Here is a 57,671-nt window from a genome sequence, read left to right on the forward strand (position 1 = left end):
TCTTACGTATTTAGAACTACCATCTACTCTCTATCCTTACTTATTCAGGACTACCAAAATTTTAATGTAATTTAATCGTAAGCACGAGTAGTATCATTTTTCATCATATTAGCGATCGCCTTATAATTGCGAAACTACTCAACATTATTCTGATTAAACGTGCGATCGCACTTTTCAACACATTCTTCAAAAACTCATCCTATGCATGATAGACCACGATCGCCTCTTTAAAGAACTGCTGACAACATTCTTCTGGGAATTCATCAACTATTCTTTCCTGCTATTACTACTTACCTCGAACGCGACTCAATTACATTCTTAGACAAAGAACTTTTCACTGATGTCACATTAGGCGATCGCCGCGAAGTCGATTTACTTGCCAAAGCCAAGTTCAGAGAACAAGAAACATTCTTCCTCATCCACTGCGAACACCAATCACAATCCCAAACTGAGTTTGGCAGAAGGATGTTCTACTACTTTGCACGTTTATCTGAAAAATACGCCCTCCCCGTCTACCCAATAGTCATTTTTTCCTACGACACTCCACAACGCAGCGAACCGACATCATATCAAGTCACCTTCCCTGACAAAACAATCCTGGAATTCAACTACAGTGTCATCCAACTCAATCGTTTGCACTGGCGCGACTTCTTAAGACAAGAAAACCCCGTAGCCGCTGCACTGATGGCAAAAATGCAAATCAAACCTCAAGAGCGATCAATAGTAAAATTAGAATGCTTGCGCCTGCTAGCCACTTTACGTCTAGATCCAGCACGAATGCAACTGATATCTGGCTTTATTGATAGCTACTTACGCCTCAACATCCAAGAAGAACAGCTATTTCAAACACAACTGAGTACACTAGGAATAGCTCAACAGGAGGAAGTGATGGAAATTGTCACCAGTTGGATGGAACAAGGTATCGAACAAGGTAGACAAGAAGGTAAACAGGAAGGTAGACAAGAAGAAGCCCAATCATTAATTTTACGCCTCCTCAACCGCCGAATTGGTGCATTCGATGCACAATTACAAGCACAAATCCAGCAACTGTCACTTTCGCAGTTAGAAAACTTAGGTGAGGCTTTATTAGACTTTAGTGATACCTCTAATTTAATCACTTGGTTAGAGCAGCACTTAAGCAGTAACTGAAGTTGTCTTGAATGAGCGATCAGCTATCGATGAAGTTTCCTCCTCAGCATAAATACCGCTTTGTCACTTTGGCGATCGCCTCCTTGCTCATCATTCTATTAGGGATCATTCCGCTAAGAGTTGCGATCGCCCATTATCAAGCACCCCAACCTCAAGCTATCCTCACTCTCGGTGGTGGGATTGAACGTGAGAAATTCACCGCCCAATTTGCTCAACTTTATCCTCAACTCGAAATCTGGGTATCTTCCGGTATCCCCACCAATCAAGCCCGCAGCATCTTTCAACAAGCAGGTATTTCCAACACACGAGTTCACATTGATCGCCGCGCTGTTGATACGGTAACTAATTTCACTTCACTCATTAGTGAATTCCAACAACGCTACATAAAACACGTTTATCTTATCACCTCTGACTTTCATATGCCCCGCGCCAAAGCGATCGCGACTATTATTTTTGGAAGTCAAGGTATCATCTTCACTCCAGTCTCAATTCCCTCCAACCATCCCCCTGAATCACAATTGCGCATTCTTCGCGACAGCACCCGTGCTGTGTTATGGTTTTTCACACGGCGTACTGGCGCTAGTTTTCATTCACGCTAGCGCAGCGAGGCTTTTTTTAAAATAGAATTCTCATACTTGACAAATCAAGTTCACTTGCGCCAGACTCGAAGCCAATTCCCTCCGCGATCTTTGTTTCATGAACCGCAACCAGTGTTGCTAAGTGAATAAAAGTACAATTTGCCTCCCTAAACTTGAAAACACAACATTTATGCTGCTCATCTCTCTAGACTTCGGGAAGAATGAGTAGGTACAAAATAACACTACACCTTTCCAAGTCCCCCACTTGTGGGGGATTTAGGGGATGACTTCTTCAAGCTGTCTTTAAATATGCGTCTCGATCAATACACTCTCGGCAACTATACTCCTGGCGCTCCGCTATGGAAACAACTTCTATGGTATTTTCTTGGAGAACCATTATTCCGCACTCACTGGCTACCAGTTTCAACATTCAAAGTACTCTTGCTACGCCTTTTTGGTGCCAAAATAGGTCAACAAGTCCGCATCAAACCAGGAGTACGAGTTAAGTTTCCTTGGAGATTAACTGTAGGTGATTATACTTGGATTGGTGAAAATGCCTGGCTTGATAATGTTGCACCAATCACCATAGAAAACCATGTTTGTATCTCACAAGACGTCTATCTGTGCACAGGCAATCATGACTGGCGCGATCCTCATTTTAAACTGATCCCCACTGCAATTTACATCGCCGAAGGTAGCTGGATTGCTGCTCGTGCTGTTGTCGGGCCTGGAGTTACTATCGGTAAAGGCGCGGTATTAGCCCTCGGTAGCGTCACAGGGCGATCGCTCGAACCAATGACAATTTATGCGGGAAACCCTGCGCAACCAATCAAACAGCGAGTCATATCAGGTACTCTTGTCATTCATCCTCATGATTTACCGAAAATACCTTGATTGCAAAAATGCGATCGCCTTTTGGCATCAGTAAACGTCTTCGTAGATTGACTATCCTAATTCAATCATTTTTTTTACTCAATAAATTCAAATTTTTATTTGTAAATAATACAGCTAAGCTCACTCCTCATTAAGTATCCAAAAAACATTAAGTTTTAAAAAAACTTTGCTAATTACTAGCTATTAACGCCATTACGGTTATTTAGCTCTACTCAGCGCTGAATAAATTATGAATACGTACAATTCACGCCGTAGAAATACTTAACTGCACTACCGTAGATTTACGCAAAGAGAATAAAGATATTTTAGGTTTTTGTAGAATTTTCCGTAAAGTTTCCGATGGAACAAACGTAAATAGAGGGTTAAATTGCTTGTGAAATGCAATCTTTATCAAGCAGTTGTAAATTAAATAACAAGTAGTTTGGAGAAAAACTGCTGTGCATTGTTAGATTGCTTTTTTAGTTGCTCATCAGATTGGTATAGCCGATGATAGAACATTATGCACCAGGCTTGAATTTAGAAAATTTTAAAATACTACAGCCTAGTAATGAAAAAACATCAGAACTGCAACCGACTTTTAACTTATCTATTTTTACGCAGTTCTATCCTCCTGATTATGCAGCAACAGGGCAACTTATTGAAGAGTTGGCAACTCAATTAGGTCGCCTCGGTATTCATGTACAAGTTTTTACAGGGCAGCCAGGGTACGCTTTTCGTAAAGATTCTGCCCCAGCCAAAGAAAGATTAAATCGAGTTTCAGTACAGCGATCGCGCACATCTCGCCTTTGCCCTGCAAGAATTCGTGGCAAAGCAATTAATGGATTATTTTTTTTTCTGCGCTGCGTATTTCATGTATTTAAAAATTCAGGTAAGAAAGATATTTTACTATTAACCAGCGCACCACCTTTCTTACCAATTGTTGGCTATATTGCTCAGCTATTTTTTGGCACTCCCTACATCTGTTTACTGTATGATTTGTATCCTGATGTAGCAGTAGAACTTAATCTAGTCTCCTCTACAAATTGGCTAGTTAAAGCTTGGGATCGGATCAATAAACAAGTTTGGAAAAAGGCAGACGGCTTAATTGTACTGAGTTCTACAATGAAGGAACGAGTACAAACAAAATGTCCCGAAGTAAGTGACAAAATTTCAATTATTCACAACTGGGCTAACCCTAATTGGATAGTTCCCATAGCAAAACAGAAAAATTGGTTTGCACTCAAGTACGATTTAGTCAAGAAATTCATAGTTTTGTACTCAGGTAATATGGGACGCTGCCATGAAATGGATACGATATTAGAAGCAGCTTTCCAACTACAAAATGAGCAAATTCAATTTGTTTTTATTGGCGGTGGCGCTAAGCGACAAATTTGCATTGAACAAGTGAAAAAGCTAGGTCTAACGAATTGCCAATTTTTACCGTATCAAGACAAACAAGATCTTCCTTATTCCCTAACAGCGTGCGATTTATCATTAGTAAGTATTAGCTCAGGAATGGAAGGAATTGTTGCTCCTAGCAAGTTATATGGTATTTTAGCTGCTGGACGTCCCGTTGCTGCAATTTGCGAATCTAACTCTTATTTACGATCGCTACTATCCGAAGCAAATTGTGGTGCAGCTTTTAGTAACGGTGATGCAGACGGTTTGGTAATGTTTATCCGGCGTCTAGCAAATGATCGCTACTTAGCAGAACAAATGGGCGATGCAGGTAGGCGTTATCTTCAATCCAATTTCACACCAGAAATTATTGCTAAACAATACTCAAAAGTCTTGAGTACAGCAGTTGAACTCCAAAAAAGTAAAGCAGAAGCAAAAAGCAAATTACGTTAGTTAGAATAACAAATTTGCAGGTGGGTATGAATTGTTAATAATTGGTTGTCATGTTTTAGTAAATATGTGAGCATTAAACCTTTTTTTCTAGTTGGCAAATAGGTACATAAAAGCAATCACTAATTTTCAACATTTTTTGAATTTAATATTTACTCATTGTCAGCTTCTATACAGATTTTCACCTATTTACTTAACTAACTATTACTTATTAGCAATTCTCATATCAAAAGTCAGCGAGAGGAATTATATATTATGGAAGAGCAGATAAAAAATCAACTACTTTTTGAAAGAAATGGCAATGGGAAACACCCCCAACCCTTGCTACCTATTATTAATACTCCTTTGCCAATTCCTGATCCAACAGATGAGTGGGATCTCCGTCAGCTTCTAGCATTAATTCGTCGTCGCGCACTCGTTTTAGGTAGTGTGGCGATCGCACTATCAGCAAGCGTTGGTTTTTGGACTTTCACGCGTCAACCCAAGTATGAAGGTGGATTTCAACTTCTTGTCGAACCTGTAACAGCCGAGAGTCAACTTGAAGGATTAACACAAATTCCTGGCGTTAGTACCCAAATGCAAAAAGAAGGCTTGGATTACGATACGCAAATTCAAGTCTTACGCAGCCCTGAATTAATGGCTCCAATTATCAAAGAAATTGCAACGCGTTATCCTGATGTTAACTACACTTCTTTGCTTGCCGATTTAAGTATTAATCGCTTTCAAGAAACTAAAATTTTAGATATTCGTTATCAAGATTCTGATCCACAAAAAATTCAGTATATCTTGCAGCAACTTACTGCTGGATTTCTTAAATATAGCTTGCAAGAACGACAAACAAATTTGCGTCAAGGAATTCAGTTTGTCGATGAACAAATGCCACAGTTACAAGAGCGAGTCAATACTTTACAAAAACAATTACAACAATTTCGTCAAGAATATAATTTTATTGATCCAGAAGTTAAAGCTGAACAGTTATCTCAGCAAGTTAGTACGATCAAACTACAACGGCTTGAAACACAAAAAGCTTTAGCAGAAACTCGTGCTTTATATACAGCGCTACAAGGTAAAGCAGGCGCTCAACTTGCCGAAACTGTAATTCTAAATCCTAACTTACAAGACCAGTCTGAAGCATCACAAGCTTTAAATGCATCTTCCGTATATCAAAACCTCGTGACGCAATTGCGTGAGATAGATAGCCAAATTGCCGCTGAATCTACTCGCTTTCAAGAAGATAGTCCCATTCTACTTACTTTGCGCCAGAAGCGTGAAAACTTATTACCAGTACTGCGCCAAGAAGCTCAACGAGTTTTAAGCAACACATTAGTTGAGGTATCTAATCAAATTTCTGGTTTAGAAGTTCGTGCAGCCAAAATTGCGCAAGCTGAAGATAATCTTAATCAACAAATTCAACAGTTACCTACTTTGGCGCGGCAATATACAGACTTACAACGCGAATTAAAAGTCGCCACTGAAAGTTTGAACCGCTTTTTAGAAAAACGCGAATCACTGCAAATTGAAACAGCGCAAAAGGAAATTCCTTGGCAAACGATCGCAGCACCTCAACTGACTCAAGAAGAACCAATCTCACCTAATATCAAACGCAATCTCATTTTAGGTACTATCGCTGGTCTTTTAGCAGGAATGGGTGCAGCGTTGTTAGCAGAACGATTAGATAATGTCTTTCATTCGCCTGACGATCTCAAAGAAATCATAAAACTGCCACTGCTTGGCACAATTCCTTTTCGTAAATCTATACCACCAGCAACACCAGCAGCTGAGATAGAAGTTGTTAAAAAATCAGAAGGTATTCAACTGCTGCTTGATAGTTTCAGCAACTCTCAAGGGGAGAGCTATTTCCCCTTCTTAGAAGCGTTTCGCTCGTTACACACAAACATCAACTTTTTAGGTTCTGATACACCCATTCATTCCTTAGTCATTAGCTCCGCATCCCATGCTGATGGTAAATCAACTACTGCTGTACACCTCGCACAAGCTGCGGCTGCGATGGGACAGCGCGTTCTACTCGTTGACGCTGATTTACGGCTACCTCAGGTACATAATAAACTCAATCTACCCAACGAAGCAGGGTTAAGTAATGTCATTACAACCAGCTTACCTGTAGACGATGCCATTCAGCGATCGCCACTGTGGGAAAATCTCTACGTTCTTACTTCGGGACCCATTCCTCCTGATCCTGTCAAGCTGCTTTCTTCTAAAAAGATGCAGCAAATTATGGCACAACTGCGACAAAGCTTTGACCTAGTTATCTACGATACGCCACCTATGTTAGGACTTGCGGATAGTAGCCTACTTGCTCCCTACACCGCAGGAATTGTCTTAGTCGTCCGCATGGGTAAAACGGATCGTTCGCTTCTCGCCCAAGCTTTAGACCGCTTAAAAATGTCGCCTGCAACGATCCTGGGTACAGTATGTAACGGTGTGAAAAACTACGATTTTGCACCATACAATTACTACTACTATAAGCCTCAAGTTTAAAATACATTACAGGGATGAGGAGTGTGGAGCGAGGGGCTAGAGAACATCATACTATTTCTCTTCTGCGCCCTCTGCTCCCCTGCTTTGGCTTTACTGCACAGAACTCAACTCTTTCTGGACAGCAGCCTCTGGACTATCAGCTTCTGAAGGTGGTACAACTTGCCAAAACTGCGGTAAGTACTCTGACCAGTTTTCCAGAATTCGTTTCGCCTTCGGTGACTTTGTGCGTTCGACATGGGCTGCGATCAACTCTTTCAATTGTTTTTCCCCTGCGGGGCTATTCACCCGTTGCAGTTTAACGATTTCGGGATTGACGAATGCGGGGAAGTTACTATCTTCATCGAGGAAGTATGCTAAACCCCCAGTCATTCCAGCACCTACGTTTCTACCAGCTTTACCCAAGACGACAATCACACCACCTGTCATATATTCGCAGCAGTGATCGCCTGCACCCTCAATCACAGCGGTTCCCTTGGAGTTACGTACCGCAAAGCGCTCGCCAGCAATACCGTTCGCAAACAGCGTACCACCTGTAGCACCATACAAACAAGTATTACCCACAATCACGTTTTGCTCAGGTGCATAAGTTGCCTCGGCTGGAGGTTTAATAATAATTTCACCACCGTGCATTCCTTTACCAACGTAATCGTTTGCTTCGCCTTCGAGCGTTAAGATCATCCCAGGCAAGTTAAACGCACCAAAGCTTTGTCCGACACTACCTTTGAAGTTGAGATTGATTTGTCCTTCAAAGCCAGTATTACCGTATTGAGCCGCGATCGCTCCCGCGAGTCTCGCGCCTACTGTTCGATCTGTATTGACAATGACTAAATCTTTAGTAGCACTAGATTGATTGCGAATCGCGGCTTGAATATCTGCATCAGCAAGTAATTCATCATCAATTACAGGACCATTACTGTGAACCGTTTCATGATTTAGCCATGCGCGATCTTCTCGCGTGTCTGGTAACTGCGTAATACAGTCGAGATTGAGCGTTTGTGTTTTTGTCAGTTTTATACCTTCGCGCACTTTGAGTAAATCAGCACGTCCGACAATGTCAGTCAGTGAGCGATAACCGAGTTTTGCTAAGAGTCCGCGTACTTCTTCCGCAATAAAATAGAAGAAGTTGACGACGTGTTCTGCCATACCAGGAAAGCGCTGTCGCAGTTCTTCTTTTTGGCTCGCAACTCCCACGGGGCAGTTATTTGTGTGACAAATACGTGCCATAATGCAGCCTTCGGCAATCATCGCAATCGACCCGAAGCCGAATTCTTCCGCGCCCATCAACGCACCCATAAGAACATCCCAGCCGCTCTTGAAGCCACCATCGACACGTAGAATCACGCGATCGCGTAATTTATTATCCATCAACACGCGATGTACTTCGGTGAGTCCAAGTTCCCAAGGTCCACCTGCGTGCTTAATTGAAGATAAGGGCGATGCCCCTGTTCCGCCATCGTGTCCCGAAATTTGAATAATATCCGCATTTGCCTTAGCAACACCCGCAGCAACAGTACCGATACCCACCTCAGCAACTAACTTGACTGATACTTGGGCTTGAGGGTTAATTTGATGCAAGTCAAAAATTAACTGTGCCAAGTCTTCAATCGAGTAAATATCATGATGAGGCGGTGGCGAAATGAGCGTCACCCCAGGCTTAGAACGCCGCAGCATGGCAATATAAGGGCTAACTTTCTTCCCTGGTAGTTGTCCGCCTTCGCCTGGTTTAGCACCTTGCGCAATTTTAATTTCAATTTGCTTGGCGTTCATCAAGTACTCAGGTGTCACGCCAAAGCGTCCTGAAGCGACTTGCTTAATTGCTGACGATGCGGTATCGCCATTTTTCAAGCCTTTCAAATGCGGTAGCAACGGCGAATGTCCTTGTGCATCGACATCATCGAGGATATGATAGCGTATCGGATCTTCTCCACCTTCTCCTGAATTTGATTTACCACCAATGCGGTTCATTGCGATCGCCAGCGTTTCATGCGCTTCGCGCGATAGCGCCCCTAAGGACATTCCACCAGTACAAAATCGCTTGACAATTTCAGTAATCGGTTCAACTTCTTCTTTAGCAATGGGTGCGCGGTCTGAATTAAAGTCGAGTAAATCGCGCAGCGCGGTGACTGGCCGGTGTTCTAAAAGTTGACGATAAACTTCGTAGTGGTCGTAATTGTTTCGATCGGCGATCGCTTTATGCAGCGCTTTTGCCAGTTCTGGGCTATTCATGTGATACTCACCGCCAGGGCGATACTGAACAAACCCGAAGTTTTCTAATTTCTTAACGGTTAATTCGGGAAAAGCCCGCTGATGGAACGACAAAACTTCCTGTGCCAGTTCGCAAATACTCAAACCACTCAAGCGCGAAGTTGTTCCATAAAATCCAAGTTCTAATAAGTCTCGCGCAATGCCGATCGCTTCAAAAATTTGCGCTCCTTGGTAACTTGTGAGTAGGGAAATTCCCATCTTCGAGAGAATCTTGAGAATTCCTGCTTCTACCGCCTTACGATAGTTATTTAGCGCTTGATCGAGCGTAATCGCGGCAATTTTTCCGCGTTCCATAAACTGCTGCGTTTTCGGGTCAGACCACCAACTTTGCACCGTTTCTAAAGCCAGATACGGACACACAGCGCTAGCACCATAACCAATCAAGCACGCGAAATGATGTGTACTCCAGCACTGTGCGGTATCAACCACCAACGAGGCTTTCATCCGCAGTCCTTCCCGAATTAGGTGATGGTGAACAGCACCAACGGCGAGTAATGGCGGGATATAGCTTGATTCTTCTGAAAGAGGATAGGCGCGATCGCTTAAAATCAAAATTGTGTTGCCGTCTTTTACCGCTGCTGCTGCCTGTTCGCACAACTTTCTCACCGCGATTTCTAAGCCTTGAGGACCTGATGCAATCTCAAACAGCGTAGACAACATAGCACAAGCAAAGCCTGATTCTTTGATTGCGGTTAAATCTCCCGCCTGCAACACTGGAGAATCGAGTTTCAAGCGTTTTGCGTATTCTGGTTTAGCCTCAAGCAAGTTTCCGCGTTCGCCGAGTTCCATCTTCAACGACATCACCAAGCTTTCGCGCAAAGGATCGATCGGTGGATTTGTCACCTGTGCAAACCGCTGCTTGAAGTAGTCGTACAGCAAATGTGGGCGTTCGGATAGTACCGCTAAGGGAATATCATCTCCCATACAAAATGTTGGCTCTTTTCCTTCGCTTGCCATCGGTTGAATTACCATTTCCACGTCTTCTGTGGTGTAACCGAAGGCAATTTGATTCCGCAGTAATGCCGTTTTCGGATTAAGCGTTTGTGGTAAAGGACTTGAGGCGAGATTTTGCGTTGTATTTTCCTCACCGCCACTTGCTGCTTGTGTCTCCAGCTTTAATGTATCGGTATTACCAAGTTCAACGCGGTACTCTTTAAGCCACTTTCCGTAAGGCTGTGCTTGTGCAATCCGCTGCTTGATCTCCCAATTTTTTAAAACTTCATGACTTTCCAAATCGACAGCGATCATTTGCCCAGGTCCGAGTCTGCCTTTTTCGATAATCTCGGCTTCGGGTAAGTCCACAACCCCTGCTTCAGAAGCAACAACAATGTAGCCGTCTTTTGTAATACTGTAGCGTGCTGGTCGTAAGCCATTGCGATCAAGTGTTGCACCTACTTTCTTACCATCGCTAAATACAAGTAGCGCCGGACCATCCCAAGGTTCTTGAATACCGCTGTAGTATTCGTAAAAATCAATAATTTCTGGGTAATTATCTAGATCAGGCTGATTTAAATACGCCTCTGGCACCATAATCATTAATGCTTCTAGCGGACTTCGACCGGATCGCACCAATAATTCCAAGACGTTATCTAACGTTGCTGAGTCGCTATTATCAACATAAACAATCGGCTTGAGTACTTCAAAGCGGTCTTCCCAAACTGGATGCGTCAAGTCGGCTTCGCGTGCCATCATCCAGTTAATGTTGCCGAGTAATGTGTTAATTTCTCCGTTGTGTCCTAATAGCCGCATCGGTTGCGCCAATGGCCATTTTGGCATCGTGTTTGTGCTAAAACGACGGTGGTAAACTGCAAAAGCACTTTGATAAGCTGAATTTTTTAAATCGGTATAAAACTCACCCAGCACCGCCGATCGCACCATTCCTTTGTAAACAATCGTGCGACTCGAAAACGAGCAAACATAAAAGTTTTCAGCGTCTTTAATCTCGCCCGTTTCTGCTAAGGCTTTACCAATCTTTTTCCGCGTGATGTACAGTTGACGTTCGAGCGCATCACCTGTTTTGTCGGCGCTAGCAACAATGACTTGTTCAATTTGCGGTTGATTTTCTCTTGCTTGAATTCCTAATAACTGGGGTTTGACAGGAACGACGCGCCAGCCTAATACTGTTAAGTTCTCTTGTGCTAATATGCCTTCGATTGTCTGACGAACAAGATTTGCGATCGCCTCTTCTTGAGGTAAAAAGAGCATCCCCACTGCACAATTTTTGGATGGCGGTAGCTGTTTTCCTTGCTGTTGTAACCACTGACTCAGCAACGCCCAAGGAATCGCAGTCATCAACCCTGCACCATCTCCCGAATCTTGGTCAGCACTACAGCCGCCTCGGTGTTCTAAACATGCAAGTGCTGTTAATGCCTTTGCCACAATTTCATGACTTGCTTGATTTTCACAGTGCGCAATAAACCCCACGCCGCAGGCGTCTCTTTCTTCTACCAACCAGCGCGGCCCCGCATTATAAGTACTCTCTGAAGAACGATCTACGTTTTGATTCGCCGTCATGTTCAGTGGATTTTGATTCATCTGCTGGTTATTCATAGATTAGTTAGGATTCTGCAAAGGGGATTTACTTAGAGTTGACTGCGATTCATTCTGCGGTTTATAACTACAGAATCAAGGCTGACGATCAAGACAAGTTGCGTTAATAAAAATTATTTAAAATTACCTGACTCACGCTCAATACTTTTTGTTGGCGTTTTAAAATTAAACCTTTTCTTATTAGTGCTGGCAATCTCATTGACAACCGATTTCGTAATACGTTCTTATTTTGGAACTCTATTGTTTGGGTGAGTGTCTTAAACTTATGGTTTTGTCACAACTCAGCAATTCCTGCGAAAGGAATGCTAGTCAAAAACTTAATTTGCTTTATGCGTAATCTATTGACAAACCATAGAAAATGTGCGGTATTCCCCGATCTTTATCATAAAGTAAAAGTAACAGAGTAAGGTTATGATCAAATGCTCAGATTTGACAATTCCTCAGTGCAATAAAAATTTACTGCTACTGCGGAGGAGCTACTTAAGCATTTATCTATTAGGTCGCTGACACGACGCCCAATTTTAAAGTGCAAGCTCCATAGTACATTCGAGCACTAAGCAAAACCTAGATACTACTAGTTTGGTGCCCACTGAGCGATCAAGCTACTTCTATACATTATGACGTTAAGCCTCGAAATAGAAGTCAGTAATTTTTAATATTTAGGAGTTAGGAGTGAACAGCGAGGAAACTAAACGAACTCAGCAGCCCTGGCGCGCCAATCAGGCAAATGCCAGTTCAAGCGCAAAACATCAAAATAGCTCTGATCAACGCTGCTGCAATATCCACATTAGGTTGACTCCTCGGCGGCACCCCTTGCAACAGTGGACTATACCTGTTATCCTAGCTCGCGCCTTCCTAATGCCCCGCCAAGTCTTATTTTTGCTCTTAACAATCACATTGTGGTTGATATCGACTACTAGTAGTGCTGCGCAGCAGTTGTCGCCATACGCAAAGCCTTCGGCAAAGCCATTATTAATAAGTCAAAATTCTGCACCGCGCTTAGTTGCTAAAGGTACGCAAATTGCGCTCAATAGTCGTACGTTACCAGGTGCCTGGAGTCAATGGCAGCAGCCGACTAAATCCGGAATGGCAACAGCGATTAGCGACGCTGGACTCATGCAACTTTTAGGAGTTGAGTTATTAAACACGAAGGATGTCACCAAGCAATCCGTGCAATGGTTTTCTGAACCAAAAACCTCAACGTTTACATTAGATGCTTGGCATCATAATAGCTATCGCTATCTTAATATTACGCAATTAGCAACGAAGCTCGGCTGGCAAATTCAAACGAATGGGAATACGCTACAAATCAAAACTCCACCCGCAACGATTAAAGATATTCGCCAAGGTAAACAAGTATGGGGTGATCGCATTGTCATTGATTTAGACCGCCCAGCGTTTTGGCAAGTCACGTCACAGCCACTTCTTGCAAAACCTAAATCGCCATCATCCACAACTGATGACGATCAACCGCCGAATCAAGAATGGCTCATTACTATTGATGCGACAGCACAGCGATCGCTACTTCAACGCTTTCGACCAAGTTTACCTGAGCAACTCACCAGCGCTCAAGATAGCGACCAAACTTCGGTACTTCAACTAGAAAGCGCACCCAATTTGACAACGATCCGCCTCAGTGTTCCCGCTGGCTTATCGCCACGTCCAAGTACTTTACCCAACCCCAACCGCTTAGTCATCGATTTACGACCGGATGCAATGGTTGAACGCGATATACAATGGGCTTCTGGTATTCGTTGGCGACAGCAATTTGTTACATTGGGCGATTCGCACTTTCCTGTCGTTCTACTCGAAGTCAATCCACGCACAACAGGGCTAGCTCTCAAACCAATTTCTAGCGCCACAAATTCGCTGACTGGTACGGCACCAATTATCACAACTGCGCAACAATTAAATGCCGCAGCGGCAATCAACGGCGGTTTTTTCAATCGCAAAAATCAGTTACCCTTAGGAGCAATCCGGCGTGACGGACAATGGTTATCTGGCCCCATTCTCAACCGAGGCGCGATCGCTTGGAATGATGCTGGTAAATTCAAATTTGGACGGCTACAACTTCAAGAAACAATCGTTACTTCTTCTGGACAGCGTTTGCCGGTTGTGACGTTTAACAGTGGCTACGTCAAACCTGGTATTGCCCACTATACAAACACTTGGGGCGCGACATACACTCCTCTCATCGACAACGAAACTATTGTCGTTGTGCAAAATAACCAAGTCACTAGACAAATTCCTGGTGGTGCTGCTGGCGAAACAACAGTTCCGATTCCCGCCAACGGCTTCTTACTCGCGCTACGGGCAAATCCACAATTTGCTAGTTTACTACCCATAGGCGCAACCGTCCGCACCGAAAATGCGACAAGTCCTGCTGATTTTGCCAGTTACCCACATATTTTAGGCGGTGGACCGCTTCTATTGCAAAATCGTCAAATCGTGCTAAATGCGCAAGCTGAAGGCTTTAGTGAAGCTTTTAGCCGTCAAAAAGCCGCGCGAAGTGCTATTGGTGTAACCGCAACAGGCAATCTCCTCATCACTGCTGTCCACAATCGCGTTAATGGCATTGGTCCAAGCTTGACCGAAATTGCCCGAATCATGCAACATCTCGGCTGTGTTGATGCTTTAAATCTCGACGGTGGTAGCTCAACAAGTCTTTTCTTAGGAGGACAGTTACTCGATCGCTCTCCCCGTACCGCCGCCCGCGTCCACAACGGATTAGGTATTTTTCTCGAACCTCGTACCTAAATGGTGAGTGCGCGTTCATTACAGTCAAACTTTTTAAGAAGAGGTACCTGATAATTCCAATGCATTTAGCCCAACAAAAGCTAATTGATTAATTCCTTATAGTTAAAGATTACTTAAACATACCGCACAACTGATGAAGAGTTGTTATAAAAATATGAAACGGATGCATTTTGTAGTGACAGCTGCTAGCAGGTGTTTGCTATCTTGGGCTATATTTGCCAAAGTTTGGGTATCTTAAGCGCAAAATCAGTTTTTCTATATTTGCTATAAGTTGTTTTTTTAAGGAGAAAAATGTATGGTTCAGGCTCAAGAAACTGCCCACGAGCCGACAACACTGCCTTTACCGCCATCTGTAGGTCATAAAGGCGTTGCAGCTACTGAACTTAGACCTTGGGGTTCTTTCACGATTCTCGAAGAAGGACGCGGATACAAAATCAAGCGCATTGAAGTTAAACCAGGGCATCGTCTGAGCCTACAGATGCACCACCACCGCAGCGAACACTGGATTGTTGTTTCGGGTACAGCAAAAGTCACTTGTGGCGATGCCGAAATTCTACTTACGAATAATCAATCTACCTACGTACCTCAGTGTACAAATCACCGCTTAGAAAATCCTGGTGTGATTCCTCTTGTTATTATTGAAGTCCAAAATGGCGAGTACTTGGGAGAAGACGATATCGTCCGGTTTCAAGACGACTACTCTCGCACAAAGTAACAATTAAGAGTAGGGAAGAAAACAGTTAAGATGCTTTGTAGGAAAGCTAAATCAAACGTTATAAATTAACTTTTGTGTCTTGTTAGCGAGTAAAGGCATATTTTCATTCCCTACTTTTAATGCATCATGGTTCGTCTCAGCACATCCGCAGCTAAAGAAATTCAACGCCTGCAAGCTAAGCAGCATGATCAAAATGTCTTCTTTCGGCTAAAGGTTCAAGCTGGTGGCTGCTCTAGCTTGTTATACAACATGGAATTTGATACTAATCTCACTCCAAGCGATCGCGTTTATGACTGTAGCGGAATTACCGTTGTTGTCGATGCGCAAAGCACTGATTATATTCATGACCTCCTCCTTGATTATTCGGAAGATTTGATGGGCGGAGGTTTTCGCTTTCATAATCCTCAAGCGATCGCAACTTGTAGCTGCGGTAACTCATTTTCCATAGCATCTGATGCCTCTACTTCTCAATAGTAGCGATTGATAACCAACTATCAAGCAGGAAACCTCAACACAATTCTCTGACCTCTGCCCCTTCTTTACTGCTGCCGATTTGACACAAACTTGATAAGTTTGTTATACTCAGGATTTGTTAAAACTTAAAGCAGTAAGCAAATTTACGTGCTGTAACCCATGCCAACCATACAGCAACTCATTCGTAGCGAACGTCAACTAACAAGCAAGAAAACAAAATCGCCAGCATTGAAGGAATGCCCGCAGCGTAGAGGCGTCTGCACGCGGGTATATACTACAACTCCTAAGAAGCCTAACTCTGCCTTGCGCAAGGTAGCTAGAGTGCGCTTGACCTCTGGGTTTGAAGTCACCGCATACATTCCTGGAATTGGTCACAATTTACAAGAACACTCGGTCGTTATGATTCGAGGTGGTCGTGTTAAAGACTTGCCTGGAGTGCGGTACCACATCATTCGCGGGACGCTAGACACCGCCGGAGTCAAAGACCGCAAGCAGGGGCGTTCTAAATATGGTACAAAGCGCCCCAAGTAACATAATTTGCAGAAAAAAGTGTAGCAAATCTCACGCTTGCTACAATTCTTAAACAAAAATGTTAAAGTGGCAAAGTGATGCCTACGCTTGCTTTGATAAGCGGAAGTATATTTACTAGGCGGCTAGCAAAGTTAATATATCCAGCTTAAAAACTAGAATAATGACTAGTTATATTTAAAGCTGTGCCAAAGAGTGTCACAGCCGAAGCCCGCTCTTAAATGTCGTTGTTGCCCAGTAGTTCAATTTAAAGGCTTACGTATGTCTCGTCGTACTGTTATTCAAAAACGTCCAGTTCCCCCAGATTCAGTATATAACAGTCGCATCATCAGCATGATGATGCGACGGGTGATGCGTAGCGGAAAAAAATCTCTAGCTGCAAGAATCATCTATGATGCAATGAAAACCATCGAAGAACGGACGGGTGGCGATCCGATCGAAACTTTTGAAAGAGCGGTACGTAATGCAACTCCGCTAGTCGAAGTTAAAGCCCGCCGGGTTGGAGGTGCAACCTACCAGGTACCGATGGAAGTACGTGCAGATCGGGGAACTACGTTAGCGCTCCGCTGGCTAATTCAGTACGCTAGACAACGTTCAGGTCGCTCAATGGCAAGCAAACTTGCTAATGAATTAATGGACGCTGCCAACGAGACAGGAAGTGCAATCCGTAAGCGAGAAGAAACGCATCGTATGGCAGAAGCAAATAAAGCATTCGCTCACTATCGATACTAGAGGGGAAATCAGCATAAATATAGAACGGGTTTCCCTAAACGTATAGAATTTTAACAGAGAGTAATATAAAGATACCTGCGGCAACACAATTCAAGGAGGTAACTGTGGCACGTACAGTCCCGCTGGAAAAAGTACGCAATATCGGGATTGCGGCCCACATTGATGCGGGCAAGACAACAACAACAGAGCGAATTCTCTTTTATTCCGGTATTGTTCACAAAATTGGTGAAGTTCACGAAGGAACAGCAGTCACTGACTGGATGGAGCAAGAGCGGGAACGAGGAATTACAATTACCGCTGCTGCGATTACGACAAGTTGGAAAGATCACCAAATCAATATCATTGATACGCCTGGGCACGTAGACTTCACAATCGAAGTTGAGCGTTCAATGCGAGTACTAGACGGTGTAATTGCCGTGTTCTGCTCGGTTGGTGGCGTGCAACCGCAGTCAGAAACTGTGTGGAGACAGGCAGATCGGTACAAAGTTCCGAGAATTGCCTTTATCAACAAAATGGATCGAACTGGGGCAAACTTCTACAAAGTTTACGACCAAATCCGCGATCGCTTACGTGCCAACGCAGTACCAGTACAACTACCAATCGGTAGCGAAGACACGCTCAGAGGCATTGTAGACCTTGTGCGCATGCGTGCCTTTATTTACACAAACGATAAAGGAACAGATATTCAAGAAGCTGATATCCCTGCCGAAATGCAGGAAGCAGCAGCAGAGTATCGGACAAAACTCATAGAAGCCGTCGCCGAAACCGACGAGGAACTGATCGAAAAGTACCTCGAAGGCGAAGAACTGACTGAAGCAGAAATTCGTAAAGGTTTACGTCAAGGAACAATAGCAGGAACAATTGTGCCTGTGCTGTGTGGTTCGGCTTTTAAAAATAAAGGCGTGCAACTACTGCTCGACGCAGTTGTCGATTATCTTCCAGCACCGATTGACGTACCAGCGATTCAAGGTACGCTACCATCCGGTGATACAGTTGAACGTCAAGCGAGTGATGAAGAACCCTTCTCTGCTTTGGCTTTCAAAATCATGGCAGATCCTTATGGGCGTCTGACCTTTATCCGCGTCTACTCTGGAGTTCTCAAGAAGGGTAGCTATGTCATGAACTCCACTAAGGGTAAGAAAGAGCGAGTATCGCGCTTAGTAGTCTTAAAAGCTGATGAGCGAACCGACGTAGACGAACTCCGCGCTGGCGATTTGGGAGCAGCGCTAGGACTCAAAGACACCTTTACAGGTGATACACTTTGCGATGAGAATGCTCCAGTTATACTAGAGTCTCTGTATATTCCAGAGCCAGTGATCTCGGTAGCGGTCGAACCAAAAACCAAGCAAGACATGGATAAGCTGTCGAAAGCACTGCAATCCCTATCTGAAGAAGATCCGACCTTCCGTGTCAGTGTTGATCCCGAAACGAATCAAACCGTCATTTCAGGAATGGGAGAATTGCACCTAGAAATCCTCGTAGACCGCATGTTACGGGAATTTAAGGTAGAAGCTAACGTAGGTGCACCACAAGTTGCTTACCGTGAAACTGTGCGTAAACCTGTGAAAGCGGAAGGCAAGTTCATTCGTCAAAGTGGTGGTAAAGGTCAATACGGACACGTCGTTGTTGAGCTATCACCAGGCGAACCTGGAACAGGCTTTGAGTTTGTCTCTAAAATTGTGGGCGGTGCAGTACCTAAAGAGTACATCTCCCCCGTCGAACAAGGGATGAAAGAAACCTGTGAATCAGGTGTTTTGGCTGGATATCCAGTTATTGATGTCAAAGCAACTTTGGTTGATGGTTCTTACCACGAAGTTGACTCCTCGGAAATGGCGTTTAAGATCGCTGGTTCAATGGCGATGAAAGAAGCTGTAATGAAAGCTTCACCAGTGCTATTAGAACCTATGATGAAAGTAGAGGTAGAAGTACCCGAAAACTTCCTAGGGGATGTTATGGGCGACCTCAACTCCCGTCGCGGTCAAATCGAAGGCATGGGATCTGATCAAGGCATCGCAAAAGTTACTGCTAAAGTTCCATTGGCAGAAATGTTCGGCTATGCTACAGATATCCGCTCGAAGACCCAAGGTCGGGGTATCTTCACGATGGAGTTTAGTAACTACGAGGAAGTACCTCGCAACGTGGCTGAAGCAATTATCGCTAAAAGTAAAGGGAACGCATAATTAAGAAAGGAACCGATCATTCATGGCACGCGCAAAGTTTGAAAGAACTAAACCCCACGTTAACATCGGTACGATTGGTCACGTTGACCACGGCAAAACCACGCTAACCGCAGCAATCACTATGACCCTGGCGGCTCTGGGTCAAGCGAAAGCTCGCAAATATGATGATATTGATGCTGCTCCTGAAGAAAAGGCTCGCGGTATCACCATCAACACAGCGCACGTGGAGTATGAGACAGAAAAGCGGCACTATGCTCACGTAGACTGCCCAGGACACGCGGACTATGTGAAAAATATGATCACGGGTGCAGCACAAATGGACGGGGCAATCCTCGTTGTGTCTGCGGCTGATGGTCCGATGCCTCAAACTCGCGAACACATTTTGTTAGCAAAACAAGTAGGGGTTCCGAATATCGTTGTCTTCTTAAACAAGAAAGACATGGTAGATGATGAAGAACTTCTAGAACTTGTAGAACTAGAAGTACGCGAGCTTCTTAGCTCATACGACTTCCCTGGCGATGATATCCCCATCGTTGCAGGCAGCGCCTTGTTAGCACTCGAAGCAATGACAGGGAATCCCTCTACACAAAGAGGTGATAACGAATGGGTTGATAAAATCTATGAGTTAATGGATGCAGTCGATGCTTACATTCCAACACCAGAGCGCGATATAGACAAACCCTTCTTGATGGCAGTAGAAGACGTATTCTCGATTTCTGGTCGTGGTACGGTAGCCACAGGTAGAATCGAGCGCGGCAAGATCAAGGTAGGCGAAACCGTGGAGTTAGTGGGTATCAAGAATACTCGTAGCACTACAGTTACTGGTGTAGAAATGTTCCAGAAAACCTTAGATGAAGGTATGGCTGGAGATAACGTGGGAGTACTGCTTCGCGGTTTAAAGAAAGAAGACATCGAGCGAGGAATGGTACTAGCTAAGCCTGGTAGCATCACTCCTCACACCGAATTCGAGTCCGAAGTTTACGTACTGACAGACAAAGAGGGTGGTCGGAAGACACCATTCTTCGCAGGTTATCGTCCTCAGTTCTATGTACGGACAACGGATGTAACTGGCACAATCAAAGCTTTCACTTCTGATGATGGTAGCGAAGCTGAAATGGTGATGCCAGGCGATCGCGTTAAAATGACTGTAGAACTAATCAGCCCGATCGCAATTGAGCAAGGAATGCGCTTTGCAATTCGCGAAGGCGGTCGTACCATTGGTGCAGGTGTTGTTTCTAAAATTGTGAAGTAACACCTTTGTGAACAAATTGAGAGCAGAAAGGCAACGCTCATGCGGTAAAATGCTTTTCTGCTCTTTTAATGTCAAGAGTGCTTCTCAAGTGAGCTATAGACAAGCAAAAAATTACTGAATAATTAAAACTGAACCAGGAAAACTAAAGAAATGGCAACTCTTCAACAGCAAAAAATTCGGATTCGGTTGCAGGCTTTTGATCGCCGCCTACTCGATACTTCGTGTGAAAAGATTGTAGATACGGCAAATCGAACCAACGCTACAGCAATTGGTCCAATTCCCTTACCTACTAAAAAGAAAATTTATTGCGTACTGCGTTCTCCCCATGTCGATAAAGACTCACGCGAACACTTCGAGACACGGACTCATCGCCGCATCATTGATATCTATCAACCTTCTTCTAAAACTATCGATGCCTTGATGAAACTTGATTTACCATCCGGTGTCGATATTGAAGTGAAACTCTAATCTTCAGGATTGGTAATGGGTCATTGGTTATGGGGAATTTACATTACCAATTACCCATTACCTATTACCTTCTATGATTTGGTAATTTTGCTTAACAAATAGGTTAAAGTAAGTATATATTGCGCAGTTACCGTTTTTACTGAGCGAACATGGCATCCTCTTCCAAAATTGCGGTTCGAGAACTGTCCCTGTTTCCTTTACCTGAAGTAGTTCTCTTCCCCGGTAGACCTCTACCCCTACATATCTTTGAATTTCGCTACCGGATCATGATGAACACGATTCTAGAGAGCGATCGCCGATTTGGCGTCCTGTTGTGGGATCCAGTGCAAAATCAACCTGCGACAGTAGGCTGTTGTGCCGAAGTGATTCAGTATCAGCGGCTACCAGACGACCGCATGAATATTCTAACGCTAGGACAGCAGCGCTTTCGCGTTTTAGAATACGTTCGAGAAAAGCCTTACAAAGTCGGTTTAGTCGAGTGGATTGAAGATAACCCGCCCCAAAAAGACCTCAAGCCGTTAGCAAAAGAGGTAGAACAACTACTTCATGATGTCGTGCGTCTCTCGGCGAAGCTAACAGAACAGAATATTGAACTTCCAAAAGATATTCCTGATTTACCGACAGAACTGTCTTATTGGGTCGCGAGTAATCTTTATGGCGTTGCCGCAGAGCAGCAGAACTTACTCGAAATGCAAGACACTGCGGCGCGCTTAGAACGTGAAGCAGAGATTTTAACCTCCACTCGCAATCATTTAGCAGCGCGTACCGTACTGAAAGATACTTTTAACTAAGAATCACTTTTTACCTCCACCACGTTGTAGCTACCGAAGAGTTTGAGAATTTCTGTAAAGGTAGACAGTTCGGCGATTGCAGATTGTACTAGCGGTGAATTGGCATCGGCTTCTAAATCGAGGAAGAAAAGATATTCACCAAGCGATCGCTTCGTCGGGCGCGACTCAATGCGACTGAGATTAATACTGCGCTCTGCAAAAATTTGCAGAGGTTTAACTAAGGCTCCAGGAGTATTAGCAGGCAAACTAAACGCCACAGACGTGTGGGTGTATTTTACAGCAGACATTTGACGACTTACAGAACGCTGACCTACTACCCAAAACCGCGTACAGTTATCGGGATAGTCGTTAATGGCACGCGCCAGAATCGGTAAATTGTAAATTCGGGCTGCACGCAACGAAGATATCGCACCAGCACTGCTTTCTTGTTCGAGATGTTGCAGCGCTTCAGTTGTAGAATTTGCTGGAATTAGCTCAACAGTGGGCAAAAACTGCTCTAGCCATCCTTGACACTGTGCTAGTGCTTGCGGGTGCGAGTATACCGTATTGATAGCTTCTAAACTTGGCGCGTGTGAAAGTAAAGCATGAGTAATTGGTAAAACTAATGCAAGTTGAATTTGTAATTGATCTAGCTGCCAAAGCGTATCTAGGGTAATAGTGACACTACCTTCAATTGAATTCTCAACAGGCACAACGGCAACATCTGCTTTCCCTCGCGCCACAGCTTTTAAAGTTTGAGCAATACTCGGATAAGGACATAGCGTAATTTGTTCTTCGTACTTGAGCCGATTGAGATAAGCTAAAGCTGCTTGTTCTGCATAAGTGCCAGTAGGTCCTAAATGTGCAATCAACATTGCCATGCGTTTTTTTGCCTGTTCAACTTCTACTCATATCTTGCACTGATGTGGCATTATTTTCGTTCATAAAGAGTTTGGCGAATGAACTCGCGCTGCTAGATAAACGAAATCTACCTCTGTAAACTATAAACTATGAGTAAGAAACGTCTTACGCCCTCAAGACTCTTATCTTAGTGTGCTGCTTTGCACACTTTTTTTGAGTAGGGCAACTACGATCTGCCATCATATTGATTATCTTGCTACCATAAAAGGACACGATATACTTCGATATGAGAGATAGTAGCTTTACCTGTAATTTGCAATAACACCGAGTCTATGACATCCTACGCAACAACCTCTGCTAAAGCAGAAATGAGCGAACTGCGCCGCCTAAGAAACTTACTTCCACCCGAATTACAAAGCTGGGTAAGTGTAGAAGGAACAACCGAAGTCAATCCTCCACTCATTACGACAGAAGAGGTTGGCAGAGATCAAGTAGAAGTTCTCATCGATTTAGTTAAATGGGATCAACTAGCAATTGATCAGCGCAATCTGTTGTTTTGGCACGAAGTTGCCCGAATTCAGAACGATACCATTCCTAAAGATGGATGGGAAATGGCAGCCTTGGCGATCGGGTTAGGTGGTGCAGTAGGTGAACTGTGGGTGCAAGACGGATTGTTGCTACTACTAGCGCTTGGACTGTGTGGCGTATCTGGCTATAGGCTATACGTAAAAAATAACGGACAAAAGCAACTACAAGAAGCAATCGAAGCCGATGAAAAAGCGATCGCGCTTGCGACTCGTTTCAACTATACTCTCCCTAATGCCTACAAGAGCCTTGGCAGTGCGCTGAAAACCTTGATTGAACAATCACCTAGCAAGCGTCAACGGGCCAAATATGAATCAAGACTACAAGCCCTCAAGCGCAGTGCAAATAAAGCGAAAGCTCGAACCAAAGCCTCGCCAGGCGTAGTTTATGGCGATTGAATATATTTATAGCTGATTGAGCAGTTTGTGCGTTTGTGGAACAACGCGTACGTGCTTGAGTGATCGCTTCATTTCGGCTTGCCAAGTCAAAACTTGGGCGGGTGTTGGGGCAGAAAAATTTATTTTGCTATGTCGTTGCACTGATTCCAATGGCGTTACGGGCTGGAGGAATAAGACAATTTCGGGGTTAACATCGGCGACTAACTCCGCAGCTTGGTGCAGTTCTGTGCTGTCCGTTTCAGCGGAAACAATGACTTTAACAAACACTTCCACGCCCGACTTGTAGCAACGCTGCAAAAACGTTGCGTGTTCTTGCCAATAGCTTTCGCCACTGACGCTAGGTAACTTCAAATCCATTCCTACCGAGTTGAGATGTGGTAACACTAATGCTAAACGTTGCGGGTGATGTCCGCCGGTTTCTAAGTAAATTGGTAATCCTGTACGTTTTTGTACTTGAGGAAGAAATTGTAATAAAAAGGCACTATGCAGCAAAGGTTCACCACCAGTCAGGCTAATACTGTCGTGTAAACCAGGTACATTAAGTTGCTGCACCCACTTTAAAAGCAAATCGAGCGAAACTGGGTTATCGTAGGTTTCAAAATCGCGCAACCCTGGTGATCGCTCAACGCGATATGTACGCGGTACACTCCAAGTATGTGCACTATCACAAAAGTGACAGCGTAAGTCACACAAGGCAAAGCGAATAAAAATTTGCCGCGTTCCGACATTGAGTCCTTCTCCTTGAATCGCAGAAAAAACCTCAACGAGTCGTGCAGTCGTAGTTTCAGTAGTAGTTACAGACATTGGGCTAAGCAATTGAAATGAGCCATCAGCAGTTTTGTTAGTTTTAATTTATTTCTAACATTTCGTTACAATTAAATGGTGGTATAACCTTCAGTCGTCTTACTGTGCTTTCCGACCAAACTCTAGAGTCACATACTACTAGTGAACGCGATCGCATTCTCGCTTGGCTAGCAGACAACGTACCGCAATCGCGTATCCAACATATTCTCAGAGTAGAACAGATGGCGATCTCATTAGCACGCCATCATCGAGTTGATGTTGAAAAAGCCGCGAAAGCTGCGTTAATGCACGACTTAGCGAAATATTTTAAGCCGCAAAAACTCTTGACGATGGCACACGCAGCAGGGTTAGAGATCGATCCTGTCAGTAAGGCGAATCCTCACTTATTGCACGCGGATGTCGGAGCGCTAATTGCTAGAGATACTTTTAGTGTAAACGATGAAGATGTATGCTCAGCAATTGCTAACCATACTTTAGGTCAACCAGGCATGAATGCGCTTAGCTGCATCGTCTTTTTGGCAGACAGTCTAGAACCAGGGCGCGGCGAAACTCCAGAATTAGAAGAATTGCGCAAGGCAAGTTACCGCAATCTCGAACAAGCAGTTTGGCTAACGTGTGACTACTCATTACGGTTATTAATCGAAACGCATCGCCTAATTCATCCTCGGACAGTTGCGACACGTAACTGGTTTTTGCAAAAAGTAAAAAATTCGCAGCAAGCTACGGATAAAACTGCATGAACTATGGTTTTTTGTTAGTATGCAAGAAAAACCGCAGCAATACCTGTGTCTAGTTATATTTTAAAAAGGTTTAATAAAAATTAATAACTTCTTATGAGGTGTAATGACTGAATATTCGCCAGTAAATTCACAATCGCAGTCTATATCCACGGCAACAAGTGCAGTTAAATCAGCACAAGCAGAGACCGACATTAGTAAAGATTTAGCCCTCACTGCCGCTCAAGCAGCTTCAGATCGTAAAGCAGGCGACATTGTTGTGTTACGAGTTGCGGACGTATCCTACATGGCAGACTATTTTGTCATCGCAACAGGGTACTCGCACGTTCAAGTCCGCGCGATCGCACAAGCAATTGCAGATCAAGTTGAACAAGAGTGGCAACGGCAACCACTACGTACCGAAGGAAAAGTAGATGCGAGTTGGATGTTACAAGACTACGGCGATGTCATAGTTCATGTCATGATGCCAAAAGAGCGCGAGTTTTATAATTTAGAAGCGTTTTGGGGTCATGCAGAACAAATTGAATTTACTACCGCCGATGGGGCATAGCACCATGATGGAGTTTTCAGTGTCGGATTGTCCAGTCCCTGTTGAACAACAGCCACTCAACGAATACGAAGCACTAAAAGCATCAAACTACTTTAGTACTTGTAACTTAGAATGGCGCAAGTATATTACTAAGCTGGCTTGGGTGTGGGGGGTATCCTGGGTGATTGCAGGACCTGTAGCTGCGGCAAGTTTTTCTCCGCAAAAGCATATTTTACAATTTGTGCTTTGTGGTGCAGGATTAGCAACTATCGGCGTAATATTTACAGTAGTACGTTGGTACTTGGGGTGGTCTTATGTTAGCGATCGCCTAGCAAGTCCGACAATTTTTTATGAAGAGTCCGGTTGGTACGACGGACAAACATGGACAAAACCGCAAGAAGTCCTCACGCGCGATCGCTTGATCGTCAGTTACGAAATTAAACCGATTATCCAACGGCTACAACAAACTTTAGGGGTTATTTGCTTACTCTTACTATCAGGTGAGTTAATTTGGTATTTTCTGTAATTTACGTACTTTTCCAATCTAAAATCAACTCTGACGTCCCGCTAAATGATAGAGTTTACCCATGACAAGGGGAAAACGAACTCAAGCCGCAGAACTCGAAGTGAGGTTATTGCGCGAAGGTATTATCGAATCTAGACATGTAGTCCAGGCTGTTGTATGTGACGACCGAGGACGCATTTTGTCTGTTGCTGGAAACGCTGAAACTGCAACATTTATCCGTTCTGCACTCAAGCCATTTCAAGCATTAGGTGTCACCACTACAGGGACACTCGAACGTTACAACTTAACAGATCGCGATTTAGCAATCATTTGTAGTTCGCACAAAGGCACAATTGAGCAAGTGCGTCAAGTATTTAATATTCTATGGCGTGCAGATATTGATCCTTCAGTTTTACAGTGTCCAATTCCTGAAGGCAAACGCAGTTCATTGCAGTACAACTGTTCGGGAAAACACGCCGGAATGCTAGCGGTTTGCCAACAGCGGCGTTGGTCGTTGAATAATTATTTACAGCGCAACCACCCTGTACAGCAACTGATTTTTGGTAAAATTGCCGAACTGCTGCGGATGCCAGCAGAAGAATTTATTTGCGCGCATGATGATTGTGGCGCGCCAACTTATTTAATGCAAATGGGACAAATTGCGTCGTTGTACGCGCAGCTTGCCTCTGGCAATAATTTGGATATGGAACGCATTGTACGCGCCATGACACACCACCCAACGATGGTTGCTGGAGATGGTGAATTTGATACCGAATTGATGCGCTTAACGCAAGGCGAATTAGTAAGCAAAGCTGGTGCAGAAGGCATTCAGTGTATTGGTCGAGTTGGCGAAGGTATGGGGTTAGCCATTAAAGTCATGGATGGAGCAAAGCGGGCTAAATACGCAGTGGCAATCTATCTATTGCAGCAAATGGGTTGGATAAGTCCGAGTGTTGCCGAAACGCTTGCTGAATCATTTATGACAATAGGGAAATATAAGCGCCTCGAAGTCATCGGCGAATTGTCCATGTTGTAGTTGCTAAAATTCTGATAATAGGTTATATTGGATAAGTTGACGCGGGATAGAGCAGCCTGGTAGCTCGTCGGGCTCATAACCCGAAGGTCAGTGGTTCAAATCCACTTCCCGCCACCAAATCAAAAAGTAAACCTCGTAATCTTTGATGATTGCGAGGTTTTATTTGAGCTAAATTAGTGCATATAAGATGCTCCATTAATATCAATCGTTGTCCCAGTCATGTGAGGGGCTGACCCAGAAGATAGAAAAGTAATAACATGAGCGACGTCTTGCGGTGGAGCGATGTTACCCAAGGGAATATCACACGTAGCAGCCACTTCGCCGGACTCTTGAATAAACACCTCTGCCATCTCAGTTTTGACAAAACCAGGCGCAACCGCAAAAGCAAGAATATTATCAGCGGCAAATCCCCGTGCGATACTGCGCGTCAAAGCAATAACGCCACCTTTTGAGGCAGCGTAGTGGATATAATCTGGAGCGTCACCGCGAAAGGCTGCACGACTCGCAACATTGATAATAATTCCACCAGCGCGATCGCGAAAGTGTCTGATCGCGTCGCGGCATAAATCAGCAACCGCAATTAAGTTAACTTGTAAAGTTGTTTGCCATACGCTACTCCAAAGATGGAGATCGTCATCAATCCCAGCCGATTGAATAATTCCCGCAGTGTTTACTGATACGTCGATTTGCCCGCGCCAAGTGATCGCTTGAGGTCATAAAGTTTGACTTGCATTGGGAACAGCAAGATCGGCTTGTACTAAGTAACAGCGATCGTCAGCAATTTCTTGAACAAGCGCTTGGGCAGAGACACGCGCGACTGTAATGTAGAATTACATAGGCGCCAGCTTGCACAAGTGTCAATACCGTTGCTGCACCAATTCCGCGCGCTCCTCCTCATGTCACTAAAATCACTTTGTCTTGTAGAGCGATCATTAATCCTCCTCAGCATTAATCCTCCTCAGAGTACTAATTGCTCATCGCTTTCATAAAATTTTGTTCTATGCTGGAAGAGAAGCATCCGAGTTATTCGCATTTAATCATGGCTGTTCAGTTGCGGCGACCAATTTTAGTGGGTGGAGTAGGCTTATCCTTCTGTTTGTGGATATTACAAAGCTGGCACCACTCTATTGTGCAACTAGGTGAGTATGGCATTCTAGGCGCGCTCACAGTTGGTGGAACTTTGTGGTTATTCCAGCAAAAAACGCCAAAACGACAAATGGTAGATAACTCACCTGTCACGCGAGAAACTGTAGAAAAAGCGATCGCGCAAGCAGCAAGTGCGATCGAGTGCTTGGCAGTTGAAGCCGAAGAACCCGCACAACTGCGCCAACAACTCATTCAACTTAATAAAGAGTTTGAACGCCAGGAATTACGCGTAGCCGTTATTGGTAGTAAAGCCGTCGGCAAAACAAAAATCATTCAAGCGTTGCAACGATCATTTGGGCAGCAATTAACTTTTCAGGAAACCCCTGCATTATTTACAAGCACCGATCACGATCACCAAGCAGAAACTACTGCACTCGCACAAGCAAATGCCACTGATTTAGTGTTATTTGTAACAAATGGCGACCTTACAGAAACAGAATTCCAAGCTTTACAGCAGTTGATCGCTGGCAATCGACAACGCACTTTACTTGTGTTTAATAAGCAAGATCAACACATCGCTGAAGAACGTGCTGTAGTATTACACGCCTTACAACAGCGAATGCAACCGTTACTCAAACCCGAAGATACCGTCGCGATCGCAGCATCTCCGAGTGAAATTAAAGTACGCCAACACGCGGCAGATGGTACGATTCAAGAATGGCGAGAACAACCCGCACCCGCAATTGAACAACTGAGCGATCGCCTAGCAACAATTGCGACGCAAGAAAGACAACAACTCATTTGGGCAACGACACAACGTCAGGCGTTAGCACTAAAAGCTGAGGCGAAAACATTACTCAATCGTGTCAGACGCGATCGCGCAATTCCAATTATCGAACAGTACCAATGGATTGCAGCAGCAGCGGCGTTTGCGAATCCAGTTCCTGCGCTCGATCTCCTCGCAACCGCCGCAATTAATGCCCAGCTAGTCACCGAATTAGGTGCGATCTATCAGCAGAAATTCTCGCTGCAACAAGCCCAAACTGTCGCTGGCACAATGGGAAGTTTGATGGTGAAGTTAGGCTTAGTCGAACTTTCGACAAAAGCTGTGAGTACAGTGTTAAAAAGTAATGCAGTAACCTTTGTTGCAGGTGGGGCAGTACAAGGAGTGAGTGCCGCGTATCTCACTCGTTTAGCAGGTTTAAGTTTAGTTGAGTACTTTCAATCGCAGGAAGTTACAATTGACTCTGAGAAACTCAATTTAGACAAGTTGAGCCAAACTTTACAAAAGGTATTTCAGCAAAATCAGCAGGTGACTTTCCTGCAAAACTTTGTCAAGCAAGGCGTAGAGCGTTTGTTACAAAAACCACCTCAACCACAACTTGCTGAATCATAGTTTAGTAGCATTGCTGAATCAATGTATGAATCGTTAAGCTGCACTCGGCTCAGCCCTCTAAATCTCTCATATATGGCTATAATGTATACATAAATCTGATAGGCTTTTTAGCCCCCTCAATTCCCCATTCTTGCGGGACTTTAACAGCTTGGTTTCCCCAGAACTGGAGAAGCTGTGTCGTGCGGAGGTGTCTTCCGTGGAGTGCAAGTGGTGTACAACTGGCGTGGGCTAGAGAGCGGTTTGCCAGAGACTTGACTGAATTAGCTCACTTGTGTACACGGTGGCCATATACGGGGAAACTTGAAAGCTGTGGTTTTCCCTCGCCCGTTCTTAGTTTCTCCCAATTGTAGGGGAGAAGATCGGGAAAAATGTTTATTTGCGGAACTAGCTGCAAATCATACTCCTCGTTACGTCCTCAAATCTTGCAGAAATTCAACATGAGGTTTTGGCTCATTTTGGAATGGATACGACAATGTCTTCTTGCCTAATGCAGAGATTGACTAATTTAAAAAATCTGCGGTTAATTTAACCTAGCATCGATCAAAATAGTTAAAGCAATATCAAAACATCGCTTACGATAGAAACAGCACAACGATGTCATTCTCGTTAAGAATCAATTTGTAGGTTTCATTCTTATAGTGCGTACTAGTCAACAAGAGTCCCATTTAAACCGTGCTAAAGCAAGCTTGCGGCAAGCATTGTCGTGGTATTCGCATCTGCGCAAGTCGGGGGGGGGATATGCCATCCGGCACGCTTCGCGATCGCGCTTCAGTCAAGATCTTCCAGGATTGGTTAAACCAGAAATTGACATTCTCAACGCAGCACTCAACAAACTTGATTCAAATGTAGTTCGGATCGCGACGTTTGGTTTAGTGAGTCGCGGTAAGTCAGCGGTGTTAAACGCATTAATGGGAGAAAAAATTCTCCAAACTGGACCATTACATGGTGTCACGCAATATCCGCGATCGGTGCGGTGGACTCCAAGCGAAAAAGGTAAAATCCAAGTAGAGTTAATTGATACACCTGGCTTAGACGAAATTGAAGGACAAATACGCGCACAAATGGCGCAGGATGTCGCGCGTCAAGCTGATTTGATTTTGTTTGTCGTTGCGGGAGATATTACGCGGACAGAATATCAAGCGCTATGCGAGTTGCGGCGAGCACAAAAACCATTAATATTAGTCTTCAATAAGATTGACTTGTATCCTGAGACGGATCGCGAGGCGATTTACAACAATTTGCGGCAACTCGCTGTAACGCAGGGAGATGAAGTGGTATCTCCTGATGAAATTGTCATGGTAGCAGCAGAACCCGCGCCGCTGGAAGTGCGTGTCGAGTGGGCTGATGACAATGTAACATACGAACTAGAGACGCCAGCACCACAGATTACAGAACTTCAGCAGGCAATTTTAAGAATTCTTAATCGCGAAGGGCGATCGCTGTTGGCTTTAAATGCGTTGGTACAAGCCCGCGAAGCAACAGCGACAATTGCACATAAAACTGTAGAATTGCGTCAACAAGAAGCTGAAGATTTAATCTGGCAGTTTACCAAGTACAAAGCGCTAGCAGTCGCCCTTAATCCGATTGCATTTCTAGATGTACTCGGTGGTGTTGTTGCTGACTTGGCTTTGATTCGCTCTTTAGCACGTGTGTATGGTTTACCAATGACAGGCTACGAAGCCACAAAGCTGTTGCGAACGATTTCGTTAAGTTCTGGCGGTTTACTTTTGACTGAACTGGGAAGTGGGATGTTTTTAGGTTTGGGTAAAAGTACTGCGGCAATTGCTAGCAGTGAAAACCCTGGGAACTTAACTGCCTATTTTGGTGCGGCGATCGCGCAAGGTAGTATTGCTGGTTACGGTTCTTACATCGTCGGACACGCTGCCCAAGTTTACTTAGAACGCGGCTGCACTTGGGGACAACTCGGAACGAGCACCGTTATTGAAGAAATCTTAGCAGAAGTAGATCGCGACACCATACTCTATCGCTTGCGTCAAGAATTAAGTCAACATTTGAATTAAAGTTGTTAACAGCAAGTGATTAGTTTTGAGCTTTGAATTAACTCGCTACACTCGCTCATCAATTAACGCCAACTATCGATATCGATCGCCGCAAAGCCTTCTTTTTCGGCTAGTGTTAACATACTGCCCAACTGTCGCCAAATTAAGATACCGAGAAATAAAGTTAATGGTAGCGCGACTATATAAGCGATTAAGCCTGGAAAGCCGAAGACTTCTAAACCCGCAGCAAGAAAGAAGTACACACCGATAGTGATACCTATAAAGGGGACAACTAACGACACTGTAGGCAATTGCGAACTCATACTGCTAATGCGATCGCTCGACCAGTTTTGCACAATTTGCTTCAAAGTTGCACCAAAAGCTGCGCCTGAAGTCAGTGAGACAAGAAAACCTGCAATCATTAAAAAGTATGGTGGCTCTGGCAAATAGTACATGAAAAACTCCGCGTTTACTGCTGTTTAGGAAAAATAGCGAACGAACTCACGAGTGGTAAAATTGCTGCGGTGCGCTCTTTTGATATCTCAGTTAAAGCATCAAGTGCGACATTTAAGATGCGATTTGGCTTTAGCTCATCTTTGACTAAATTCCAGATGCGTTGCACTTCTGCGGTATGCAGGCGATCGTCTTCGGTTAAAGCTATCAATAATTGCTGGCGCAGGAATTTACCTTCTTCGGATATGAGGTATTGTAAAGCTAACTGTGCAGTTGGTATCAAGTCAAATCTTTTATCAGCTTGGGCGATCGCGATCAAGTTTTCTAGTCGCTCCCACTGAAACTTACCATCTTTGAATAACACATTGAGTAGTCGGCGCCGTAGCTGAGGTGTTTCGCCCGTTAGTAATCGTCGTGCAACGTAAGGATAGGATACCTCAACGATCTTGAAGTTCGGGTTCAGACTCAGCGCGATTCCTTCTTGCGTCACCAAAGAACGAATAATTAAGGCAAACTGTGCGGGAACGCGGAAAGGATAATCATACATCAACTCCGAAAACGAGTCGGTAATCGACTTAAAGTTAAAGTCAGCGACGCTTTGACCAATCGCTTGACCAAGTACGGCTTCTAGCGCTGGAACGATTGGACAAATATTTGTATCTGGAGTCAAAAACCCTAGTTTGACAAAATCAGCGGCTAACTCGTTATAGTCTTTGTTTACCAGATGCACGATCGCATCGACTAAAGTTTCTTTCGTGAGTTCGCTTAGCTGATCCATCATGCCAAAGTCTATGTACGCTATTCGACCATCAGGCATTGCAAACAAATTTCCTGGATGGGGATCGGCATGAAAGAAACCGTGTTCTAATAGCTGCTGCAACCCCGCAGTCACACCAATTTCGATAAGTGTGTCTGTATCTAAACCTGCTTCACGGATGCTTTGTGTGTCGGTTAATTTAAAGCCGTTAATCCATTCGAGCGTTAGAACGCGAGTAGCAGTAAATCGCCAGTAAATTGCGGGAACTTTGACGCGGAGGTCGTTACGAAAATTGGTAGCGAACTTTTCAGCGTTACGCGCTTCGTTGAGATAATCAATTTCTTCAAATAACTTAGTACCGAACTCATCAACGATCATTTTGAGATCGTGACCAAGATTTAGCGGTAGCCACGGTGATATCCATCCAGCCGTCCACCGCATTAAATATAAATCGAGTGTCAATACAGGGCGCAAATTGGGGCGTTGTACCTTAACAGCAACTTCTTCGCCACTGTGCAGACGCGCGCGATACACTTGACCAAGACTTGCTGCGGCGACAGGATGTGGTGAAATCTCACTGTATATGTCTTGAACCGAGCGATTTAACTCTGTTTCAATTGTTCGGAAAGCGATCGCATTATCAAACGGCGGTAGCTGGTCTTGCAGTTTGGTAAGTTCGTCGAGAAAGTTTTTACGAATGAGGTCAGGTCTTGTCGAAAGCGCTTGACCAACTTTGATGAATGTTGGTCCTAGGCGAGTCAGAATTTGTCGTAACTGCGTTGCTCGTTTAAACTTGTTCTGTTCTTCTCGATTCTGCCACTTATCCCAATAAAGACCGAGGATAAATCCAGCAAAACACCAAATAATAGTACAAGCCCGCCAAAGTACTAACCAAGGACGGTAGCGATAGTAACGTGCGATCGCTTCCGGATCGTAACGGCGGTTATTCTGAGCAAGTTGATACTGACCCACGCCTTTATTTGCCTCTTATACTGGTATCACTGACAGCTGCAACTTTTAGTAACACTTGTTACAGTAGTTGCTAGCACAACTTAATTATTCTGTACTTAGAGTAATCAGTTTATAGATAAGGATTTCCGGTAAGCCCATCAGTAATTTATCTTTAAGACCGACCATCAAACTTTATCTTTTCCTTAACTATAGTATATAAAACTACAAATAAATAATAAGAAAAATTACAAATTTCTTTCCTTGGAGAGAGTCCAGTAAGTAGAAGGCAGAAGGAAATTGCCATAAATCAATTTATTAATGCCGTATTTCTTAGATGATGCATCTGGAGATACAGATGATTTGTTTATCCGTCAGTAAAGTTAAGGGCTTCAAACCATGAAGCAGAAAAAGAAGTTCTTGATCTAGAACATCAAAGCCTCCTGCTTTCTGCCTCGCTTCAGTAAATATTCTTCGCCCCCTAGCCTTCTAATGTGAAGATTTCGCCTCCAAATTCTCTAAACGACTTCTCAGTTCTTGATTTTGTTGTTTCAGCGCGTCGAGTTCTTCACGCAGTTGCTTAACACCTTGATCTGTGCCAACTGTACTTTGCACTCGCGATACAGCTTCTTCCGCCATGCGCCGTACCCGCCCGTCAGGAGTTTGACTTGCTAAAGCTTGTAGAATGCCAATTGCTTTAGGAGTTTCCATTTGTCCTAGGGCACTGACAACGGAGACTTGAGTTAAGAAAAATGATTCGCGCGAGAGTTCTTCAAGTTGCTGCAAAACGCGTTCAAGATTGACTGTACTTAGCCCTGTGGAGATGGTACCGAGGGCGCGAATTGCGCTGAGTCGCAGTGCTTGCGGTACGCCTAGTTTGGTATATTCCAAGATAAGGTCGAGGGCTGGTTCAGCGGTTTTCATTTGACTTAAACCCGCGATCGCACCTGCACGCACAACCTCGTTCCATCCCGCTTTTTGTTCTAAAACTGATTTGAGCAGTTTCACCACTTTTTCTTCTTTGGGCTTCGCATCGACTGTGCCACCCGCAATTGCGCCAATCGCCTTCATTGCAGATGCTTCAACGTAGTAGCTAGGATCGCCATTTTCTACGAGGGGTTTAATGGCTTTATAACTTTGGTGTGTTTTAATATCAGCGAGGGCTTCTACCACTGCACGGCGAACTAGAGGACGATCATCCTCTAAACCAGCGACTAAACCATCAAATGCTTGATCGAGTTTGACTTGGGCGAGTTGTTTGGCAGCTTCGGCGCAGACTCCCCAAAACGAATTTTGTTTCAATGCTTGCGAAAGGGCTTTTACCGCTTCTAGTCCACCTTTTTTCGCCAAAGCTTCCGCTGCATATATTCGCGAAATTGGGTCAGAATCAAATTCTAATTGTGCTTTTAACTCTGGTAGGGGATACTCTAAAGTGACTGTTTTTAAGTAGTTATTCCCGACATCAAAACTGACAAACTGCGGTTTCTCCTCTAACGGAAAATAGAAACTCTGCTCTTTTTCGTGTATCCGCACAGTAAATGTTTTCAATTGGGGAGAAGATTCTGCGCTGTTGGTATAGCCAAACGCGATTGGGATTTTCAAGTCAAATAAATCGCTGCTAATACCGTTTGAACCTTCTTTCGCTTGCGTTTGCGTCACAGTAACTTTAGCTAATTTGCTATCGCCATCCCAAGTGTAAGCAACTTTAAAATCCGGGTGTCCGCCACGATAAACGTATTGGTCAAATAGAAATAGTAAATTTCTTCCTGTCGCTTTTTCAATCGCGCGGAGTAAGTCGATTGTTTCGACTGTTTTGTGGGCATTATCTTGAACAAATGTATGAATCGCTTGCCAAAACAACTCTTCTCCTAATTCGGCGCGAATCATGTGATAGACACACGAACCTTTTTCGTAAAGGTGGCGATCGTATAATTCAATTGCTTCGCGGTAAACGTGCGTAACGATTGGACGGCGATAACGACTGCTATCTTCGGCTAAGTAATTGCGCGCTTCGAGTAAACGGTAATAAGCAGCTTCTTCTGCGCCATACTCGTGTTCTGTCCACATGACTTCTGAATAAGAAGCCATACCTTCTTTAATCCAAGCATGAGACCAGTGCTTTATCACAACAAGATCGCCAAACCATTGATGTGCCAGTTCATGCGCGACTAAGCTTTCGGTGTTGCGGTTGTCGAGTGCGGCGCGTTCATCGAGTAAGCAGCGATCTGTGAGTAAAGTAGTAGAGGTGTTTTCCATTCCTCCAAAAATAAAATCGTCTACGCAGACTTGCGCGTACTTCGGATAAGGGTAGAGATAACCATACTTCTCGCTAAAAAATTCAATCATGCGCGGCGTTTTGCCCATAGTGCGCTGTGCGTCTGCTTCGCGTCCTTTTTCGACGTAGTAAGTGACAGGTTTACCGTTCCATTCGTCTTGAATTTCGGCAAAGTCTCCTACCGCAAGTGTCATAAGGTAAGTAGGGTGAACTTGCTCTTGTAACCAGTGGTAAATTTTGGCGTCGCCGTCTTCAGCAGTGTCGATCAGCGTTCCATTGGAAATGGCAATGTTAGGTTTGGGAACGCGGACGCGAATTTCGGATGTTGATAGTTGTCCAGGGTAGTCGAAGCAAGGAAACCAGAAGCGCGAGTCTTCATCTTCTCCCTGCGTCCAAACTTGTGTCGGTTTATGGGGATAGTGTTGATCGGGAGTAATAAAGTAAATACCGCGTTGAGGTTTTTCCGCTGAGTAGGCGATCGCAATCTTGATCGCTTCACCTACAACTGTTGCTGATACCAGTTGAATATGCAATTGCGAACCATCATATTCAAATACTTGTGGTGTATCGTCAACGTGTACTGATTGAATATTCAGGTTAACTGCGTCTAACGTCAACCTTTCGATGCCATTGCGGATTGGCTTAAGCTGGATAACACAAGTTCCTTGATAACTCTTACTCGGAATATCTAAATTTAGATCTAAGAAAATATGCTCAACTTGTCCTGGACGATCTGGGTTGTAGTGAGGTTTTGCCCCTGGTAGTTCAAAGGAGCGGTGGCGGTTATTATCTGTATCAAAGTAGAACTGTGACATCTATTATGCTTATCCTCAAATACTAAAAGCGATCGCTGCAACTTGTTTTTCTAGGGTAGCGCTTCTGACAAATAAAGCAGTGCTAGTGCTTGAGAGGCGATCGCCAAACTAAAATTTGCTTTGAGATTTGTTGTGCTTAAACTGAAATTTGTCACATTAGTCAACTCAAATTGAGGACTAATAAGTAGGTGGGCATAATTAAATATCACACGTAACATTTGTCAGGTAATCGGTAATGGGTAATCGAGACTCTTTTCAATGACCAATGACCAGTTACTGCCGTTCCTTCTTTAGAGACCTCTTTAGGCGTGCGGCGGCTTCGCCAATTACCAGCCCTTAAGTTATGTTTATTTTTACCCACTTACTTAGTATGGCAATGTTGTCTATCTTCAAGACTTATATAAAATAGCTTGCAATGATCAATAATTGTTGACAATAACTATTACCGCTGCGCAAGTTTCATCCTATCAAAATAGATATGTTAACCACTTAAAAAAGAATATTATTGTAATAATTTATCTATTAATTTAAATGAGTAAAAATACTAAAATACGCCTACTCTTGTTGATAGGTGAAGAGCTACAATTATGGCAGTAGAACGGACTATCAGACGTAGTCGCACAGTAACGGTTTTTTTCGAGATTTTCGGAAATTTGCGTTGAAAGGAAATGTTGTGGAACTAGCGATCGCAGTTATTATTGGCGGTGCATTTAGCAATATCGTAACCTCGTTTGCGCAAGATATCGTCATGCCATTGATTAACCCACTCATTCCCGCCGAAGATTGGCGCGAAGTCATTAATACAAGTCCAAATATATAGAATAGAATTGGTAGTTTTATAGGCTCGGTCGTTGATTTTATTATTGCGTTTGCCCTATATCTAGCAATTCGCTCCCTAGCCCGCTTTAAGCGTCAAGAAGAACTTGTACCACCAGAACCGACACAAGAGTATCCTTATTATTTAACTAAAATCCTCATTGCGGCAACTCGTTGCCCTGCTTGTACTTCAGAATTGTCACCCCAAAGCCCGATAATAAGCTAGAGAAGACATACATTTTTAGTATTACGTTATGACTGTTGCTGCCAATACTGCGCCAGAAATCGCATCCCGTTTTGTTAATCGAGTACTTGCAATTAAGCCGTTGGCAAATTTAGCCAAGCACCAAGCACGGCAAATGATGATTAAACGTGCAGAAAAAATTGGTGTTCCTTGGACGAAGCAAGTACAAGAATTAAAACAGCTTGACTGGGATACTCAACTTGCACAAGTCGAAAATCCGCATTTGCAATATCCTGATTACTATTGCTGTTCGTTTCATGCTTACGAGCAAGGTAATTTAAGCTGGGATGCGGCGCTAGAAGTCGAAGTTGCCGCCCGCGCAGTTCATGCAGGAATTTGGGCAGATGCAGGCGCAGAGGGTGATGCTCGGCTCCGCGCGTCGTATCATGACATTCTCAAAGAAGTTGCGCAGCCACGCGACATTCTAGATATCGGCTGTAGTGTTGGTATGAGTACGTTTGCCTTACAAGAAGTCTACCCACACGCAGCAATTACTGGTTTAGATTTATCACCTTATTTTCTTGCGGTTGCCAATTACCGCGCGCAACAACGTCAAAATCAAATCAACTGGGTACACGCGGCGGCTGAATCGACTGGATTAGCATCAGCATCGTTTGATTTAGTTTCGATCTTTCTGGTATGTCACGAATTGCCACAATCGGCGACACGGCAAATTTTTCAAGAAGTACGACGCTTACTTCGTCCTGGTGGCTATTTAGCAATTATGGATATGAATCCGCAATCAGAAATTTACGGTAAGATGCCTCCTTACATTTTGACGTTACTCAAAAGCACCGAGCCGTATTTAGATGAATATTTCACTCTGGATATTGAAGCAGCGTTGAAAGACGCAGGGTTTCAAAATATTGCGATCGCGCCTAATACCCCCCGCCATCGTACTATCACGGCACAAGTAGCGGTTGGGTAGCATTTTCGCCCCCTAAATCCCCCACTTGTGGGGGACTTTGAATGGTTTGGAGTGTCTGCCTCCTCTTGCTCTTCCTTAGAATTGGGAGAAGATGAAGAAAAATATTTGTTTACGGAACTATAGGGGGTTCGCCTGAGTGGTAGGTTCCTAACTTTGGGATTGAAGGAAGAAAAATTGAATTCTTGCAAAAAGTCTAATGTACCAGTTCCCTAACCTCTGATTGCTGATCTCTAACTCCTTGGATAGTCTGATCGCAGTAAATTTCACAAGAATTGTTGGGACTTTCAATTAGCTTAACTTTGTGTAATGTAGCTCCTAGTTCTTGGATGGGCGATCGCAAAACATTACTGATGTATACCGCGATATTTTCTGCGGTTGGGACAACTTCGGCAAAGTAAGCGATGTCTTTGTTTAAGAAGGTATGATCGAGCGGTTCGACAACTAAATCATCGATGATTTGTTGCAATGCACCTAAGTCAACGAGCATTCCGGTACGCGGGTCAATCTCACCTTTAACAGTGACTTCTAAATGATAGTTGTGTCCGTGTCCGTTGGGACGCGCGCACTTACCATAAATTTCTGAGTTCTCTTCGTAACTGAGATCCGGACGTGCTAGCCGATGTGCAGCGCTGAAGTGTGTACTGAGTGTTAAGTAAGCTTCCATGCCGTTTCCTTGATATTCTGCCCAAAGTTCTGGATGTTCAAAGAGTTGAATGCGGACTAAAGATAAGTAAGGTGCTAGTCGCTGCCAAATGACTCTGGCAATGTTTTCGGTGGTAGGCAGTGTTTGTTGAAATTCTGTCCAAACATCGTTAAGGTGCGAAAAATCGAGTTGGCTAGTAACTTCGCGCTTGATTACCTGTTTGACTTCAGACAAATTTTGTACCATGCCATATTCATCGAGTTCACCGGCGAGGGAAACATATAGAATGTAGTTGTGTCCGTGTCCTGGTGTTCGCGCGCAAAGTCCAAAACGCTGTGTATTCTCAGCCTCACTTAATTCGGGTAGCCAATACCGATGACTCGCTGAAAACTGTGCGCGACGGTTAACAATGCATTGCATGAGTACACGAGTTGTTGAATGTAAAGTTTTTTGAATGATGCTGATAACAGCATAAACTAATTAGCGTGCGCATTGCACCTGACGCTGAGTTGTGAATGCAATCGATGTTTGATTCTCGTTTCTGTCCGCGTGAGTTTACACAATTTCCCATCGAGTTTGGTTGGCAGCAGCTGCGACCGCCAATTTTGCTCTTTCTGGCAATTCTCATCGCTATTGTTGTTAGCTTTTGGCTCATTACTCGTAAGTGGCGTTTCAATCGAAAATGGATAATTCCTGGTATTGCTGCACTCGTGTTTAGCTTGATTGCGATTGGCTTGCTGTCTATTGTTGTTGTGAATGGACTATTTCTGCCTGCTGATCCTGGAACTTCTGTCGATGCGATTGTCATTTTAGGTCGAGGTAGAGCCTTGAGAATGGAGCGGGCTAGGGTTGCGACTCAATTGTGGCAAGCTAAAAGAGCACCCGTAATTTTTGTCAGTGGTCGAGGTGATGCTTTACCAATTATTGAGTTATTGATTGCACAAGGTGTACCTAGAAATGTTGTCGATGGCGAAAACTGTTCATTGACGACGAAAGAAAATGCGATTTTTTCAGCAGCAATTCTACAACAGCGAAACATTCAACGAATTTTACTAATCAGCGATCCTCCGCATATGTGGCGATCGCTGGTCGAATTTCGTGCTTATGGATTTACGGTTATTCCGCGTACAAGTCAGTTACCAGATGAGTGGAATTTACCACAAATAGCTTACGTAGCTTTACGTGAATCAATTGGTTTCCCGTGGTATCTTTGGCGACAGCTTGTAGCTCCACCTTCTCAGATGATGCCGGATGTTGAACTATCAGCTTTGCTGCAAAAAGCACAACAGTACGGTCAACAACGTCTCTATGTTGATTAAGCGATCGCCTCTAGCGATTCTTGGGCTTCGCAATGCAAACCAGCCGCGATTCGGAATAATTCTTGACCCATGTGCAAATAGCGATCGTCATAGTTGAGTGGAAAGTAACTCAACTCTTCGATGCCATCGCCTACTTGATTGAGACAGTAGTACAAGTGCGCTGCGGCTCCCGCAACACTAGGAGGATTCGGCAACGAGCGAAACGCTACTTGCGCTTGTTTGAGCCAGTCGCGACAGCTTTGCAGATAATCTTCAAAATCTCCTAATAATTCATCGTCAAACGGATCGGCTGCCAAATTTTCGATTTGTTCTTCTAACGAGTTGAGAATTCGGCAAATCAAACGATTCACGGGTTGATAGACTTGGTGCAGCCATCGTGCTAATTCCTCATCAGCATCTCTTCCCGTTTGCCGCGAGGTACGGTATTGATTTTGTGCTGCTGTGGTACGCTGTTGTCGTTCGCGACGCGTTGTTTTTTGTGTGAGGAGTTGTTCGTCATAGGATTGCCGTTTTTGAACATCTCCTAGAACTTCGTATGCTGCGTTAATGCGAATAATTTGCTCATGATCGGCGGTGTCCTGATGACTATCAGGATGAAATTTTTTTACCAAGCGGCGATAAGCTTGCTTAATTTCCGCTTGGCTCGCTGCTGCATTAACGTCAAGAGTGTCGTAATGATTCGATGCCATCACACCTAATTTAGCGTTAATTCATCGTGGCAGAAAATTTAGGTTCTAAATCTTGGAACAACGGAGTACTTAGGTAACGTTCGCCAAAGCTGGGCTGAATCATCACAATCAGTTTTCCTTTGTTTTCTGCGCGCTGTCCTACCCGAATTGCAGCACATAAAGCTGCACCACTAGAAATTCCTGAAAGTAGTCCTTCTTCGCGGGCTAAACGGCGTCCGTAGGCGATCGCCTCGTCATCGGTTACTGTTATAACTTCATCAATCATGTCTACGCGCAAAACTTGTGGGATAAACCCTGCACCAATACCTTGAATTTTATGCGGACCTGGCTTTCCACCGGAGAGAACTGGGCTATTTACCGGTTCAACAGCGATCGCCTTAAAACTGGGCTTGCGCGCTTTAATCACTTCCGCAACACCTGTAATTGTGCCGCCAGTACCAACACCTGCCACCATAAAATCAATTTGCCCATCGGTATCTTGCCAAAGTTCTTCTGCGGTGGTTTCCCGATGAATTTGCGCATTCGCAGGATTGCGGAATTGTTGCAGCATATAAGCGTGCGGCGTGCTATCTACAATCATTTGTGCGCGTCGAATCGCTCCACTCATCCCTTCGATACCTGGTGTGAGTTCGAGTTCTGCACCATAAGCGCGCAGCATTGCTCTTCGTTCGGCACTCATTGTTTCGGGCATTGTTAAAATCAACCGATATCCCTTTGCCGCAGCTGCCATCGCGAGTGCAATTCCTGTATTACCTGATGTAGGTTCAACCAAGGTTGTCTTTCCAGGATGAATCAGTTTTTCTTTTTCAGCAGCTTGAATCATGCTCAAGCCAATTCGATCCTTAACTGAGGCAGATGGATTCATGCTTTCTAGCTTCACAACTATCCGCGCGACGCATCCCTCAGCTTGGGGAATGCGATTAAGTTGCACCAAAGGTGTGCGACCAATTACTTCTGTAATATTGTTGGCAATTCGCATAGTTTTAGTTTAGTTAAGAGGAATCTAGATGAGAAAGATGTAAAAAAATTAGAGAAAGATAAGAAAGTCAAGCAGAAATTGCGACCATTACTCACTGCTTCGCTTTAGTTCTGAATTATAAGTGTCAAATTTTGAATAGAAGAAGTTTTCTCTCAAAACTCGAAACTTCTAAGTTGCCCTAAATGTAATACATAATATTCAATTGCTTTCTCGCTGCTCGTTGCTCGCAGAGGTTTTGCAGTGAATATTTTTGCAAAACAGCGTTGGCTGCTTGACGCGATTCTTGCCAAACTTCTTGAACAACTGCGCTTTCTACCGTTTTTGGTTGAGCTTCGTCTTCACAAGTCGTTGTTTCTAGACCGTCTAAGCAGCATATGACGTCGAGTAAAGTAATCTTCCAAGGCTCTCGTGCTAGAACATAACCACCTTTTGCCCCTCGTTGGCTTTTCACTAAACCTCCGCGCCTCAATGTCGCTAGTAGTTGTTCTAGATAGCGATCTGGGATGTGCTGTTGGGCAGCAATTTGCCGAATTTGCAACGGTTCGCCAATTTCGTAGTTAGTTGCTAGCTCTAAGAGCGCAAGCAGCGCATATTCCGTCTTACACGAGAGTTCCACAGGCTAATTTAAACGCGATAGTTTATTAAGCTTTTGATCTGCTGTTCTTCTAGTATACTCCGGTTCTTTACTGGGGTTTAGTGTGTTTGGATAACTAACGATAAAAAAACCCGCTGGTCGCGGGTTAACATTTTTTTTAGTTACGGAGTTTAACTAATCACAACCTAGAAGTTGAAGGTTGTCCGTAGTGTTCCAATGATAACGTCTGAGTTATCGTTGTTTTGACCGGGAGAACTTAACCAAATCACACCAGGTGTAATCGACACGTTATCTGTCAGTTGATATCTGTAGAATCCTTCAACGTGTAACCCGTAGTCACGGTTAAAGCCTACAACGCCAGGTGCATCTACTCCTCTTAACGTAGGTTCTACACCTGCAAAGATACCTAAGAGGTTACCTTCTTTACCCAAGTCTGGGAAAGCAACTCCACCACCAAATGTCCAGATGTCAGCACCGCCGCGACCTAAGAGTGTAGCGTTAGTGTAGGTGCCAAATCCGCTGATAGATATTCTGTCACTTAAGCGAAAAGCAGCCGATACACCATAGGAATTGGTCACGGTAGGACCAACAGCTAAACCTGGAACACCATCGACGAAGCCATCACCACTGACATCAACAAGGTTTGCTTGGGTTGTACCAACGACTGGACCTGCTGATTGATTGCCAAACGAGCCACCGATGTCAAAAATACCGTTACCTGTGGTGTGGTAGCCATGAACGTAAGTTGCTGCTAACGCAACGCGATCGCCTAAGTTGAAGTTCAACTGGGCTAGGGCTGCGTAATCTCCATTACCAATACCCGCACTCAAACCAGGATCGCTGGCATTATCAGCTAAGTAACCTACGGTCAAAGAACTTGGTCTGAGAACACCGCTACCGCCAAATGCTAATGTTAAACCACCTCCAGCACCGCCACCGATTCGATAAATTGGGTTTTGTTGTGCGAAGGTAGAGAGCGCACCTCTCCCACCATCGTAGTCCTCAAAATAAGGATTTGCAGTAGCAGCATAGTCAGCGTGAACGCCACCAGTCGCTGCTAAATACCCTCTAGCTTGACCAAACAGTGGGAAGTCGTATGCTAACCAATCGACCGCAACACTGTTTTCAAAGTTTGGCGATACATTAAAAGTTTGTTGACCTTCAAACGTTGCGTTTGGAGCCGCACCATTAAAAGCACTGAAGCTAAATAGCTGTGCATTTCCTGCTGATAAGCGCGTATGCAAAATATCCGAACCACCAAAGCTGCTTTGGAAGTCCAAGCGTACGCGGTTTTGGAATACAGTGTTGTCGTCTACATCGTCGCCAAACGTATCGCTAATCGCAGCGACAACTTCACCAACTAATTTAGTTGTCGTCGAAAATTGGTTGGCTTCGAGTTCGGCTGTTTGTGCTTCTAAAGCATCTACCCGACCGCGTAGCGTTGCGAGTTCCGCCGCAAATTCTTCTTGCAGCCGCTGGAGGGTTGCTAAGTCTTCCCGACGAACCATATCGGCTGTACCAGCCGCAATCAGTTCGTTAACTCGGTCTAACGCAGCATTTAAACCTGCCGCAAACTCATATCGTGTCATTGCTCGATTACCGCGATAGGTTCCATCAGGATAACCCGCGATAACTCCGTAGCGTTCTACGAGCGACTGCAATGCTTGGAATGCCCAATCAGTCGGTTGGACGTCTGATAGTTGCGAAACCGATGTCACTTGCGCAACTGAGTTAGCATTTCCTCTACCTTCGTTGCTGTAGCGGTTGAGTTCGTCTAACGATTCAAACGATTCAATTGATGGTGATGGCGCAGCAGGAGCGGTAGCAGGTGCAGTCGCTTGCGCTACAGTCATCGGCATTGCTACTGAAGCTTGCCTTAGTACTGTAGGCGCTTGTACTACAGGTTCTGCTTCTACTTGAGGTTGAATAGCGTTTACTGTAGTATTGTTTTGCTCTAGATTGTTTTCTACGGTTGCAACTACGTAGTCTGTTGCTGGAGCAGCATCTTGCTGATTGAGTTCAGCTGATTGCGGCTGTTCTACTGCATGCGCTGTAGAGGATACAACTATTGTTGCACCTAGGACTGCTGGGCTAAGCAGTAGCGATTTCCACAAGATCTTTGACATTTTTACCTCTTATCCTCACACCTTTTGTAGATAAAAGAATTTTTACATAGACTCATTACACTATAGGCAATGAGACATCCTATTGACACCTGTGGAGGAGGTATACTGTAGTAATTATAAGTTTAACACTGTTTAATGCTTGATTAAGTCCGAGTTAATAAAATTAATAGCGATTTTCACGGAAACTGATGCGGATTGCTACACGAACATCCAGATTTTGAAGCAACAATTCAAGACCTGAGCCAATTTTACATGTATAAGCTGCCCATATAATTCGAGTCAAGCTTTTACCTCTTTGTCCCGTCCTAATGAATTTATGATTTGGAATATATCATAGACTAAGAAGGTAGTAACACTATAAGCAAGAACTGTTAGTTTTATAAGCTAGATTAATATATAAATTGCTAAAAGATAATAAAGATAATTATGCTGCCTGATTGATTAACATCGTTACAGCGTAAGACACAAAATGAAGCTATAGCTAGTAATCGTAATACATAACTTAATACTCAGGTTTTATAAAAAACTCAATAAACTTTTGTAATATTTTGAGTTTACATAGATGTGTTAAGTTAGCACAGGCTTATTTATACTTTTGTACATAAAATCTAATCTCCTAGGGAATTTCAAGCGATTCTGTTTGCTGGAGAAAAGACTGTGATCGCGCACGACATAAGCGTTTAACTTGCCTAATAATTAGGTCATTTATTAACAAATGTTTGAACTAGATTAAATAGTATTTAATCTTCAACTTAACTACTAAAGAATTAAACTTTTCAGCAAAATTGTAGAATGTAATTAATCATAAAAATCACAATCTCCAACTCAGGGCAAAGTGTTACTTTGCCGAAGTTACTGATTCAATTAGTTGCTGAACAAGACAAGAAAGAGGCGACTCGATGTTAGAAAAAATTTTGTTAGCTGACTCTGGAACTGGTCATTCAGAAGAAATGCTCAAAGCATTAATGGATTTACCATCGATCCAAAAGGCATCTGTCACCGTTTTGCATGTTGTATCTCCTCAAGTTAGTGCCGAGACAATGACATCGAAGTGGGAAGAAGGAGGAAAGGTACTAGCGACAGCAATTCAGTCGTTGCATTTAGATCCAACCAAAGTTTCGGCAATTCTTCGGCAAGGCGATCCTAAAGATGTTGTTTGCCAAGTCGCAGAGGAGATTGATGCGGATTTGATTATTATGGGTTCGCGCGGTCTGAAACGGTTGCAATCGATTTTGTCTAATTCAGTTAGTCAGTACGTGTTTCAATTGTCCTCGCGACCAATGTTGTTGGTCAAGGATGATATTTATGTCAAAAAAATCAATCGCATCATGGTAGCGGTGGATGGTTCAGAGGCGGCGAAACAATGTTTACAGTTAGCGTTGTTTTTATTGCGAGATATTAAAGGAGGGCAACTGATTTTAGCCCACGTCGATAAAGGTGCAGCAACGCCAGGCGAAAAAGATCCCATTTTAGCCGAAGCGATCGCCGAAGCGAAAAAACAAGGCATACAACCCCGCGCAATTTCTACTACGGGTAAACCTGGTGAAGAAATTTGCCGCATCGCCGCAGAAAATAATGTCGATTTATTAATGCTTGGTTCTCCAGATCGCCGTCCTTCGATTGCGAAAAGTTTTGTTGACTTGGATCGGCTTTTGGGTTCTTCGTTGTCCGATTATGTCCGCGTAAATGCAAACTGTCCAGTGTTATTAGCAAGGACTGTAGGTTAATTGCAATTGTTTTTGTGCTTTCACTAGCAAAAAACCCCTGCTCAATGCGGGGGTTTTTGTCAAGGAACTTATTTTTATGAATCGTTGCGACCTTCGCGGCTAGCAGTCTGAATATACAGAATAATCAAGAACACAGCTGGGACTAAGACGAACAAGATGCTCGCTACGAACCCTAAGTCATTAACTTGCATCGAAAGAAAGCCTCTCGCGGATCATGAGCTAACAGTTTTAGAATAACATTATCCCCGCTGTCAGAGAAGAGGAACTTTTGCTTACGGTAAACTTCATCAAGGCTTAGTAACGACACTGACAGGTCCATTGACTAATGCTTGGCAAGCAAGACGATAGTTTTTTGGCTTTTTCTTGAGTTTGCGGTCTTCAACTTCTGTGCGTGGTGACAAGTTTTCCATGCCTTGAGTAATCTCAACAATACAAGTGCCACATTGACCATAGCCACCGCAATTCATCATTTTGCCGTAGAATTTGTAAATATCGATGCCATTTTCCATCGCCTTGAGCCGAAGATTGGCACCGTCAGCAGCAACGACTTCATGATTTTCTTTCTCAAATTTGATATTGGGCATTCCCGCTTCCTCGTTCACCTGTGATGACCGTATGTTGTACTATGCAGCGAAGGAGACTACAGCGCCTCGATGCGCCGAAGGCTAGCTTGCACTTCTATTGTGACGACTGAGTAAAGTTTAATGCTCAGTAATTATGTTGATTTATTACGAAATATTAAAACATATTACGGTTCGGCGCGGTTGAGATTTCGATTAGTTACGCGATTCTAATTCTTGGCGTTGTTCAAGTGCTAAACGCTCATTTAACCACTCTAATTCTTCTTTAATTACCGCAATAAATCTATGCCATACCGCGATTTCATAGAAATCGTCACTGGGTATCGGTTGAACTTCTAGCGTTTCCAGCCGCAGACGACACACCATGATGCGGTGTTCGAGAAGTTTAATGCGTTCGGCAGGTTCGAGATGACTAAAAAAGAAGTACTTAATAATAAAGCGCGATCGCGCATTCACCCAGCTTTCGTGCGGGTGTTCTAGCATTTTGCGGCGAAAGGCGGTTGTACCTTGGGAAGTAATGCTATAAATCTTACGGCTAGGTCCTGCTTCACCGGCTTCTTGGATGAGAGTTGTAATATCACCTCGTTCTTCTAAGCGCCTCAACAACGGGTAAATTGCACCATAATTGACACTAATACAGCCACTCATAAATTGCTCTAGTTGCTGTTTTAATCGATAACCGTGTAGCGGTTTGCTTTGCAATATACCCAGGGTCGCTAGCTCAAGCATTCTTTTTTATGTCAAACTGATAGATTGAAAGACTGTACTAAATTGAAATAACAAAGTTTTATATATCTTCAGACTTAGGACAGAGCCAAATTAACTATTAGCAATATTTAAATACTTTAGTAAAGATATGGAAAGGGCAAAATATAAAAGATACAAAGCTTTTCTTTATCCGTGTGTTAACTTTCTAACCGTTAGCTAGCAAATGATTGTATGACTGCCGCTACCAAACTTAAATTTGCTATCAAATAAAATAGGACAACAACAGGTGGTGCTTTTAGTGTTTAAAGACATCCGAATTTTAAAGTTGTTGTTCAGTTTAGGAGTCATTGTCGCCGTAACAGGGTGCAATTCATTACCAAGTGAATCTGAAGCAAATGCCCGGCAAAGGCAGTCAGGAGAAAATCGTCAAACAACGCCAGTCGATGTTGCGATCGCGCGGACAGATAGCTTAACCGAACAACCAGAGTATACAGGTACAACTGCACCAGCACGCGAAGTCTCGCTGCGATCGCAAGTCACAGGGCAAGTCTTAAACATTACGATTGATATCGGCGATGCTGTACGCCAAGGGCAAACTTTAGCACGCTTAGACGATGCGTTGTTAGTGAGTGCGGTTAACCAAGCAAAAGCAGAACTTGCCAGTTTACGCGCCGCCGTGGCACGCGCTCAAAATCAAGTCAGTAATGCGCAAGCACAAGTCGAGCGATCGCGCTTAGAATTGCAACAAGCACAAGCAGACTTAGCACGACAACAACGCCTTTTGCAAGAGGGTGCAGTACCCGCACAACAAGCCGAACAAGCAAGAACTGAAGCCCAAACATCTGCACAAATTTTACGCGCAGCGCAAGAACAAGTCCGCACTGAACAACAAGCAGTAGCAGCAGCACAAAGTCAAGTCACCGCCCAAGAAGCCGTCGTTGCCCAGGCAAGAAGGCAACAATCTTACGCTCAACTGACTGCACCAATTGCCGGTAAAGTCATGCAACGGCTGACAGAAGTTGGTAATTTAGTACAGCCTAATACGGAGATTGTGCGCATTGGTGACTTTAGCCGCATTCAAGTCAACGTCGAAGTGTCGGAATTAGAACTTGCCAGAATTCGCCAAGGACAAACGGTGACAGTTCGATTAGATGCGTTTCCTGATCAAGTTTTTAATGGGCAAGTCAGTCGGATTTCTCCCGCAGCAGATCAAACCGCGCGTTTAATTCCGGTTCAAGTCGTGATTCCAAATAGTAACGGGCAAATTGGTAGCGGACTTTTGGCACGGGTACAGTTTGCTAGCGAGGAAACACAACGCGTTGTCATACCTCAAACAGCACTTTCGCCAGCTGCGCAAGGATCGCCCCAGCAACAGGAAAGCACAATTTATGTTGTAAATGAAACCGCAGCCAGCGAAGGCACTGTCACCGCGCGTCAAGTAACACTAGGGCAAAGTGCGAACGGTCAAGTCGAAATTTTATCAGGTTTGCAACCAGGCGAGCGATTTGTCGCGCGTAGTGGTGGCGCGTTGACTGATGGCGCAACAGTGCGCTTTTCGATTCTTTCGGAGTCACAGCAAGGGAGTTGATAACCATGCAACAGGGCAAAGCGTCAGGATTGAGTGTGAGTGCGATCGCAATTCGACGGCATATCGGCACGCTGATGCTGACGCTAGCAGTCATGGTTATGGGAGTGTTTTACCTAACCTCGCTTCCAGTCGATCTGTTGCCATCAATTACCTATCCCCGCATCGGTGTTCGGATCAATGCCCCTGGGATTTCACCCGAAGTCGCAATTGATGAAGTAACAAGACCTCTAGAAGAAGCTTTATCCGCAACCGAAGGTGTTGTTCAAGTGTATTCGCAAACGCGCGAAGGACAAGTCAGTTTAGATTTGTATTTCCAACCAGGGGGAAATATTGACCAAGCGTTGAATGACGCGACAGCAGCACTCAATCGCGGTCGCGGGCAGTTACCTAACACAGTCGAAGAACCAAGATTATTCAAAGTTGACCCTTCACAATTACCTGTTTATGAAGTTGCACTGACATCCCCTGCACTCCGAGGTGTTGATTTACGCGTGTTTGCTGACGAAGAATTAGCGCGCGAATTGACTGTAGTTCCTGGTGTTGCCTCGGTTGATGTCGCTGGCGGTGTTGACGAAGAAGTTCAAGTCAATATTGACCTTAATCGCCTGCAAGCGTTAGGCGTTGGTTTAACGACAGTACTAAATGAACTGCAAGCCCGTAACCAGGATATTTCAGGCGGACGCATTCGCGGAGAAAATGGCGAACCGCTGACGCGGACAGTCGGGCGGTTTCAAAGCGCTGACGAAATTCGTAACCTTTCGTTTGAGGTCGCTGGAAGTACTGCACAAGGCACTGAAGATAATGCGAAGCTTCCTGTTCGCCGTGTTTACCTGCGCGACTTTGCCGAAGTTGTTGATGGCACAGAAGATCAGCGCGTATTTGTTAATCTCAACAAACAGCCAGCCGTGAAGTTAAGTATTCAGAAGCAACCTGATGCGAATACAATCACTGTTGTTAATGGAGTCAAGCAACGCATCGAAGAACTGAGAAGATCGGGCGTGATTCCGGCAGATATGGTGTTAACGGCGACATTAGATGAATCGCAGTTTATTAGTAACTCGATTACTAATGTTGCCACGGCTGGTTTAATAGGTGCAGGACTCGCCGCGATCGCAGTTCTTTTATTTCTCGGTTCGCTGCGTCAAACAATTATCATCGTCTGTGCAATTCCCCTGGCGGCGTTGGCGGCAATTATTTTGATGGGGTTATTTGGTTTATCGCTCAATGTATTTAGTTTAGGTGGACTTGCCTTAGGGGTAGGTATCGTTGTCGATAACTCGATTGTGATGTTAGAAAACATTGCCGAGGGCGCGGAGATGACTCCTGGTAAAGATGCGAAAACGCGCTTGAATTCACAGCAACTAATTTCGCAATCGGTTCGCAGCAGCCAAGAAGTCGAATCTGCTTTAGTCGCATCAACAAGTACAAATTTGGTTGCTGTTTTACCGTTTCTACTGATTGGTGGGTTTTTCTCATTATTATTTAGTGAATTAATTCTGACAATTAGTTTTGCGGTTGCAGCATCAATTTTGATCGCAATCACGTTTGTACCAATGGTGACATCGCGATTACTTGCAATTCGCTGGTCAAGTCGTGTTGGTAAGTTAGGGATATTGCAAGCGTTTAATCGACGATTTGACGCGGCAACTCAGGGATATCGAAACTTTTTGAGCAAGATTTTACGATATCGCTTGCTTGTGGTTGCGATCGCCTTTCTTGTCTTAGGTGGTGGTAGCCTACTCCTGGTTGGACAGATTTCACAAGAAATTCTTCCCCGCATCAGTACTGGACAAGCAACTTTATTTGCGCAGTTTCCCCCTGGAACTGTAATAGAAAACAACCGTAAGGTCATGGATGCGGTTGATGATATTCTGTTAGAACAACCGGAAACTGAGTATGTTTTCTCAACTGCGGGTGGTTTTCTCTTTGGTAGCAACACAACAGAAAACCCGTTACGCAGTTCGAGTACGATTACTTTGAAACCTGGTAGTAACGTTGAAGCTTTCGTTGATCGCGTTAATCAAGAATTTAATCGCCTCAATTTAGCTGGTATTCGTTTGCGCTTAAGTCCTGGGCAAGTGCGGGGCTTAATCTTAAGTAATTCTCCTGTGCGTGGTGCCGAAGTTGATATTATTCTTCAAGGTGATAACGAACAAAATCTACGCCAAGCAGGGCAGCAAATCCTGCAAGCTTTAGATCAGCAAGCAACGTTAGCGAATTTCCGCCCTGATGCTGACTCTCGACAACCTGAACTTCAAATTGTTCCTGACTGGGAACGCATCGCAAGTTTCGGTTTGACAACACAAGATATCGGGCAAACAATTCAAACAGCGGTTGAAGGTTCAGTTCCAACACAATTGCAACGTGGCGATCGCTTAGTCGATGTCCGCGTCCAACTGAATCAAGCTGATATTCAAAATCAATCGCAGCTATCACGTTTACCACTATTTGTCAATAGTAATCGCCAAATTCGCTTATTTGATGTTGCGAGTATTCGCGAAGGTCAAGCGCCTGGGGAAATTCAACGAATTAATCAACGCCAAGTCTATATTATTGCGGGTAACTTAAACGAAGGTGCAAGCCTCGGAGATGCGTTAGCTGAGGTCGATACTATTCTTGAAAACATCGATTTACCACAAGGCGTTAGCATTTTACCAAGTTCTGTTGCCGAAACGAATCAACAACTACAGCGATCGCTACAAATTTTAGGCGGATTAGCGGCGTTTCTCGTTTTCGTTGTCATGGCTGTGCAATACAACTCGCTGATCGATCCGCTGGTAATTATGTTTACTGTACCTTTAGCGCTGGCTGGCGGTATTTTTGGACTTTATATCACAGGAACTGCGATCGGTGCGACTGTTCTTGTGGGTGCGGTGTTACTTGTGGGTATTGTAGTGAATAACGCAATTATCATGGTAGAACTAGCGAATCAAATTCGCGATCGCGAACAAATTGACCGCAAAAATGCTATTCTCAAAGCCGCACCGCAGCGCCTACGCCCTATTTTGATGACAACAATTACAACAGTGTTAGGGATGTTTCCGCTGGCGTTAGGTATCGGCGAGGGTTCAGAATTTCTTCAACCTTTAGGAGTGGTTGTTTTTTCTGGCTTGTCTTTAGCAACGCTGCTGACGTTATTAATCATTCCCTGCTTCTATGTGATTTTGCATGAAATTAGATTGCAGAAGCTAGGAGATAAGCTACATAAAATGTTTTCATGATGATTCAGACTGATGGGCTGCAATAATAGTTGGTTTATCTAGTAGCGAAATGAGCGTTTGTAAATCGGGCGAGACGCGAGAAGTTAAATTTAGTCTTTGCACGACAGTATCAAAGGTTTTACCTTGAAAGAGCATTTGATAAGCAATTTCTTCAACTTCTTTCCAGGTAAGATCGCTTTCAACATAAGCTTTGGCGACTGCAATTACCAAGTCTTGATATTCGTTACCCTCAGCTTTGGTCATCATATTGTGGGGAATATCAAAAACTCGATCAAACGAGTAGTACCAGCATTTGGGTTGTAGTTTGACGAGGGATGCGTATAAGTCTCTATTTTCATTTTCATCAACCGCGCGATCGCTCTCGCTACCGATAATAAAGCAGGGTGCTGCGGCAATGCTTGTTTTTACGCGATCAAGAATGTCTTGCCCCATATCCATAAACACGCGTAATGCAGGCATCACAAAGCCATCGTAGCCATAACTAATTGCACCCTCTTCAGTACGCCACTGAAAGTAAATCGGCAGTATTTTAACGATGAAGTCAACAAGAAGATTACTATTACTCAAAAACGGCGCAAATAGCAAAGCACGGTGAATGCTATGCGGACGTTCCAAAGCTAACCAAGCTGCGAGAGTACTACCGCCAGATAATCCCCCAATCACAACTTGTTCGCCCAAAGCTTGCACTTGTTCTAACCAGTACAAACCAAATTCTTGATAAAATCGCTGTTCTTCGGGGAGTGGTGGCGGATTGTCACCATCCCAATCTCCGGCAATTCCATGCCCTGGCAATAAAGGAATCACAACATTATAGCCAGCTTGGAAAAAGGCTTCGCCAATTGGCGTAAACTGTTCAGGCGTTGCTGTAAATCCATGAAAGAATAAACACACCTTGGTAGTACGCTGGGCTTGTAATAAAAACCGCGATCGACAGTTGTCGTTCATTAAAGGTAAAGCTTTTTCGCGCGCCCTCGTTTCTCTGACAATTGCTGCGGTGATATTTGAGTATTCCGACATCCTGCAATGAGAAAACCAATTTCTAGCATAACCGCACGGTGGACTTGTGCCAAGCATCGGTGCAATTGTCGTGGTTTTTTAAGTTTACTTTACATTCTCTCAGAATAAGACGCTGGGATGTTGAGCTAGCTTTTAGAACATAAGTGCTACTCGATTTTAGTTGCGTGAATATACGGTATTTGAAGCACTGTGTTTCAAAGTGCGATCGCCACAATCTAAATTTATTTCTTAAATTGTCTGTGAAGCCCTTTTATTCATCTTTAGCTAATAAGTACAATTCGCTACACTAATACTAAGTATTTTCTCTATTATTTAGAAGGAATAAACAATGAATTTTTAGTATTTTGAACAAGTTGTGAAGTTCTCTTTTCATCAGCGCTTAGTTGACAAAACATCTATTTTGTCAGCCATATTTTGGTGCAAATTTTTCTAGTGATACCAAACCAGATTTTGCCTGTTAAACCTATACAGACGATTGGTATGCACGCAAAAAAATGACTACTAGCAGCATAAACTTTTGATTGTTTTACCTATTAAATCACTTTTATTGCTAGCCGAATTAAGGCTTTTTTATGTAGCTTAAAAACATTTTCTTAGGCATTAAGTCTTACTAAATTTAAACATAACTTATACATAAGTTTGACACCGCTGTGATACCAAAAACATCATTCTAAATGAAGAAGCCTACACAGGTGGTGCTGTCAATCAATAGAGGAGCAATAATGAAAATAACAAGGCGAGAAGCACTAAAATTTAGCATGCTTGCGGGAGGGTCTTTGCTCATTCCCACAGGCTTAGAACGGATAAGCTATGCTCAAACTCAGCCGTCTGAAAACATCGGAACTCGACGCGCAAATAGTCCAACATTAAAAAAATTCACCCTTCCTTTTCGTACTCCACCTGTGTTGCAACCAGTGCGTAGTGATTCACAAACAGATTATTACGAAATCACCATGCGCAAAGCCCAAGTTGAAATCTTGCCTGGCAAATTAACCGAAATTTGGGGCTACAACGGCATCACACCAGGACCGACAATTATGCAACGCACAGGGCGACAATCGGTTGTGCGCTTCATCAACAATAGTTTAGGCACGCCCACATCTACTCATTTACACGGCATGGCGTCTTTACCCGAATATGATGGCTATGCCGAAGATCTCACTTTCCCAGGTTATTACAAAGACTACTATTATCCCAACAACCGTGCTGCCACTATTTGGTATCACGACCATGCAATTCATGCGACTGCACGTAATGTTTACATGGGGTTAGCAGGGATGTACATCATTCAGGATCAAACTGAACTCGATCTACCTTTACCTAAAGGGCAATACGACGTACCACTCATCATTCAAGACAAAGAATTTGCGACAAACGGCAGCTTAATCTTTGACGATCAAGGTCAGAAAAGTCAATTTGGCGACGTTATCTTAGTCAATGGTGTACCTTGGCCTCGGATGGAAGTCGCAAGGCGTAAGTATCGCTTTCGTGCTTTAAACGGCTCTATATCACGTTCTTACAGGCTAGCGCTCAATACAGGCGATCCTTTTATCATTATTGGTGTCGACGGAGGACTTACGCCAGCACCTGTAGAAGTTAACAGTTTCCGTTTTGGTACAGCAGAACGTTATGAGTTCATTATCGACTTTTCTAAGTATCCCATCGGCACGCGGGTCATTTTGAAAAATAGAAGCTTGCCAAACAACTTAGATTACGACGGCAAAACAAATGACATTATGTGCTTTGATGTAGTGCGGGATGAGGCTGATGACAGTTCCATACCCAGTCAACTGCGTACTTTTACACCTTTACTAGCTTCTCAAGCCGTCCGAACTAGAGAGTTTAGATATGAACGCACTAATGGTCAATGGGTGATTAATGGCAAAACCTGGAATGCAAACCGCGTTGATGGTACACCTCAGTTTGGCGATATCGAAATTTGGCGTTTATACAATAATGGTGGTGGTTGGTTTCATCCTATACACTTGCACCTAATTGACTGTCAAATTCTTGACCGCAACGGTAGAAAGCCCTTTCCTTATGAAGTCGGTTGGAAAGATGTTTTCTATGTTGGGGAAAACGAATCTGTAAGAGTGATTGGCAAATTTGGTCCTAATACAGGTAAGTATATGCAACATTGCCACAACACAGTTCATGAAGATCATGACATGATGACGCAGTTTGAAGTGTTGCAAAATCCACTAGCTTTACAAAGTGGAAATCTTGGTAAAGATCCTATTGCTACAGCACGGCCAAAACCACTTCCCGCACCTCCCTTGTAGCAATTGCTTAATCAAGAATATTTACAAATTATGAGTGGTATAGAAAATAAAAAGTTAGCACTTTATGGTGTTGGTGAATTCATATTTCTATAATACCAAGTTTTCTATCTTCAATGAACACATAGCAATCCTAAATTGTTTTCGACAATCCCTCTCTACATTCTTTTTGTGTACTTTGTTGTTAGTTTGCTCAAACAAACCCAACAACCTCAATAAGATTACTATAGTTACTAAAACATTCATTTATTTGTCAATGTTTTCAATTGAATTTGGCTCAATTTACATACCACAATTATGCACCTCTTGTTAAAATCAATAATCACCGTAGGAATAATTACTTTATTTGTCAGTTCAACTCTTTTAATTACGACAAAAAATGCCTTAGCATCACCGCATCAACATCATTTATCACTGACAAATCTACCTACAGAAGTCAGGAATTTGACTATTGAAGAAATTAATGCAGAACAGTTCACAAACCAAGGATTAGAAAAATTACAACAACAAGATTATTCAGGCGCAATTCAAGCTTTTTCGCAAGCCTTGCAGTTGAATTCTAATCATGAAATGGCATATGTGTATCGAGGTGATACATGTCAGAAATTAGAAGACTATGAAGGAGCAATCAAAGACTACACACTAGCTTTGCAAGGTAATCCAAATTTCGCTTATATCTACAATAGCCGAGGTGATGCACGAGTTGCCTTAGGTGACTATCAAGGCGCGATCGCCGACTATACTCAGGCAATTAAACTCTATCCTGAAGATGCTTTTGGCTACAGCGATCGCGGTAGTGTCTATTTACAAATTGGGAACATAGGAAAAGCAATAGAAGATTTAAATAAGGCAATTCAAATTAACCCTGAACGTGCAGAAGCTTACTTTCATCGCGCCCAAATTCATGCCAAGTTTAAAAATCGTCAGGCAACTCTTCAAGACTATCGAACAGCAATTCAACTATATACTGAACAAGGCAATATTGTAGGTTGTCTTAAGGCACTCAATATGATGCGACAATACTAAGAAAATTTTACTTTATTAAACTTACTTTGTTACTATTGTTGATATTTTGGAAGTAGTTTAACCTATAGAAAGTCTGCTATAATTAATTTGCTATTATTTTATTCTCCGTATAATTGACGATCGAAATTTCTTGTTTTTGTTGGATCGTAAACATTATTTGTGCGACGTACTGGAGCCAATGTAGTATTTCTTATTTTTGTTTCACACAAATTACTAAGATCTAAAATATTCCCAGTCGCTGTGCGCATATAGCATAAATGTGCATCGACCTCAAAACTTATTTTTTTTTCGATAGTGGAGGAAGGTATTTTTTGGCTTAGAGGAAGAGCAAAAACAGCTTTTGTATGTAGACTTGCGAGCAA

At 43.7% G+C, this 57,671-nt stretch carries 44 protein-coding genes, 1 tRNA gene and 2 pseudogenes (1 of these 47 running past the window's edge); 30 read left to right on the forward strand and 17 right to left on the reverse strand.

Annotated elements, in window-relative coordinates; genetic code table 11:
- Positions 1-205 precede the first annotated feature (205 nt).
- The 5 genes and pseudogenes from NIES1031_RS14840 to NIES1031_RS14860 all read left to right on the forward strand — a co-directional run bounded on the left by NIES1031_RS14840 (position 206) and on the right by NIES1031_RS14860 (position 6,947).
- Positions 206-1,149: pseudogene (locus NIES1031_RS14840) on the forward strand (Rpn family recombination-promoting nuclease/putative transposase).
- Between the two features lie 11 nt (positions 1,150-1,160).
- Positions 1,161-1,748, forward strand: coding sequence for a YdcF family protein (locus NIES1031_RS14845; protein ID WP_218596817.1), 588 nt, complete (start codon positions 1,161-1,163; stop codon positions 1,746-1,748).
- Between the two features lie 288 nt (positions 1,749-2,036).
- Positions 2,037-2,621, forward strand: a complete 585-nt coding sequence (locus NIES1031_RS14850; RefSeq protein ID WP_073550318.1) for a putative colanic acid biosynthesis acetyltransferase — start codon at positions 2,037-2,039, stop codon at positions 2,619-2,621.
- A gap of 486 nt (positions 2,622-3,107) precedes the next feature.
- Entirely contained in the window at positions 3,108-4,451 is a 1,344-nt protein-coding gene (locus tag NIES1031_RS14855; protein ID WP_073550319.1) for a glycosyltransferase family 4 protein, read from the forward strand.
- 252 nt (positions 4,452-4,703) lie between these two features.
- A complete protein-coding gene (locus NIES1031_RS14860; protein WP_073550320.1) occupies positions 4,704-6,947 on the forward strand; it encodes a GumC family protein in 2,244 nt (747 codons plus the stop codon).
- Between the two features lie 90 nt (positions 6,948-7,037).
- On the opposite strand, the gene gltB is transcribed toward NIES1031_RS14860, so the two are convergent.
- Positions 7,038-11,726: a glutamate synthase large subunit gene (gene gltB / locus NIES1031_RS14865; RefSeq protein WP_218596825.1), complete on the reverse strand. Its 4,689-nt coding sequence runs from the start codon at positions 11,724-11,726 to the stop codon at positions 7,038-7,040.
- 894 nt (positions 11,727-12,620) lie between these two features.
- Here gltB and NIES1031_RS14870 point away from each other — a divergent pair.
- The 9 genes from NIES1031_RS14870 (at position 12,621) to NIES1031_RS14910 (ending at position 21,659) form a co-directional block, all read left to right on the forward strand.
- Positions 12,621-14,519, forward strand: coding sequence for a phosphodiester glycosidase family protein (locus tag NIES1031_RS14870; protein ID WP_073550321.1), 1,899 nt, complete (start codon positions 12,621-12,623; stop codon positions 14,517-14,519).
- Positions 14,520-14,814: 295 nt separating this feature from the next.
- The gene (locus NIES1031_RS14875) at positions 14,815-15,234 is read left to right on the forward strand and encodes a cupin domain-containing protein (RefSeq protein ID WP_073550322.1); all 420 of its coding nucleotides are present in this window, start codon (positions 14,815-14,817) and stop codon (positions 15,232-15,234) included.
- Between the two features lie 126 nt (positions 15,235-15,360).
- Complete coding sequence (locus tag NIES1031_RS14880) at positions 15,361-15,708, forward strand: HesB/IscA family protein (RefSeq protein ID WP_073550323.1); 348 nt, start codon at positions 15,361-15,363, stop codon at positions 15,706-15,708.
- A 159-nt stretch (positions 15,709-15,867) separates the two neighbouring features.
- A complete protein-coding gene (gene rpsL, locus NIES1031_RS14885; RefSeq protein ID WP_015190070.1) occupies positions 15,868-16,239 on the forward strand; it encodes a 30S ribosomal protein S12 in 372 nt (123 codons plus the stop codon).
- A 258-nt stretch (positions 16,240-16,497) separates the two neighbouring features.
- On the forward strand, positions 16,498-16,968 hold the full coding sequence (rpsG, locus tag NIES1031_RS14890) for a 30S ribosomal protein S7 (RefSeq protein ID WP_073550324.1): 471 nt from the start codon (positions 16,498-16,500) through the stop codon (positions 16,966-16,968).
- 104 nt (positions 16,969-17,072) lie between these two features.
- Complete coding sequence (fusA, locus tag NIES1031_RS14895) at positions 17,073-19,148, forward strand: elongation factor G (protein ID WP_073550325.1); 2,076 nt, start codon at positions 17,073-17,075, stop codon at positions 19,146-19,148.
- Positions 19,149-19,170: 22 nt separating this feature from the next.
- The gene (tuf, locus tag NIES1031_RS14900) at positions 19,171-20,400 is read left to right on the forward strand and encodes an elongation factor Tu (protein ID WP_073550326.1); all 1,230 of its coding nucleotides are present in this window, start codon (positions 19,171-19,173) and stop codon (positions 20,398-20,400) included.
- Between the two features lie 150 nt (positions 20,401-20,550).
- Positions 20,551-20,868, forward strand: coding sequence for a 30S ribosomal protein S10 (gene rpsJ, locus NIES1031_RS14905; protein WP_015190074.1), 318 nt, complete (start codon positions 20,551-20,553; stop codon positions 20,866-20,868).
- Positions 20,869-21,017: 149 nt separating this feature from the next.
- On the forward strand, positions 21,018-21,659 hold the full coding sequence (locus NIES1031_RS14910) for an LON peptidase substrate-binding domain-containing protein (RefSeq protein WP_015190075.1): 642 nt from the start codon (positions 21,018-21,020) through the stop codon (positions 21,657-21,659).
- Here the strand turns inward: NIES1031_RS14910 and pheA are convergent.
- On the reverse strand, positions 21,656-22,519 hold the full coding sequence (gene pheA, locus NIES1031_RS14915; protein ID WP_073550327.1) for a prephenate dehydratase: 864 nt from the start codon (positions 22,517-22,519) through the stop codon (positions 21,656-21,658). The two genes, NIES1031_RS14910 and pheA, sit on opposite strands and share 4 nt — an antisense overlap.
- A gap of 312 nt (positions 22,520-22,831) precedes the next feature.
- Between pheA and NIES1031_RS14920 the strand changes: the two genes are divergently transcribed.
- On the forward strand, positions 22,832-23,482 hold the full coding sequence (locus NIES1031_RS14920; RefSeq protein ID WP_073550328.1) for a DUF3318 domain-containing protein: 651 nt from the start codon (positions 22,832-22,834) through the stop codon (positions 23,480-23,482).
- Between the two features lie 6 nt (positions 23,483-23,488).
- Here the strand turns inward: NIES1031_RS14920 and NIES1031_RS14925 are convergent, their stop codons facing one another.
- Positions 23,489-24,286 carry a 7-carboxy-7-deazaguanine synthase QueE gene (locus NIES1031_RS14925; RefSeq protein WP_073550329.1) on the reverse strand — a complete coding sequence of 266 codons (798 nt, stop codon included), beginning with the start codon at positions 24,284-24,286 and terminating at the stop codon, positions 23,489-23,491.
- Between the two features lie 104 nt (positions 24,287-24,390).
- Here NIES1031_RS14925 and yqeK point away from each other — a divergent pair, with 104 nt between their 5' ends.
- The 5 genes from yqeK (at position 24,391) to NIES1031_RS14950 (ending at position 27,210) form a co-directional block, all read left to right on the forward strand.
- Complete coding sequence (yqeK, locus tag NIES1031_RS14930; protein WP_073550330.1) at positions 24,391-25,026, forward strand: bis(5'-nucleosyl)-tetraphosphatase (symmetrical) YqeK; 636 nt, start codon at positions 24,391-24,393, stop codon at positions 25,024-25,026.
- Positions 25,027-25,129: 103 nt separating this feature from the next.
- Positions 25,130-25,573, forward strand: a complete 444-nt coding sequence (rsfS, locus tag NIES1031_RS14935) for a ribosome silencing factor (protein WP_073550331.1) — start codon at positions 25,130-25,132, stop codon at positions 25,571-25,573.
- A gap of 4 nt (positions 25,574-25,577) precedes the next feature.
- Positions 25,578-26,078, forward strand: coding sequence for a CGLD27 family protein (locus NIES1031_RS14940; RefSeq protein ID WP_073550458.1), 501 nt, complete (start codon positions 25,578-25,580; stop codon positions 26,076-26,078).
- A 61-nt stretch (positions 26,079-26,139) separates the two neighbouring features.
- A complete protein-coding gene (locus tag NIES1031_RS14945; RefSeq protein ID WP_073550332.1) occupies positions 26,140-27,093 on the forward strand; it encodes an asparaginase in 954 nt (317 codons plus the stop codon).
- Positions 27,094-27,133: 40 nt separating this feature from the next.
- Positions 27,134-27,210 (forward strand) — tRNA-Met (locus NIES1031_RS14950).
- Positions 27,211-27,266: 56 nt separating this feature from the next.
- Here NIES1031_RS14950 and NIES1031_RS14955 read toward each other — a convergent pair.
- Positions 27,267-27,797 carry an SDR family NAD(P)-dependent oxidoreductase gene (locus NIES1031_RS14955; protein ID WP_218596828.1) on the reverse strand — a complete coding sequence of 177 codons (531 nt, stop codon included), beginning with the start codon at positions 27,795-27,797 and terminating at the stop codon, positions 27,267-27,269.
- A 335-nt stretch (positions 27,798-28,132) separates the two neighbouring features.
- Between NIES1031_RS14955 and NIES1031_RS14960 the strand changes: the two genes are divergently transcribed.
- On the forward strand, positions 28,133-29,575 hold the full coding sequence (locus NIES1031_RS14960; protein ID WP_073550333.1) for a slr1306 family protein: 1,443 nt from the start codon (positions 28,133-28,135) through the stop codon (positions 29,573-29,575).
- Between the two features lie 638 nt (positions 29,576-30,213).
- A complete protein-coding gene (locus tag NIES1031_RS14965) occupies positions 30,214-31,596 on the forward strand; it encodes a DUF697 domain-containing protein (RefSeq protein WP_073550334.1) in 1,383 nt (460 codons plus the stop codon).
- Between the two features lie 62 nt (positions 31,597-31,658).
- Here the strand turns inward: NIES1031_RS14965 and NIES1031_RS14970 are convergent, their stop codons facing one another.
- From NIES1031_RS14970 to NIES1031_RS14980, 3 genes are all read right to left on the reverse strand, one after another.
- Positions 31,659-32,030, reverse strand: coding sequence for a hypothetical protein (locus tag NIES1031_RS14970; protein WP_073550335.1), 372 nt, complete (start codon positions 32,028-32,030; stop codon positions 31,659-31,661).
- Positions 32,031-32,044: 14 nt separating this feature from the next.
- The gene (locus NIES1031_RS14975; protein WP_073550336.1) at positions 32,045-33,757 is read right to left on the reverse strand and encodes an ABC1 kinase family protein; all 1,713 of its coding nucleotides are present in this window, start codon (positions 33,755-33,757) and stop codon (positions 32,045-32,047) included.
- A 465-nt stretch (positions 33,758-34,222) separates the two neighbouring features.
- A complete protein-coding gene (locus NIES1031_RS14980) occupies positions 34,223-36,823 on the reverse strand; it encodes a M1 family metallopeptidase (protein ID WP_073550337.1) in 2,601 nt (866 codons plus the stop codon).
- 643 nt (positions 36,824-37,466) lie between these two features.
- On the opposite strand from NIES1031_RS14980, the pseudogene NIES1031_RS25000 reads away from it, so the two are divergent.
- Positions 37,467-37,643, forward strand: a pseudogene (locus NIES1031_RS25000) (large conductance mechanosensitive channel protein MscL); the annotation flags it as partial.
- A gap of 250 nt (positions 37,644-37,893) precedes the next feature.
- Positions 37,894-38,811 (forward strand): class I SAM-dependent methyltransferase, encoded by a 918-nt coding sequence (locus NIES1031_RS14990; RefSeq protein ID WP_073550338.1) that lies wholly within the window; start codon positions 37,894-37,896, stop codon positions 38,809-38,811.
- Between the two features lie 193 nt (positions 38,812-39,004).
- On the opposite strand, the gene NIES1031_RS14995 is transcribed toward NIES1031_RS14990, so the two are convergent.
- Positions 39,005-39,874: a 6-carboxytetrahydropterin synthase gene (locus tag NIES1031_RS14995; RefSeq protein ID WP_073550339.1), complete on the reverse strand. Its 870-nt coding sequence runs from the start codon at positions 39,872-39,874 to the stop codon at positions 39,005-39,007.
- A gap of 104 nt (positions 39,875-39,978) precedes the next feature.
- On the opposite strand from NIES1031_RS14995, the gene NIES1031_RS15000 reads away from it, so the two are divergent.
- On the forward strand, positions 39,979-40,773 hold the full coding sequence (locus NIES1031_RS15000) for a YdcF family protein (RefSeq protein WP_178378151.1): 795 nt from the start codon (positions 39,979-39,981) through the stop codon (positions 40,771-40,773).
- Here the strand turns inward: NIES1031_RS15000 and NIES1031_RS15005 are convergent.
- The 4 genes from NIES1031_RS15005 to NIES1031_RS15020 all read right to left on the reverse strand — a co-directional run bounded on the left by NIES1031_RS15005 (position 40,770) and on the right by NIES1031_RS15020 (position 45,162).
- Positions 40,770-41,462, reverse strand: a complete 693-nt coding sequence (locus tag NIES1031_RS15005; RefSeq protein ID WP_178378152.1) for a J domain-containing protein — start codon at positions 41,460-41,462, stop codon at positions 40,770-40,772. The genes NIES1031_RS15000 and NIES1031_RS15005 overlap by 4 nt on opposite strands.
- 16 nt (positions 41,463-41,478) lie before the next feature.
- Positions 41,479-42,441 carry a cysteine synthase A gene (gene cysK, locus NIES1031_RS15010; protein WP_073550342.1) on the reverse strand — a complete coding sequence of 321 codons (963 nt, stop codon included), beginning with the start codon at positions 42,439-42,441 and terminating at the stop codon, positions 41,479-41,481.
- Between the two features lie 178 nt (positions 42,442-42,619).
- On the reverse strand, positions 42,620-43,057 hold the full coding sequence (locus tag NIES1031_RS15015) for an RrF2 family transcriptional regulator (protein WP_073550343.1): 438 nt from the start codon (positions 43,055-43,057) through the stop codon (positions 42,620-42,622).
- Between the two features lie 164 nt (positions 43,058-43,221).
- Complete coding sequence (locus NIES1031_RS15020) at positions 43,222-45,162, reverse strand: iron uptake porin (RefSeq protein ID WP_073550344.1); 1,941 nt, start codon at positions 45,160-45,162, stop codon at positions 43,222-43,224.
- Positions 45,163-46,061: 899 nt separating this feature from the next.
- On the opposite strand from NIES1031_RS15020, the gene NIES1031_RS15025 reads away from it, so the two are divergent.
- Positions 46,062-46,889, forward strand: a complete 828-nt coding sequence (locus NIES1031_RS15025; protein ID WP_073550345.1) for a universal stress protein — start codon at positions 46,062-46,064, stop codon at positions 46,887-46,889.
- A gap of 74 nt (positions 46,890-46,963) precedes the next feature.
- On the opposite strand, the gene psbM is transcribed toward NIES1031_RS15025, so the two are convergent.
- The 3 genes from psbM to NIES1031_RS15040 form a co-directional block, all read right to left on the reverse strand.
- On the reverse strand, positions 46,964-47,080 hold the full coding sequence (psbM, locus tag NIES1031_RS15030; RefSeq protein ID WP_015190115.1) for a photosystem II reaction center protein PsbM: 117 nt from the start codon (positions 47,078-47,080) through the stop codon (positions 46,964-46,966).
- Between the two features lie 96 nt (positions 47,081-47,176).
- Positions 47,177-47,473: a 2Fe-2S iron-sulfur cluster-binding protein gene (locus tag NIES1031_RS15035; RefSeq protein ID WP_073550459.1), complete on the reverse strand. Its 297-nt coding sequence runs from the start codon at positions 47,471-47,473 to the stop codon at positions 47,177-47,179.
- A 192-nt stretch (positions 47,474-47,665) separates the two neighbouring features.
- Positions 47,666-48,199 (reverse strand): PadR family transcriptional regulator, encoded by a 534-nt coding sequence (locus NIES1031_RS15040; RefSeq protein ID WP_073550346.1) that lies wholly within the window; start codon positions 48,197-48,199, stop codon positions 47,666-47,668.
- 277 nt (positions 48,200-48,476) lie between these two features.
- On the opposite strand from NIES1031_RS15040, the gene NIES1031_RS15045 reads away from it, so the two are divergent.
- Positions 48,477-49,766: an efflux RND transporter periplasmic adaptor subunit gene (locus tag NIES1031_RS15045; protein WP_236738849.1), complete on the forward strand. Its 1,290-nt coding sequence runs from the start codon at positions 48,477-48,479 to the stop codon at positions 49,764-49,766.
- A gap of 5 nt (positions 49,767-49,771) precedes the next feature.
- Positions 49,772-52,987, forward strand: coding sequence for an efflux RND transporter permease subunit (locus NIES1031_RS15050; protein ID WP_073550348.1), 3,216 nt, complete (start codon positions 49,772-49,774; stop codon positions 52,985-52,987).
- Here the strand turns inward: NIES1031_RS15050 and NIES1031_RS15055 are convergent.
- Positions 52,982-54,004, reverse strand: a complete 1,023-nt coding sequence (locus tag NIES1031_RS15055; RefSeq protein ID WP_073550349.1) for an alpha/beta hydrolase — start codon at positions 54,002-54,004, stop codon at positions 52,982-52,984. The two genes, NIES1031_RS15050 and NIES1031_RS15055, sit on opposite strands and share 6 nt — an antisense overlap.
- Before the next feature lie 722 nt (positions 54,005-54,726).
- On the opposite strand from NIES1031_RS15055, the gene NIES1031_RS15060 reads away from it, so the two are divergent.
- Positions 54,727-56,286: a multicopper oxidase family protein gene (locus NIES1031_RS15060; protein WP_073550350.1), complete on the forward strand. Its 1,560-nt coding sequence runs from the start codon at positions 54,727-54,729 to the stop codon at positions 56,284-56,286.
- A gap of 294 nt (positions 56,287-56,580) precedes the next feature.
- On the forward strand, positions 56,581-57,309 hold the full coding sequence (locus NIES1031_RS15065) for a tetratricopeptide repeat protein (protein WP_073550351.1): 729 nt from the start codon (positions 56,581-56,583) through the stop codon (positions 57,307-57,309).
- Positions 57,310-57,407: 98 nt separating this feature from the next.
- On the opposite strand, the gene NIES1031_RS23870 is transcribed toward NIES1031_RS15065, so the two are convergent.
- On the reverse strand, positions 57,408-57,671 hold the 3' portion of the coding sequence (locus NIES1031_RS23870; RefSeq protein ID WP_218596819.1) for a hypothetical protein. Its footprint extends 33 nt past the window's final position; 264 of the gene's 297 nt are visible here — the last part of the coding sequence; its start codon lies beyond the right edge, outside the window — the gene reads right to left on this strand; it ends in the stop codon at positions 57,408-57,410.

This window comes from Chroogloeocystis siderophila 5.2 s.c.1, from assembly GCF_001904655.1.
Classification (GTDB): Bacteria; Cyanobacteriota; Cyanobacteriia; order Cyanobacteriales; family Chroococcidiopsidaceae; genus Chroogloeocystis; species Chroogloeocystis siderophila.

Bases quoted from the DNA above. Each gene is read 5' to 3' on its own strand.
- NIES1031_RS14845 (WP_218596817.1), top strand. From the start codon at position 1,161: ATGAGCGATCAGCTATCGATGAAGTTTCCTCCTCAGCATAAATACCGC.
- NIES1031_RS14850 (WP_073550318.1), top strand. From the start codon at position 2,037: ATGCGTCTCGATCAATACACTCTCGGCAACTATACTCCTGGCGCTCCG.
- NIES1031_RS14855 (WP_073550319.1), top strand. From the start codon at position 3,108: ATGATAGAACATTATGCACCAGGCTTGAATTTAGAAAATTTTAAAATA.
- NIES1031_RS14860 (WP_073550320.1), top strand. From the start codon at position 4,704: ATGGAAGAGCAGATAAAAAATCAACTACTTTTTGAAAGAAATGGCAAT.
- gltB (WP_218596825.1), bottom strand. From the start codon at position 11,726: ATGACGGCGAATCAAAACGTAGATCGTTCTTCAGAGAGTACTTATAAT.
- NIES1031_RS14870 (WP_073550321.1), top strand. From the start codon at position 12,621: ATGCCCCGCCAAGTCTTATTTTTGCTCTTAACAATCACATTGTGGTTG.
- NIES1031_RS14875 (WP_073550322.1), top strand. From the start codon at position 14,815: ATGGTTCAGGCTCAAGAAACTGCCCACGAGCCGACAACACTGCCTTTA.
- NIES1031_RS14880 (WP_073550323.1), top strand. From the start codon at position 15,361: ATGGTTCGTCTCAGCACATCCGCAGCTAAAGAAATTCAACGCCTGCAA.
- rpsL (WP_015190070.1), top strand. From the start codon at position 15,868: ATGCCAACCATACAGCAACTCATTCGTAGCGAACGTCAACTAACAAGC.
- rpsG (WP_073550324.1), top strand. From the start codon at position 16,498: ATGTCTCGTCGTACTGTTATTCAAAAACGTCCAGTTCCCCCAGATTCA.
- tuf (WP_073550326.1), top strand. From the start codon at position 19,171: ATGGCACGCGCAAAGTTTGAAAGAACTAAACCCCACGTTAACATCGGT.
- rpsJ (WP_015190074.1), top strand. From the start codon at position 20,551: ATGGCAACTCTTCAACAGCAAAAAATTCGGATTCGGTTGCAGGCTTTT.
- NIES1031_RS14910 (WP_015190075.1), top strand. From the start codon at position 21,018: ATGGCATCCTCTTCCAAAATTGCGGTTCGAGAACTGTCCCTGTTTCCT.
- pheA (WP_073550327.1), bottom strand. From the start codon at position 22,519: ATGGCAATGTTGATTGCACATTTAGGACCTACTGGCACTTATGCAGAA.
- NIES1031_RS14920 (WP_073550328.1), top strand. From the start codon at position 22,832: ATGACATCCTACGCAACAACCTCTGCTAAAGCAGAAATGAGCGAACTG.
- NIES1031_RS14925 (WP_073550329.1), bottom strand. From the start codon at position 24,286: ATGTCTGTAACTACTACTGAAACTACGACTGCACGACTCGTTGAGGTT.
- rsfS (WP_073550331.1), top strand. From the start codon at position 25,130: ATGACTGAATATTCGCCAGTAAATTCACAATCGCAGTCTATATCCACG.
- NIES1031_RS14940 (WP_073550458.1), top strand. From the start codon at position 25,578: ATGATGGAGTTTTCAGTGTCGGATTGTCCAGTCCCTGTTGAACAACAG.
- NIES1031_RS14945 (WP_073550332.1), top strand. From the start codon at position 26,140: ATGACAAGGGGAAAACGAACTCAAGCCGCAGAACTCGAAGTGAGGTTA.
- NIES1031_RS14960 (WP_073550333.1), top strand. From the start codon at position 28,133: ATGGCTGTTCAGTTGCGGCGACCAATTTTAGTGGGTGGAGTAGGCTTA.
- NIES1031_RS14970 (WP_073550335.1), bottom strand. From the start codon at position 32,030: ATGTACTATTTGCCAGAGCCACCATACTTTTTAATGATTGCAGGTTTT.
- NIES1031_RS14980 (WP_073550337.1), bottom strand. From the start codon at position 36,823: ATGTCACAGTTCTACTTTGATACAGATAATAACCGCCACCGCTCCTTT.
- NIES1031_RS14990 (WP_073550338.1), top strand. From the start codon at position 37,894: ATGACTGTTGCTGCCAATACTGCGCCAGAAATCGCATCCCGTTTTGTT.
- NIES1031_RS14995 (WP_073550339.1), bottom strand. From the start codon at position 39,874: ATGCAATGCATTGTTAACCGTCGCGCACAGTTTTCAGCGAGTCATCGG.
- NIES1031_RS15000 (WP_178378151.1), top strand. From the start codon at position 39,979: ATGTTTGATTCTCGTTTCTGTCCGCGTGAGTTTACACAATTTCCCATC.
- NIES1031_RS15005 (WP_178378152.1), bottom strand. From the start codon at position 41,462: ATGGCATCGAATCATTACGACACTCTTGACGTTAATGCAGCAGCGAGC.
- cysK (WP_073550342.1), bottom strand. From the start codon at position 42,441: ATGCGAATTGCCAACAATATTACAGAAGTAATTGGTCGCACACCTTTG.
- NIES1031_RS15020 (WP_073550344.1), bottom strand. From the start codon at position 45,162: ATGTCAAAGATCTTGTGGAAATCGCTACTGCTTAGCCCAGCAGTCCTA.
- NIES1031_RS15025 (WP_073550345.1), top strand. From the start codon at position 46,062: ATGTTAGAAAAAATTTTGTTAGCTGACTCTGGAACTGGTCATTCAGAA.
- psbM (WP_015190115.1), bottom strand. From the start codon at position 47,080: ATGCAAGTTAATGACTTAGGGTTCGTAGCGAGCATCTTGTTCGTCTTA.
- NIES1031_RS15035 (WP_073550459.1), bottom strand. From the start codon at position 47,473: ATGCCCAATATCAAATTTGAGAAAGAAAATCATGAAGTCGTTGCTGCT.
- NIES1031_RS15040 (WP_073550346.1), bottom strand. From the start codon at position 48,199: ATGCTTGAGCTAGCGACCCTGGGTATATTGCAAAGCAAACCGCTACAC.
- NIES1031_RS15050 (WP_073550348.1), top strand. From the start codon at position 49,772: ATGCAACAGGGCAAAGCGTCAGGATTGAGTGTGAGTGCGATCGCAATT.
- NIES1031_RS15055 (WP_073550349.1), bottom strand. From the start codon at position 54,004: ATGTCGGAATACTCAAATATCACCGCAGCAATTGTCAGAGAAACGAGG.
- NIES1031_RS15060 (WP_073550350.1), top strand. From the start codon at position 54,727: ATGAAAATAACAAGGCGAGAAGCACTAAAATTTAGCATGCTTGCGGGA.
- NIES1031_RS15065 (WP_073550351.1), top strand. From the start codon at position 56,581: ATGCACCTCTTGTTAAAATCAATAATCACCGTAGGAATAATTACTTTA.